This is a genomic window from Kitasatospora sp. NPDC096140, from assembly GCF_040303045.1.
Taxonomy (GTDB): Bacteria; Actinomycetota; Actinomycetes; order Streptomycetales; family Streptomycetaceae; genus Kitasatospora.
In genome coordinates this window covers 1-57,156 of sequence record NZ_JBEOUW010000033.1, presented here as the reverse complement: position 1 = coordinate 57,156, position 57,156 = coordinate 1, and the positions used below count along the sequence as shown (strand labels likewise).

Annotated in this window: 46 protein-coding genes and 1 pseudogene (1 of these 47 only partly in view); 26 read left to right on the top strand and 21 right to left on the bottom strand. The window is 72.3% G+C overall.

What is annotated here, in order from left to right; genetic code table 11:
- Positions 1-916, bottom strand: the 5' portion of a protein-coding gene (locus ABT048_RS29075) for an oxygenase MpaB family protein (RefSeq protein ID WP_350524506.1). The gene continues 38 nt to the left of window position 1, outside the view; the window shows 916 of its 954 coding nt (coding positions 1-916); the start codon lies at positions 914-916; its stop codon lies beyond the left edge, outside the window.
- A 290-nt stretch (positions 917-1,206) separates the two neighbouring features.
- On the opposite strand from ABT048_RS29075, the gene ABT048_RS29070 reads away from it, so the two are divergent.
- A complete protein-coding gene (locus tag ABT048_RS29070) occupies positions 1,207-2,295 on the top strand; it encodes a HEAT repeat domain-containing protein (RefSeq protein WP_350524505.1) in 1,089 nt (362 codons plus the stop codon).
- Positions 2,296-2,462: 167 nt separating this feature from the next.
- Entirely contained in the window at positions 2,463-3,194 is a 732-nt protein-coding gene (locus tag ABT048_RS29065) for a hypothetical protein (RefSeq protein ID WP_350524504.1), read from the top strand.
- Between the two features lie 175 nt (positions 3,195-3,369).
- Here ABT048_RS29065 and ABT048_RS29060 read toward each other — a convergent pair whose 3' ends face one another.
- A complete protein-coding gene (locus ABT048_RS29060) occupies positions 3,370-3,978 on the bottom strand; it encodes a hypothetical protein (protein WP_350524503.1) in 609 nt (202 codons plus the stop codon).
- Positions 3,979-4,310: 332 nt separating this feature from the next.
- Positions 4,311-4,481 carry a hydrophobic protein gene (locus ABT048_RS29055; RefSeq protein WP_350524502.1) on the bottom strand — a complete coding sequence of 57 codons (171 nt, stop codon included), beginning with the start codon at positions 4,479-4,481 and terminating at the stop codon, positions 4,311-4,313.
- Between the two features lie 318 nt (positions 4,482-4,799).
- Here ABT048_RS29055 and ABT048_RS29050 point away from each other — a divergent pair, with 318 nt between their 5' ends.
- Both ABT048_RS29050 and ABT048_RS29045 read left to right on the top strand, forming a co-directional pair.
- Positions 4,800-5,570 carry a type IV toxin-antitoxin system AbiEi family antitoxin domain-containing protein gene (locus tag ABT048_RS29050; protein ID WP_350524501.1) on the top strand — a complete coding sequence of 257 codons (771 nt, stop codon included), beginning with the start codon at positions 4,800-4,802 and terminating at the stop codon, positions 5,568-5,570.
- Between the two features lie 229 nt (positions 5,571-5,799).
- Positions 5,800-6,405, top strand: coding sequence for a DUF1326 domain-containing protein (locus ABT048_RS29045; RefSeq protein ID WP_350524500.1), 606 nt, complete (start codon positions 5,800-5,802; stop codon positions 6,403-6,405).
- Between the two features lie 143 nt (positions 6,406-6,548).
- Here the strand turns inward: ABT048_RS29045 and ABT048_RS29040 are convergent, their stop codons facing one another.
- Entirely contained in the window at positions 6,549-7,529 is a 981-nt protein-coding gene (locus tag ABT048_RS29040; RefSeq protein WP_350524499.1) for a GlxA family transcriptional regulator, read from the bottom strand.
- A gap of 71 nt (positions 7,530-7,600) precedes the next feature.
- Here ABT048_RS29040 and ABT048_RS29035 point away from each other — a divergent pair, with 71 nt between their 5' ends.
- Positions 7,601-8,275, top strand: a complete 675-nt coding sequence (locus ABT048_RS29035; protein WP_350524498.1) for an HD domain-containing protein — start codon at positions 7,601-7,603, stop codon at positions 8,273-8,275.
- Positions 8,276-8,330: 55 nt separating this feature from the next.
- The gene (locus ABT048_RS29030) at positions 8,331-8,753 is read left to right on the top strand and encodes a RidA family protein (RefSeq protein WP_350524497.1); all 423 of its coding nucleotides are present in this window, start codon (positions 8,331-8,333) and stop codon (positions 8,751-8,753) included.
- A gap of 101 nt (positions 8,754-8,854) precedes the next feature.
- Here the strand turns inward: ABT048_RS29030 and ABT048_RS29025 are convergent, their stop codons facing one another.
- Positions 8,855-10,042 (bottom strand): cytochrome P450 family protein, encoded by a 1,188-nt coding sequence (locus ABT048_RS29025; protein ID WP_350524496.1) that lies wholly within the window; start codon positions 10,040-10,042, stop codon positions 8,855-8,857.
- Between the two features lie 402 nt (positions 10,043-10,444).
- Here ABT048_RS29025 and ABT048_RS29020 point away from each other — a divergent pair, with 402 nt between their 5' ends.
- The 3 genes from ABT048_RS29020 (at position 10,445) to ABT048_RS29010 (ending at position 14,660) form a co-directional block, all read left to right on the top strand.
- Entirely contained in the window at positions 10,445-11,818 is a 1,374-nt protein-coding gene (locus ABT048_RS29020) for a cytochrome P450 (protein WP_350524495.1), read from the top strand.
- Positions 11,815-12,804, top strand: a complete 990-nt coding sequence (locus ABT048_RS29015; RefSeq protein ID WP_350524494.1) for a terpene synthase family protein — start codon at positions 11,815-11,817, stop codon at positions 12,802-12,804. The genes ABT048_RS29020 and ABT048_RS29015 overlap by 4 nt, the downstream gene beginning before the upstream one ends.
- Before the next feature lie 233 nt (positions 12,805-13,037).
- Positions 13,038-14,660, top strand: coding sequence for a hypothetical protein (locus ABT048_RS29010; protein WP_350524493.1), 1,623 nt, complete (start codon positions 13,038-13,040; stop codon positions 14,658-14,660).
- A gap of 61 nt (positions 14,661-14,721) precedes the next feature.
- Here the strand turns inward: ABT048_RS29010 and ABT048_RS29005 are convergent, their stop codons facing one another.
- The 5 genes from ABT048_RS29005 to ABT048_RS28985 form a co-directional block, all read right to left on the bottom strand.
- Positions 14,722-15,504: a hypothetical protein gene (locus ABT048_RS29005; protein ID WP_350524492.1), complete on the bottom strand. Its 783-nt coding sequence runs from the start codon at positions 15,502-15,504 to the stop codon at positions 14,722-14,724.
- Between the two features lie 25 nt (positions 15,505-15,529).
- Positions 15,530-17,656, bottom strand: coding sequence for a serine/threonine-protein kinase (locus ABT048_RS29000; RefSeq protein WP_350524491.1), 2,127 nt, complete (start codon positions 17,654-17,656; stop codon positions 15,530-15,532).
- Complete coding sequence (locus tag ABT048_RS28995; RefSeq protein ID WP_350524490.1) at positions 17,653-19,827, bottom strand: protein kinase domain-containing protein; 2,175 nt, start codon at positions 19,825-19,827, stop codon at positions 17,653-17,655. The genes ABT048_RS29000 and ABT048_RS28995 overlap by 4 nt, the downstream gene beginning before the upstream one ends.
- Positions 19,828-20,156: 329 nt before the next feature.
- Positions 20,157-20,978, bottom strand: a complete 822-nt coding sequence (locus ABT048_RS28990; RefSeq protein ID WP_350524489.1) for a hypothetical protein — start codon at positions 20,976-20,978, stop codon at positions 20,157-20,159.
- A 32-nt stretch (positions 20,979-21,010) separates the two neighbouring features.
- Positions 21,011-22,852 carry a protein kinase domain-containing protein gene (locus ABT048_RS28985; RefSeq protein ID WP_350524488.1) on the bottom strand — a complete coding sequence of 614 codons (1,842 nt, stop codon included), beginning with the start codon at positions 22,850-22,852 and terminating at the stop codon, positions 21,011-21,013.
- A 775-nt stretch (positions 22,853-23,627) separates the two neighbouring features.
- Here ABT048_RS28985 and ABT048_RS28980 point away from each other — a divergent pair.
- A complete protein-coding gene (locus ABT048_RS28980) occupies positions 23,628-24,902 on the top strand; it encodes a hypothetical protein (protein ID WP_350524487.1) in 1,275 nt (424 codons plus the stop codon).
- A 403-nt stretch (positions 24,903-25,305) separates the two neighbouring features.
- On the opposite strand, the gene ABT048_RS28975 is transcribed toward ABT048_RS28980, so the two are convergent.
- From ABT048_RS28975 to ABT048_RS28965, 3 genes are all read right to left on the bottom strand, one after another.
- Entirely contained in the window at positions 25,306-26,226 is a 921-nt protein-coding gene (locus ABT048_RS28975; RefSeq protein ID WP_350524486.1) for a hypothetical protein, read from the bottom strand.
- A 766-nt stretch (positions 26,227-26,992) separates the two neighbouring features.
- Positions 26,993-27,526: a hypothetical protein gene (locus ABT048_RS28970; protein ID WP_350524485.1), complete on the bottom strand. Its 534-nt coding sequence runs from the start codon at positions 27,524-27,526 to the stop codon at positions 26,993-26,995.
- Positions 27,527-27,905: 379 nt separating this feature from the next.
- Positions 27,906-28,460: a PadR family transcriptional regulator gene (locus ABT048_RS28965; RefSeq protein WP_350524484.1), complete on the bottom strand. Its 555-nt coding sequence runs from the start codon at positions 28,458-28,460 to the stop codon at positions 27,906-27,908.
- A gap of 103 nt (positions 28,461-28,563) precedes the next feature.
- On the opposite strand from ABT048_RS28965, the gene ABT048_RS28960 reads away from it, so the two are divergent.
- Both ABT048_RS28960 and ABT048_RS28955 read left to right on the top strand, forming a co-directional pair.
- Positions 28,564-29,481, top strand: a complete 918-nt coding sequence (locus ABT048_RS28960) for an alpha/beta hydrolase (protein WP_350524483.1) — start codon at positions 28,564-28,566, stop codon at positions 29,479-29,481.
- A gap of 347 nt (positions 29,482-29,828) precedes the next feature.
- Positions 29,829-34,124 (top strand): bifunctional nitrate reductase/sulfite reductase flavoprotein subunit alpha, encoded by a 4,296-nt coding sequence (locus ABT048_RS28955; RefSeq protein WP_350524482.1) that lies wholly within the window; start codon positions 29,829-29,831, stop codon positions 34,122-34,124.
- Positions 34,125-34,320: 196 nt separating this feature from the next.
- Here the strand turns inward: ABT048_RS28955 and ABT048_RS28950 are convergent, their stop codons facing one another.
- Both ABT048_RS28950 and ABT048_RS28945 read right to left on the bottom strand, forming a co-directional pair.
- Entirely contained in the window at positions 34,321-34,896 is a 576-nt protein-coding gene (locus ABT048_RS28950; protein ID WP_350524481.1) for a maleylpyruvate isomerase N-terminal domain-containing protein, read from the bottom strand.
- Between the two features lie 240 nt (positions 34,897-35,136).
- Positions 35,137-36,138 (bottom strand): AraC family transcriptional regulator, encoded by a 1,002-nt coding sequence (locus ABT048_RS28945; RefSeq protein ID WP_350524480.1) that lies wholly within the window; start codon positions 36,136-36,138, stop codon positions 35,137-35,139.
- Positions 36,139-37,203: 1,065 nt separating this feature from the next.
- On the opposite strand from ABT048_RS28945, the gene ABT048_RS28940 reads away from it, so the two are divergent.
- From ABT048_RS28940 to ABT048_RS28920, 5 genes are all read left to right on the top strand, one after another.
- Positions 37,204-37,503 (top strand): hypothetical protein, encoded by a 300-nt coding sequence (locus tag ABT048_RS28940; RefSeq protein ID WP_350524479.1) that lies wholly within the window; start codon positions 37,204-37,206, stop codon positions 37,501-37,503.
- 212 nt (positions 37,504-37,715) lie between these two features.
- Entirely contained in the window at positions 37,716-39,488 is a 1,773-nt protein-coding gene (locus tag ABT048_RS28935) for a hypothetical protein (protein ID WP_350524478.1), read from the top strand.
- A 253-nt stretch (positions 39,489-39,741) separates the two neighbouring features.
- A complete protein-coding gene (locus ABT048_RS28930) occupies positions 39,742-40,275 on the top strand; it encodes a SigE family RNA polymerase sigma factor (protein WP_350524553.1) in 534 nt (177 codons plus the stop codon).
- An 82-nt stretch (positions 40,276-40,357) separates the two neighbouring features.
- Positions 40,358-41,506 (top strand): LCP family protein, encoded by a 1,149-nt coding sequence (locus ABT048_RS28925; RefSeq protein ID WP_350524477.1) that lies wholly within the window; start codon positions 40,358-40,360, stop codon positions 41,504-41,506.
- 85 nt (positions 41,507-41,591) lie between these two features.
- Complete coding sequence (locus ABT048_RS28920) at positions 41,592-43,127, top strand: phosphatidylinositol-specific phospholipase C domain-containing protein (protein WP_350524476.1); 1,536 nt, start codon at positions 41,592-41,594, stop codon at positions 43,125-43,127.
- Between the two features lie 237 nt (positions 43,128-43,364).
- Here ABT048_RS28920 and ABT048_RS28915 read toward each other — a convergent pair whose 3' ends face one another.
- Positions 43,365-44,249, bottom strand: coding sequence for an NAD(P)H-binding protein (locus ABT048_RS28915; RefSeq protein ID WP_350524475.1), 885 nt, complete (start codon positions 44,247-44,249; stop codon positions 43,365-43,367).
- 83 nt (positions 44,250-44,332) lie between these two features.
- On the opposite strand from ABT048_RS28915, the gene ABT048_RS28910 reads away from it, so the two are divergent.
- Both ABT048_RS28910 and ABT048_RS28905 read left to right on the top strand, forming a co-directional pair.
- Positions 44,333-44,896 (top strand): TetR/AcrR family transcriptional regulator, encoded by a 564-nt coding sequence (locus tag ABT048_RS28910; RefSeq protein WP_350524474.1) that lies wholly within the window; start codon positions 44,333-44,335, stop codon positions 44,894-44,896.
- A gap of 53 nt (positions 44,897-44,949) precedes the next feature.
- Positions 44,950-45,474, top strand: a complete 525-nt coding sequence (locus ABT048_RS28905; protein ID WP_350524473.1) for a MepB family protein — start codon at positions 44,950-44,952, stop codon at positions 45,472-45,474.
- Between the two features lie 174 nt (positions 45,475-45,648).
- Here ABT048_RS28905 and ABT048_RS28900 read toward each other — a convergent pair whose 3' ends face one another.
- A complete protein-coding gene (locus ABT048_RS28900; protein WP_350524472.1) occupies positions 45,649-46,593 on the bottom strand; it encodes a LysR family transcriptional regulator in 945 nt (314 codons plus the stop codon).
- Positions 46,594-46,708: 115 nt separating this feature from the next.
- Here ABT048_RS28900 and ABT048_RS28895 point away from each other — a divergent pair, with 115 nt between their 5' ends.
- Positions 46,709-47,521, top strand: coding sequence for an inositol monophosphatase family protein (locus tag ABT048_RS28895; RefSeq protein ID WP_350524471.1), 813 nt, complete (start codon positions 46,709-46,711; stop codon positions 47,519-47,521).
- A 78-nt stretch (positions 47,522-47,599) separates the two neighbouring features.
- Positions 47,600-48,244, top strand: coding sequence for an NADPH-dependent F420 reductase (locus ABT048_RS28890; protein WP_350524470.1), 645 nt, complete (start codon positions 47,600-47,602; stop codon positions 48,242-48,244).
- A gap of 201 nt (positions 48,245-48,445) precedes the next feature.
- On the opposite strand, the gene ABT048_RS28885 is transcribed toward ABT048_RS28890, so the two are convergent.
- Together ABT048_RS28885 and ABT048_RS28880 are read right to left on the bottom strand one after the other, a co-directional pair.
- A complete protein-coding gene (locus ABT048_RS28885; RefSeq protein ID WP_350524469.1) occupies positions 48,446-49,135 on the bottom strand; it encodes a LuxR C-terminal-related transcriptional regulator in 690 nt (229 codons plus the stop codon).
- On the bottom strand, positions 49,123-50,358 hold the full coding sequence (locus ABT048_RS28880) for a sensor histidine kinase (protein WP_350524468.1): 1,236 nt from the start codon (positions 50,356-50,358) through the stop codon (positions 49,123-49,125). Before ABT048_RS28880 ends, ABT048_RS28885 begins: the two co-directional genes overlap by 13 nt.
- Positions 50,359-50,538: 180 nt before the next feature.
- On the opposite strand from ABT048_RS28880, the gene ABT048_RS28875 reads away from it, so the two are divergent.
- Positions 50,539-51,468: a CPBP family intramembrane glutamic endopeptidase gene (locus ABT048_RS28875; RefSeq protein ID WP_350524467.1), complete on the top strand. Its 930-nt coding sequence runs from the start codon at positions 50,539-50,541 to the stop codon at positions 51,466-51,468.
- Between the two features lie 199 nt (positions 51,469-51,667).
- On the opposite strand, the gene ABT048_RS28870 is transcribed toward ABT048_RS28875, so the two are convergent.
- Entirely contained in the window at positions 51,668-52,903 is a 1,236-nt protein-coding gene (locus tag ABT048_RS28870; RefSeq protein WP_350524466.1) for a PP2C family protein-serine/threonine phosphatase, read from the bottom strand.
- 249 nt (positions 52,904-53,152) lie between these two features.
- On the opposite strand from ABT048_RS28870, the gene ABT048_RS28865 reads away from it, so the two are divergent.
- From ABT048_RS28865 to ABT048_RS28850, 4 genes and pseudogenes are all read left to right on the top strand, one after another.
- The gene (locus ABT048_RS28865) at positions 53,153-53,584 is read left to right on the top strand and encodes an ester cyclase (protein ID WP_350524465.1); all 432 of its coding nucleotides are present in this window, start codon (positions 53,153-53,155) and stop codon (positions 53,582-53,584) included.
- Between the two features lie 10 nt (positions 53,585-53,594).
- On the top strand, positions 53,595-54,665 hold the full coding sequence (locus tag ABT048_RS28860) for a LuxR C-terminal-related transcriptional regulator (RefSeq protein ID WP_350524464.1): 1,071 nt from the start codon (positions 53,595-53,597) through the stop codon (positions 54,663-54,665).
- Between the two features lie 194 nt (positions 54,666-54,859).
- A pseudogene (locus ABT048_RS41725) lies at positions 54,860-55,003 on the top strand (hypothetical protein); the annotation flags it as partial.
- 156 nt (positions 55,004-55,159) lie between these two features.
- Positions 55,160-56,476 (top strand): hydroxysqualene dehydroxylase, encoded by a 1,317-nt coding sequence (locus tag ABT048_RS28850; protein ID WP_350524552.1) that lies wholly within the window; start codon positions 55,160-55,162, stop codon positions 56,474-56,476.
- 30 nt (positions 56,477-56,506) lie between these two features.
- Here ABT048_RS28850 and ABT048_RS28845 read toward each other — a convergent pair.
- The coding region (locus tag ABT048_RS28845; RefSeq protein WP_350524463.1) for a polyprenyl synthetase family protein at positions 56,507-57,156 on the bottom strand (650 nt) is incomplete at its 5' end.

Sequence of the window (57,156 nt, the reverse complement as noted above, 5' to 3'; positions counted from 1 at the left end):
GGGCCTTGGACGTTCGGGTCTTGGACGTTCTCACGGGTCCTGGGACGTTCTCACCGGGGGGCGTCCACAGGTCCGGGTCGTGCCGCCGCCGGGCCGCGGCCAGGTGCGGGCCCTCCCGCCAGGACCGGGGCAGGCGCAGGGCAGCCTGTCGGAGCAGCCTGGCCTGCGCCGTCACCAGGGGCTCCGTGGCCGGGCAGACGGGCAGGCCGTACATGCGGCGCGCCCACGGCGGCAGCAGGCCCACCGCGCAGCCGACCAGCGCCGCCCAGGCCGGACGAAGCGGGCCGGCGAGACGGGCCCAACCGTGCAGGGGCGGCAGCACGGCGAACCGCATCGCCTCCCGAGCGGCCGGCGTCACCCGCAGCAGCGGGCGCACCGCCACCATGTAGGCGTCCAGCTCCCTCACGCCGGTCGGAACCGGGAAGTCCTGTGGAACGCCGACGAGGTGAGCCACCCGCGCCTGCTCGGCGAGATAGCGGTCCGCTTCGGCCTCGCCGAGGGCCAGCCCGCTGCGCCGCGCCACGGTCAGGAACGAGCCGACCTCCGCGCAGTGGACCCAGGTCAGCAGCTCCGGGTCGTCGGCCCGGTAGGACCGGCCGGTTTCCGGATCGGTCCCGCGCACGTGTTCGTGGATCAGCCGAACCCGCTGGACGGCTTCGCGGACTTCCCCGCCGTTGCCGTAGGTCACCGCGCCGACGAAGTGCGCCGTCCGGTAGAGCCGGCCCCACGGGTCCTCGCGGAACGCCGAGTGCTGCGCCACCGCGGCCATGGCGAGGGGGTGCAGTGCCTGCAGGAGCAGGGCCCGTAGGCCGCCCAGGATCATGGACGGGTCGGCGTGCACGGTCCAGGACACCGAGTCGGGTGTGAACAGTCCCGCTTCGGGGACCACCGTCGGGCCGGACGGCTTGCCGTTCATCGCGGGCCCCGCGGTGCCGTGCGCGTCCCGGACCCTTGCCGCGGACCGGACACGGGGTGACGGAAGAGGACGTGGCGCCAGTACCGGGACAGCAGCGGAATGCCGACCGGCCGGGCCGGGTCCACCGTCACCGGTTCGATGATCATCGGCATCCCTCCTTCCGGCGTCGCCGCATCCGATCATGCGCTCCTGCCGCCGGGCCGGGAACTCGCAGCGTTGCTGCACCGAGACCGGTGGAACCGCCCCGGCCCGGCTCCCCGCCCGTCCGGCGAGCTGCCTAGGCTGGCCCGATGAGCGACGGGGTGTGGGAGATGTTCCTGGCGGGGGCGGAGCCGGGGGCCGAGTTGCGCAGGCGGTGGCGGTCCGGGCTCGGGGGCCGGCCGGACGCGCCGGCAGAGGTGCTTCTCGCCCTGCTGGAGGGCGACGAGCTGCACTTCCTGTACCGGAGCGGGCTGCCCGCGCCGGTGCTGGACGCGGCGGTCGTGCACCCGTCCAAGAAGGTGTGGGGGCGGGTGGCCGAGTCCGGGGCTCTGTCACCCGGGCAGTGGGAGCGGCTGCTGGACGCGCTCGCCGGGCGCGGGGCGAGCGGAGCGCTGGTCGCGCTCGTGCGCGAGCTGCGGGACGACTTCGTTGCGCGCGGAGAGCGCACCGGGGTCGGGGTGGAGCGTCCGCCCGGTCCGGACGCGGTGCCGCCCCGAACGCCCGCGGAGATCGCCGTGCTGGCCGACGCCGTCCCCGAGATCCCCGCCGAGGACCGGACGTACGCGCTCTGGTGGGTCGGCGCGCTGTTCCACGACCCGTACGCGATGCGGCAGTTGGCCGCCCACCCGAACCGGTGGGTCCGCCGCAGCGTGGCCCGCGCGCCCCGGCTGCCCGCCGAGGTCGCCGCCCGGCTCGGGCAGGACGAGGACCGGGTGGTGCGACTGTTCCTCACCGAGTCCTGCGCGGACGCCCCCGCCGAGACCCTGCTGGACGTGTGGAGCTGGTGGTCCGGAAGCTTCACCTTCCCCGGCCGGCCCCGCAACCACCCCAACTTCCCGCGCGAGGGCCTGCGCCGCCACGCGGACGATCCCCGCCCCCGGGTGCGGCTGCTCGCCTTGGACGACCCGGCCGCGCCGCCCGCGCTGGCCGTCCGCCTCGCCGCCGACCCCGACCGGGAGGTCCGCACCCGCGCCGCCGAGGACCTGCGCCTGCCGTCGGCCTCGGCCCTCGCCCTGCTCGACGACCCAGACCCGACGGTCCGTCGGGTCGCCGCCCGCCACCCGGCGCTGCCCGCTGCGACCCTGGCCGCCCTGCTCCGTGACCCCGCCACGGCCGAGGACGCCGCCCGCAACCCCGCCGTCCCGATGCCGGTGGCCCTGTGGATGGCCGCCTGCTGAGGGGCCGGCCACCCCGGCGCCACGATCCGTCGCGCCGGCCACCCCGGCGCCACGATCCGTCGCGAGACCGGGACGTGTACCGACCGCCGGGTGAAGCCCGCGTGGCGGCGGTGATCGCCTTCCCGGGCGGGGGCGTTGACAGGGTGTGGGCTTAGCCTGGCGCTGTGATGAGTCGAAATAGAACCTCCCGTACCGGCGCAGCCGTCCTCGTGGCCGCCGGTCTCGTGTTCCTCACCGGCTGCGGTGGCGGCGGCGGTGGTGGCGGCGGTGCCAGTGCCAGTAGCAGTAGCAGTAGTGACAGCAAGGCGAGGCAAGTCGGCTGGTACCGCACGGTCGGCGACCTCTGCGCGGTGATGGGCGATCCGGGCCTCCCGGGACAGCTGAGGCGCTCCATACCGGTGACGAGCGAGGGGATCGAGAGCGACCCGTCCACGACGCTCAGCTGCAGCTACGACGCCGGTCCGGCAACGGAGGACTGGCGGGTGACCGTCGATGCGGTGGTCTTCGAGGCGGCCCACGCCTGCCACTGGCTGGAGGTCGATGCGGACATCGCCAAGTCCCCGCTCGACGGCCCCAAACCGACCGAGACGCGGAAGTTCGAGATGACCGACGGCGGTGGGCTCGGCCAGGAGGGCTACCAGTCGGCGGTCCGGCACCCGCTCACCGACACCATCCCCGGGCCGGTCGACCAACTGACCTTCAAGTCGGCCTTCTGCGACGGCAATCTGAGCCTGACGGTCGACATCGACTACGGCGCGGGCTCGGGGATGTCCGCGGACTACCCGGGCGCGCTCGACAAGGCGGAGGCGGCGTCGCGGAAGAAGGCCGCCGAACTCCTCAAGGGGGCGCGGGAGAAGCTGTACGAGCGTGCGATGAGCCCACAGCCGACGGCTTCGTGACAGGCGGGCGCCCCGGCCCGGAGCGCCACCACGCGGGAGCGGGCGGCGCTCGGCCAGGACGTCACCGCCCAGGGTGTGACCCGGGGCGCTCGGGTCGTTCGGCACCGTCACCGGCCGGTGGTGCGACCGTGCGGCGCCGTCGCGGTCGCGGGTTCTCGCGTCGCCGGGCCGTGGTTCAGCCCAGCGTGCAGGCGAGCTGTGCCTTGACCGCGTTCCGGAGGTCCTCCTGGGCGCGGCAATGGCCGCTGTAGACGTCCTGCCACTGGGGGCTGATGAGGTGGACGTTCACGATCTCGGTCACGATGTTGACGTTCCCCTGGGCCACGATGGTGTTGTGCGCCACCGCCACCTGTCCCGTCGGGGCCGTCTGGGCGCCGATGACGCCGCCCTCACCGTAGACCAAGTTGGTGATCTTGGTGTAGACGGTCACCTCCTTGCCCTGGATGGTGTTGCCGACGATGGCAACCGGCCAGTCCTTGTAGTTGCGCTGCCAGTTGTTGTGGGTCTTCTGGTTCAGGGCGGTCACGGCGCCGTACCCCAGCTTGACGATCCAGCGGTGCGGGAGCACCGGGCGCCCGGCCGGGTGGTCGCGGGGCTGGGCGGGGTCGCCCAGCTCCACCTCGCTGTACAGGGCCTGGGTTCCGAGGTCCAGGCGCTCCGCAGCCGGGCCCGCCTGGGGCGCCGCGTCGGCCGGCGCGGCGACGCCGCCGGTGACGGCAAGGGCCGCGACCCCGGCGACCACGGCTGCCTTCCAGGTCCCGCCGGGCCGATGACTGATTGCCATTCCGCTACTCCTACGTTCTCATCGCTCAACGGATGCGCGGCACGCCGGACGCATCCGCCGCCGGGCACCGCCCGGCGCACACCACGGTCGCCGACTCCCTCCCCGCACCGCATCAGTCATTTGACTGCCGGTCACACTGGGGCCCCCGGACAGGCGCATCGTGGCCGGGGAGTCAGCCACCGCAGCGTGCTGTGGTCGCCGGCGGAGGCGGGGTGCGGGCGGGGGCAGGCGGGGACGGCGCGCGCCGTTCCGGGCGGACGGTCGGCACGGTACGGCACCGGGAGTTCCTCCTCGACGGCGGTGCCGAGGTCACCGCCGTGCAAACGCGGTTGTCACCACCGGTACCAGCGGCGTCGGCCACCGGCATCGTCGACGGTGCGGACCACGAAGCCGAGGAGCCACACCGCCAGGACGAACAGAGCCACCCACCACAACACCTTCAGCGCGAACCCCAGGCCGAAGAGCACGACGGCGAGCAGCAGTACGAGCAGAAGAGCACCCATGGATCGGTCATCTCCTTCGTCTGTTGTCCGTTGAGGACGTACATGCTGGTGACCCGATCGGCGGGATGTATGCCTCCGAAGCGGCCTGCGAATCCGGACAAGGGCCGGAACCCGCCCACCCATCGGCTGCTCCGGGGCGAGGATCCGGCGCCCGAAGGGCCACCCGCTTCGCCCTGGAGGACGCCGGGAGTACCGGTCGAGGGGGGAGTGTCGGTGCAGGCCGCGACTCGGTGCGATTTCTTGTTGGCGGACGCGGCGGCGGGGTAAAGATCCCCCAGGCCCTGTGACAGATCGCGTGGGCTGAGGAGCGGAGGAACCGTGGCAGACAGCCGTTTCAGTGAGACCATCGCCCAGCTGGAGGCGGAGCTTCCCGGCATCGAGGCCCGGCGGCGGCGCCTGGAGGACGAGCTGACCGCCGCTGTGGCGCGCGAGAACGCCGTACGCGGTGCCATCCAGAGCTTGCAGGCCCTGGCGGGACTGTCGGCCTCGCAGGACATCACGCCGGTGGGCAGTATTCGGGCGGAGACGGACGCCATCGCCGGGGAGCAGCCGCAGCAGATGGCGGCTGAAGCCGGGGCGGCGTCGGACCGGGCCCGGGAGCAGGCCGAGAAGACCGCCACGGGCACGGACAACACGGTCACGAAGACGGCGAGGAAGGCCACCGCGAAGAAGGCGGCGCCCGCGAAGAAGGCCACCGCGAAGAAGGCGGCGCCCGCGAAGAAGGCCAGCGCGAAGAAAGCCGCGGCGAAGAAGACCACCGGCGGCGCGCGACAGCGCACCACGGCGAAGAAGACGGCCGCGCCCCGGAGCACCAAGCCGGTGCGGACCGGCTCGGAGCCGGCCCCCGAGATGAGCGAAACGGCTGCTTCCGTGCCGGGCCGGCGAACGACCGGTGCCACGTCCGAGACCGTGTTGGCCGTGCTGGCCGACGCCCAGGGGCCGCTGCGCGCCCGGGAGGTGACCGCCCGGCTGGGAATCGAGGAGTCGGCGGACAACGTGAAGGCGGTGCGCACCATGCTGGAGCGCCTGGCCAAGGCCGGCCGGGCGCAGCGCCCGGGCCGTGGCCTGTACGCGCAACTGGAGGGCTGACCCGCGGGCCCAGTCCTGCCGACGGTCGGTTCGCGAGTCTGAGATGCCGGGAGCCGTCTGTGAGCGGGCCGGTGTGGCAGACCGCGACGAGGTACGGCGGGCAGTCGTACGGATGGACGAGTCCGATGCTGTGGCGGACACCGGGGGCCCAGCCGTTCCCCAGCGTTGCCGGGTGATCGTGGGGAGCGGAAAATGGGCATGGGAAGTGTGCCTCGGGAAGGATCTTCCGATGACTTGGCGAATCGAGGGGACGTATTTCGAGAACTGCAATTGCAACATGGTGTGCCCTTGCTCCACCTCCGGATTGACGGCTCCGGCGGACTACGACCGTTGCCATGTGCTCCTGGCCTTCCATATCGGTTCCGGTCAGGTCGATGACGTCGACGTGAGCGGCCTGACGGTCGCCGTAGTGGCCGACACCCCGCAGCTCATGAGCGAGGGCAACTGGCGCATGGGCATGTTCATGGACGAGACGGCCTCGCCGGAGCAGGCCGAGGCGCTCGGGGCGGTCTTCTCCGGTCAGCGGGGTGGCCCGATGGAGGGGCTCAGCCCGCTGGTCGGCGAGATGCTCGGGATGGAGGTCGTCCGGATCGACTACGTCGATGACGGCCGGCGTCACCGGGTGAGGATCGGCGACGCGGTCGACATGGAAGTCGAGGACTTCGTCTCACCTCTGGACGCGACCGGCAAGGGCATCAGGGTCAGCGGGGTGGGCTTCCCGGCGGACACCCTCGCGGCCGGGGTCGCTACCAGGTCGCGGGTGAACGCCTTCGGTCTCGTGTTCGAAAACGAAGGGAAGAACGCCTTCTCGGCGCCGTTCTCCTGGGCGGCCTGAACGTCGCCACCGCTTGCTCGACGGGCCCTCGCCCCGGCGAGTCGGCCTGGATGGCCGCTCTGGCCGGCACCGTGTTCCTGGAGAAGACCCGGCGCCATGGCAAGGCGCTCATGGGGCAACCAGCAGCCCTGGCCAGGCCGTTCTCAGTCCGAGTTCGGGACTGCCGGTGAACAGGCCGGACTGCGTGACGTCGAGTGCGCGAAGGTGCGACGGTAGGCGGTGGGGGTGGTGTCCAGTGTGCGCCGGAAGTGCAGCCGCAGGTTGGCTGCCGTGCCCAGTCCGCAGTCCCGCGCCACCTGCTCCACCGAGCGGTCCGTGGTTTCCAGCAGTTCCCGCGCCCTGCCGAGCCGGGCGTTGAGCATCCACTGCAAAGGGGTCGTGCCCGTCTCGTCGGTGAAGCGGCGCATGAAGGTGCGCTGCGAGAGGCCCGCGTGCCGGGCGAGCACGCGCAGCGTGAGCGGCTCGCCGAGCCGCTGCAGGGCCCATCCGCGGGTACCGGACAGCGATGCCTCACCGGCCACCGCGACGGGAGCCGGCACGTACTGGGCCTGCCCGCCGTCCCGGTGTGGGGCGGCGACCAGACCGCGGGCGATCTGGTTGGCCACCTCCGCACCCAGGTCGCGGCGCACGATGTGCAGGCACAGGTCGATGCCGCAGCACACCCCGGCGGAGGTGAGCACGTCGCCCTCGTCGACGTAGAGCACGTCGCGGTCGACCGTGACGGCCGGGAAGCTCTGTTCGAACTCGTCGATGTGCTTCCAGTGGGTCGTGGCGTGCAGTCCGTCCAGGACGCCCGCCGCGGCCAGCGCGAAGGCGCCCGTGCAGATCGACACCACACGCTTGCCCCGCTCGCGGGCTCCGGACAGTGCGTCGAGCACGGCGTCCGGCAACGGGAGGACCGGGTCGAATCCCGGCACGATCACGGTGTCGGCGGCGCGCACCTGCTCCAGCCCCCCGTCGGCGACCAGGGCGAAACCCGCGCTGGTGACCACCTTCGCCTCCAGCGCGCACAGGTCCATCACGTAGGCGGTTTCCGGCCGGGTGGTGAAGATCTGCGCCGGGATCGCCAGGTCGAGTGGGGTGACCCCGTCCAGCGCCAGGACCGCGACTCGATGCACTGTCATGGCAAGATCCTAGCGAAGATGGGAAATTTTGCCTCTCACCAGGTCAGGGCGGTCGCGGCCAAGCTGAAGACATGACCGCACCTACCCACGAGGCGACCGACGACCTGATCACGCTGCCCGGCACACCGCTTGCCGACGCCGTCATGAACCTCATCCGACCGGTGGAAACGCCGTCCGTCTTCAACCACAGCATCCGCAGCTACCTGTTCGCCCGGCTGGTCGCCGGCCGCCTCGGTCTGGCCGTCGGCCACGACTACCAGGACGACCTGTTGTTCGCCGCGTGCGCGATGCACGACCTCGGCGTGGCGTCGGACGGCCCGCACAGCCAGCGGTTCGAGGTGGAAGGCGCCGACCGGGCCGCCGCGTTCCTCGTCGACCGCGGCGTACCCGCGACCGATGCCGACCAGGTCTGGCAGGCCATCGCCCTCCACACCTCCCCGGGTATCGCGGAACGCCGCGGCACTCTGTGCGTGCTCGTCCGCGAAGGCGTCGCACTCGACTTCGGCGGCCCGCTGGGCGCCGACCACGTCGACGCCGTCACCGACGAGCAGGCCGACGCCGTGCACGCCGCCTATCCACGGCTGGACATGATCCGCTCGCTCACCGACGCGATCGTCGCGCAGGCCGCGAAGAACCCGAAGAACGCACCCCGGTACACCAGCCCCGGCGAATTCCTCCGGGAACGCGAGACCTTCGGCCGGACCCGGCTGGAGCACGCCTGCCGTTCGTCCCGCTGGGGCAACTGATCCCAGGACTCCACGACCCACGACCCCGTCAACCACGAGCAAGGAAGCAGTGCACATGACCGTCCACACCGTCGCGGTTCCCGAGGGCAACCCGGTCTTCGGGCAAACCACCAGCGCCTTCGCGAGCTTCGGCTATTCCGCCGCGGTCCGCGCGCACGGCCTGCTGTTCATCGCCGGAACGATCGGTCGCCGAGTCGACGGAACCATCCCGGACACCATCGAAGAGCAGACCGAGATCGCCGTCCGGAAGATCGAGGAGATCCTTCGACTGGAGAACCTCGACACGTCCGCCCTCGTCGACGTCACCAGCTACCACGTCGACATCCGCCGGCACCTGCCCGGCTTCGTCGAGGCCAAACAGCGCCTCGTCAAGGCGCCCTACCCGACCTGGACGATCATCGGGGTCAGCGGCCTCGCCAGCCCGGGGCTCCTCGTCGAGATCCGCGCGACCGCCGCGTATCCCGACGCGTCCCGGTAGACCGCCGCTCCTGGGCCCGCCTCCGGGCCCCGGAGCCCGTCACGACAGAGGTTTCCCCTCGATCCGGCGGCACACGGCTGCTGTCGGCCGGATCTGCGCGCTCAGCCGCGGAGCCGCACCGGCAGGCGCGTCAGCCCCCGCAGCATGGTGCTCGGCCGCCACAGGAGGTCGGCCGGGTCGGCGTCGAGGGCGAGACCGGGGTGTCGCTCGATCAGGGTGCGGAGCGCGATGGCGGCTTCGACGCGGGCGAGCGGGGCGCCGAGGCAGTGGTGGATCCCGTGGCCGAACGCGAGGTGCCCGGCGGTTTTGCGGTGGAGGTCGAACCGGTCCGGGTCGGGGAAGTGGCGCGGGTCGCGCGAGGCCGCCGCCAGGGAGACCAGGACGCTGTCGCCTGCCGGGACGGTGGTGTCGCCGATCCGCACCGGTTCGGTGGCGAAGCGGAACGCGGTGGACTCCACCGGGCCGTCGTGGCGGAGCGTCTCCTCGATGGCGGCGTCGACGAGGCCGGGATCGGCGCGTACGGCGGCGAACTGCTCGGGGTGGGCGAGCAGGGCGAGGGCCGTGCCCGAGATGAGGTTCACGGTGGTCTCGTGGCCTGCGACGAGGAGGAGGAACGCCATCCCGATAAGTTCCTCGGCGGACAGTCCGTCGGCCGGCGCGGAGACGAGCGCACTGAGCAGGTCCCGGTGCGGGTCGCTCCGGCGTTCCTCGATGAGCGCGGTGAGGCGGTCGGTCATGGCTCCGACCGCGGTGCCGGCGGCCTCGGCGGAGGTGGGCGCGACCAGCTCGGTCGACCAGGCGTGGAAGCCGTCGCGGTCTGTCTCCGGTACGCCGAGCAGTTCGCAGATGACGGTCATCGGCAGCGGCAGTGCGTAGGAGGCGACGAGGTCGAGGGAGCCCGCGGCGGCGGGCAGCGCCCCGAGCAGCGTGTCGGCGATCTCCCGGATGCGCGGGCGCAGTGCCCGGATCCGGCCGGCCGTGAACTCCCGGGCGACCAGCCCGCGCAGTCGGGTGTGCCGGGGCGCGTCGCTCTGGAGCATGTTGACGCCGATGGCGTGGCCGCCGTCGTCGGCCCACGAGGAGGAGTGCCGGATGTCGTTGCTGAGCCGGGGATCGGTCAGCGCGGCCCGGGCCTCGTCACGGGCGACGACCAGCCACGCCTCGCCGGACGCCGGGACGAGTACCCGGTGCACCGGCCCCTTCGCGCGGAGCGCCGCGTAGACGGGGTACGGGTCGGTGGTGACGTCGAGGCCCGCGGGGGCCAGGTCCTGGAGCGTCGGAGCAGGCATGTGTGTGCGTCCCCTCTGGAAACGGGGAGGGATCCCCGGATGTGGGTCGACCCTATCAAAACGGGGATCCCTCCCCACTTCTGACGGTGGCCGGATCACCGCCCGTCGCCGGCCCGTCGCCGCGATGATCGACGGGGCCTCCCGGGATGACGGAAGTCGGGGACGGACCCGACAGCAGTCACATGACTGATTCCGTGCGCATGCCGGTCCGTCAGATTTGGAGCCGCGGCCGAACCGGCCGACGGTGCCCGCAGCGCCGCTCGTACTCCGGTGGTGCGCTGTCGGTCGGGCCCTCGGATCTCCGGCAACCCGCCGCCGGTGGTCACCGGGCGTCGCGGACGAGTGAACCTTCCGACTCACACCACAAGGAGGAGCAGGGCTGTGCGTTCCATCACCGGTCCAGTGACGGCACCCATTGCGTCCGGGCGCTTTCCCCTGCTCGGCCACCTGCCGCAACTGGCCGTCAAGCGGGTGGAGTTCCTGCAATCGGTCAGGTCGCAGGGCGACATCGTCAGGATCTTCCTCGGAACTCGACCGGTCTTCGTCCTGAACGCACCGGAGGCCGTCCACGACGTCCTCCTGACCCAGAGCAGGAAGTTCGCCAAAGGCCTGCTGTTCGACGTCGCGCGGCCCTTCATCGGCAACGGCATCATCACGTCCGAGCGGGACTTCCACCGTCGCCAACGGCGCGCGCTCCAACCGGCCTTCCACCGGGACAGCATCGCCGCGTTCGTCGGCACGATGACCGACATCGCCGAGGAGCAGGTGGCTGCCTGGCGCCCGGGCGAGGTGATCGCCATGGATCTGGTGATGCGCCGGATGATGACGGTCATGCTCGTGGCGACCCTGTTCAGCACCGAACGCCCGGACGGTGCCGCGGCCGTCGCCGAACTGGGGGAACAGGTCGCCGAGCATCTGACGACGGTGATGCGCGGGGTCTTCGTGGGCACGGTGCTGCCCGCGCCGATCGCCTCCTCACCGGCGTTGGGGCACCGCAAGTACCTGGCCGCGGCGGCGGCGCTGGGCGAGCTCGCGGACACCGCCGTCCGGCAGGCCCGCCTGGACCCCACCGACCGCGGAGACCTGCTGTCGATCATGTTCGCGGGCACGCCGGGGAATCCGCAGGGGATGACCGACGCGGAGGCCCGCGACGAGCTGCTGTCCCTGCTCATGGCCGGTGCCGAGACCACGTCGACCACCCTGTCCTGGGCGCTCCACGAACTCGGCCGGCGACCGGAGCTCACCCGGCGGATCAGGGCCGAGTGCGACGCGCTGCCCGAGGGCGCCCTGCCCGGCGCCGCGACGCTCCCCTTCACCGACCGGTTCCTGCGGGAGGTGCTCCGGCTGCACCAGCCCAACTGGCTGCTCATGCGGCGCGCTCTGGAGCCGGTGCGGGTCTGCGGAGTCGAGCTCCCACAGGGGGCCGAGCTGGTCTACAGCGCCGTGACGATGCACCGGGACCCGGCGTACTACCCGGACCCGCTGCGGTTCGACCCGGACCGGTGGCTCGGCCGTACCGAGAAGGACCTTCCGCCGGGAGCGTACGTCCCGTTCGCCCTGGGCAACCGGAAGTGCATCGGCGACCACTTCGCGATGACGGAGATGCTGGTCGTCCTCCGCTCGATCGTCTCGCGGTGGCAGCCCCGCCCGGTCGAGGGGCACCGGGTCCGGCCGGTGGTCCAAGCGCTGATCCGGCCCGATGCGCTGCCCATGCGAGTCTCACCCTGGCCGGCCGACCGCACCGGCCCCGTTTCCCCGGAGTGCACCACGCCATGACCTCGACGCCAGAGCCCTCGTCCGTGGATCCGGGGCCACCGGCCCCGGCACCGGCGCCGGATCCCCTCCCCTTCCCGCACCGGATCAGCTCGGACTTCCGGGCGGCCCACGACCGTCACCTCGTCTGGCCGAAGTCCTTCGGCCTCCTGACCTCGGCGGCGGCGGAGGCCCACCACCTCAAGGGCCAGTTCCCGCTGATCGCGGCCATGTTCTATCCGAACGCGACCGGAAGCGAACTGGACATCGGAGTCGACCAGCAGAGCTGGTACTTCCTCTTCGACGACGCACTCGACGAACAGTGGGGCCGGTCGCCCGATCGGGTCCGCCACCTCGTCGGACTCGTCAAGGAGGGCACCACCGGCGAGGTGGCGCCGCTGCCCCTGGCCGGTGCCTTCGCCGACATGCGGCGACGCAGCTGCCGGGACATGCCCGAGGACTGGATCCGGCGATCGGCGGCCCACTGGGCCTCCTACCTCGACCACCACGTCCACGAGGCGCGCAGCCGGCAGACCGGCACGCCCATGTCGCTGAGTGCGTACCTGCGCATCCGGCGGCACACCATCGGCGTGGCACCGGTCATCGACCTCGCCGAGCGCCTGTCCTCGTGCGTCCTGCCGGACCACCTGTACGCGCTGCCGCACCTGTCGGTCATGCGCGAGATGACGAAGACCTTCATCATCTGCGACAACGACATCGTCTCCCTCGGCAAAGACGCGGCACTGGGTGAGCAGAACAACCTGGTGCTCTGCCTGGAACGGGACCACGGGCTCTCCCGGCCGCAAGCGATCGACCAGGCGCTCCGTCACCAGACCGACGCCCTGGAACTGTTCACCGGTGCCCACCGGGCCCTGCTCGGCGACACGGCGACGGGCCACCTCGACCCGGCCGAACGCGACCTGCTCCGGCGCTACTGCACGGATGCACTGCAGACCACCATCCGCGGCGCCCACGACTGGCACCACGCCTCCACCCGGTACCGCGGGTAGCGGGCGGCGCTTCCCGTCTGCCCGGCCCCAGGAGGCCGCCCCCAGTCGACGACGCCTTGCAGTCATTCGGGGCCGGGGTGGACGATGAGACAGTAGAAGTGGACGTGGCCATGACGACGGATTCCCACTCCTTCCAGAGTCCCGACTGCCGAAGCCTGTTTCGCCTCGGCAGACAGGTGTGACGGGGCCGGCGCCGGGTTCGGGCGGCCGCAGCCGGTCCATAGGGAGGCATCATGGCGGTGAGACATCGGCCGACGGATATCGCTGAAGACCCGGGGCGGCTGGACCGGCAGGGCGGACGCAATGTTCTCACCTCGTTCGACCCGAGATCATTCGTCGAGCATGCGGCTTGGCGGCGTCTGTCGGATGTTCTGGAGCGTGGTGGCGGGGGGAACTACGCCATTGCTGGGCCTCGCGGCACGGGAAAGACCTGGATGATGTTCAGGGCGTCGGCATGGGCGAACGACAAGGGCGGCTTGGGGGTCACGTTCCAAGGGCAGGGCGATCATCCCCCCATGGACTTCGTGGCGTCTCTCACGGAGACCCTCGCGACCGCCTTCGAGGAGTGGTACGACGCTCGCTCCGGACGGCCGGTTCGTCTCGTACGTCGGAGGATCGCCATCCTGACAGCATCCGGGTTGCTGCTTCTCTACCTGGCGCTCGTTGCGCTCAACGTAAACGGCTCGTTCTTTTCCGGGATCACATGGCTGGACATAGGATACGACGGAATAGCTCTCGCGCTCTTTCCGGCGGGAACTGCCGCATGGCTCTTGATTATTGCCTTCCGTTATCGAAGAGAGTTCCGGGACGGTGCGGGCCGCGTCCGGTGCCGGGCCGTGGAGATGCGGCGCCAGATGAGATATGTCACCAGTCTCCGGGAGACTTCTGAAATCGGTGCGGAAGCGGGCCGTGCAGGCCTGATCGCCAGATTCAGGCACGCTTCTGAGATGGATCTAGTCGAGCGGCCGTCGACACTGAGCGGACTCGTCCAAAACTTTCGCGGATTTGCCTCGGAAGTCAGTGGCGTCGTCGGAGAACTGGTCATCTGTATCGACGAACTCGACAAAATGAGAAACCCTACAGATGTCGCCGATCTGCTCCGCCATGTCGAAGGGGTTCTGGAGATCCCGCGGGTCTTCGTCATCGTGGCGCTATCGGAGGGCGCCGTATACTCCGGTGCCTACGGCTCCGCCGTACCGTCGGACGGATTCGACAGCGACAACTGCTTTGATCAGGTGTTCTGCCTGGACGTCTTCGTACCGAGTCTGGCGGTCGAGGTGATCCGGGCGAGAGGAGGCCTGAGCAGCCCTGAAGCCGTGCGCACCGCGTGCGTGCTGGCGGGAGGAGCTCCACGGGAATTCGTCCGCAAGGTCGAGGAAATCGATTCCTGTGGCGCCACCACGGTCGCTGAAGTGGCGACCGCGGTCGCCCGGGCGGAGATCGACACCTTCAAGCGGGCACTCTTCGGCACGCACGACGACGGGACGTCGTCACCCCGCCTGGACCAGGACAAGCTCACCGTCCACCTACTCCTTTCCGACTGGGACGGCGCCAGGTCCTCCGGGGCCGGTGCTCTGGCGTGGACCCCGACGTCGGCTCTCCGCTATTGGACGATCGACGGCACGTCACGGCAATGGCGGGAACAGTTCGAAGAACGGTGGCAGGGTCTTCTGGTGAGACTCGCGGTGGCAGGCGTCCTCATGCGCGACACCGAGGGCGCCCTGGTCAAGCGCGACCTGGACTCGCTCCAGTCGATCGTCTGCACCTCCTTCCAGTCGGCCCTGGTCGCCCGTGCGCTGTTCCTGGAGGACTTCCGCGAACGCAACCGCAGAGAATCGGCGGGTAGCGCAGCGTAGCGAGCCCCACATGCCGCGGGGTGAGCGGCGGTCGCACCGCGGTGTCGGTGGCGTCGCGGTTTCACGAGGTGGTGAGCGTGGCCAGGGCGTCCTGGGCGCAGGCGGTGGCGGCGGCTTCGGCGTCGGTGGGCGGGATGTCCTTCAGGGTGAACCCGGAGAGGGTGTGTGCTTCGTAGCGGATGGTGATGAGCGCGTTGCGCTGGAGCACCACGAGGTCGACGTGGCCGAAGCCGCTGATGGTGGTGTAGAGGAGGGTTGCCTTCTCCCCCAGGCCGGGAACGGCGTGGTCGTCGGTGATCTTCATGCCGGCGGTGGCCGCCAAGGTCCGGTCGCTGGACAGTGTTTGCTGGTAGACGCGGTCGGCGAGCGGGGACAGTGTGACCCAGACCTGCACTGTGGTCAGGCCGGAGGTCCTGCTGTCCCAGCCCCCGGTCGCGGACGTCGCGCCCCCGACGGGCTTCTGCTCGGTGCAGGCGGCTCCCTTCGCGTAGCGGTCGACCGTCTCGGGCCGCAGGAGCGCGCAGCCCGCGACGACGGCGGTGTAGGGCGCCGTGCTCGGGGTCGCCGGGCCGGAGGACGCGGGTGTGGCCGTGGCGGTCGGCGTGGTCGCGGCGGTCGTCGTCGGGGTGACGAGGTTGGCCACCAGGCCCAGGACGAGCGCTGCGGTGCCCGCGCCGGCCGTGATGCCGCCGAGCAGCCAGGTCCACCGACGGTTGGGTCCGGCCGGGCGCAGGTCCGCCGGGTCGGGGAGGGTGGCGGGAGTGGCCTGTGCCGGCAGGGGGCGTGTGCTCGGGAGGGTCGGCAGCGGCTGCGTGGCGGGTGGGGTGTCCTCGATCTCGGCCATCTCGTGATGAACCTTTCGGGGCCTGTCAGCTGGCTGACAGGTGATAGGCGGTCAGGGTGGGCCCGTAGCCGAGCAGGAGGAGCGAGTCCTGGGTGAGGGTTTGTGGGGCCCCCGGCTGCCGGGCGAAGGTCTGGTGCCACTGCGGGGTGCCGGCGGCGCTGGTGAGGGACTGCAGGGTGATTCCGCCGGCGGCGGTGGGCGCGGTGACGAGGACCGAACCTCCGGTAGCGCCCCGTACGGTGGCGGCGCCCTGCGCTGACGGCCAGGTCCAGGTGGTGTTCCCGGTGTGCAGGTCGACGCCGGACGCACCCTGCGGGCCGCCGGTCACGACGACGGCGCCGTCGTCCGCGCACCCGGTGACGGCGCCGGTGTGCGAGCCGATCCAGAGGCGGGCGCCCGCGGTGTCGAAGGCCGCGGTCACGGTCCGGCCGTCGGTGGCCGTCGCCGCGGCCACGGGCAGACAGGTCACCACGCCCTGGCGGAGCGAGAGCGAACCCAGGTACGCACCGGTGAACATGGTCGCGGAGGCCGGTGGAAGACCGCTGGGCACGCTCCAGTTGCTGGTTCCGTTCTGGCCGTCCACGGCGGCGAGGGCGAGATCGGCGGCCAGGGCGTAGAGCCGGCTCCCGCTCGGCGGCGCGTACAGGTCTTGGGCGTCGAGCGACCAGCGTGGGCGTCCGGTCGCGCTGTCGAGTGCCACGAAGCGGAAGGCACCGCCGACGGCCCGGTCCAGGTCTCCGAGGAGCGTGACGATCAGCAACCCCGCCGAGGGCATGCCCTGGATGCGGTAGGAGGTGCCCAGCGCCGTACCGCTCCACAGCCGGCGCCCTCCGGCGGCGTCGTAGCCGTGCAGTGCTCCGTCGGGTCCGGTGACCAGCAGCAGGCCCGGCAGCGGCAGGGCGACGGACTGCGCACCGGGAACCGTGTCGGACGATCGCCAGAGCGTGGCACCTGTGTGGGCGTCGTGTGCCTGCACCACGCCGCCCGGGTCCACGGACCACACCCGGCCGCCGTCGCCGACCGGGAGCGTCCCGGCCTCCGTGGTGCTGTTCCACAGCACCCGTCCGTCGGAGCGGTCGTAGCCGACGGTCCCGGTGCGGTCCGCGCACACCACCGACGCCGGGCCGCAGCCGACCGGCGCCATGCCGGCCCGGGGGAGCGCCACCGACCAAGCCGTCGGGGGCGCCCCCGACGTGCCCGGCCACAGCACGCGGGTGACACCGCCCGCGGCGGCGGTGGCGAGCAGTGCTCCGCCGAGGACGAGCAGCCGGCGCCGGGTGCCGTTCGGATCGTTCAGTACCCGGGCCAGTTCGCGCTCACGTCGGCGTACGGTCCGCTCGGCCTCTCCCAGCCAGTCGGTGCCGACCGCCGGGCCGTACCGGAAGGCCTCGGTGAGCTCGGCCGGTGCGGGCCGCCGGGCCGGATCGCGGTCCAGACAGCGCACCAGCAGTCCCGTCAGCTCCGGTGGAACCCCGTCCAGGTCCGGAGGCTCCTCGGAGGCCCGGTAGATCAACACCGCGGGCGGTCCCTCGCCGAAGGGCGCGCGGCCGGTCGCGGCGAAGGCCAGCACGGCGCCGAGTGAGAACAGGTCGCTGGCGGGGGTGAGGTTCAGCCCTGCCGCGTGTTCGGGAGACATGAACCCGGGGGTGCCGATGATCCGGCTGTTCGCGGTGGGCAGCGCGTCGGCCGTCGGCTTGCTGATGCCGAAGTCGATGACCCGCGGTCCGTCCCGGGCGACCAGGATGTTCGAGGGCTTCAGGTCCCGGTGGATGATCCGGGCGCGGTGGATCGCGGCGAGCGCCTCGACCAGTCCCGCTCCCAGGGTCTGCAGCGCGGGCCCGGCGAGCGCGCCGTGCCGCGCCACGGCCTGGTGCAGCGACGGCCCGGCGACGAACTCGGTGGCCAGCCAGGGCACTTCCGCCTCGGTGTCGGCGTCCACCACGGCCACGGTGTAGGCCCCGTTGACCGACCTGGCCGCCGCCACCTCCTGGGCGAACCTGCGCCGGAACTCGACGTCGGTCGCGTACTGCTGCTGCACGGTCTTCACCGCGACGGGGCGTCCGCTGCCGGTGGCGGCCAGGTAGACGGCGCCCATGCCCCCCGCGCCGAGGTTGCGCAGGATGCGGTACGGGCCGACGCTCTGCGTGCTCATGCGCCACCGACCCGAAAGGCGCGCAGGGTGGTGGCGGAAGCGCAGTAGAGCGTCGTGCCGTCGGTCGCGGTGGTCCACCGGCCCTCGTCGGAGGCCGCCCGCACCGTCCAGCGGACCGCGCCACTGGCGGCGTCGAGGACGGCCGCTCCGAACGGCCCCTTGGACAGGGGGACACCGAAGAAACCGTCACCTGCGGACGGCGTCCGGAAGTCACCGTCCCCGCCCGGATCGGTCACCGCCGCGACGGTGGAGTGCCACAACCCCTTGCCGGTCGTGACGTCCAGGCAGTAGGCCGTGCCCAGGGCCCCGGACAGCAGCAGCCTGCCGGTGCCGAGTGCACAGCCGAAGACCGCCTGCGGAACCGGGGGAGCCGTCCAGCGCTGCCGCCCGGTGGCCGGTTCCAGGGCCACGACCGACTGGCCGTCGACCACCACCAGCAGGTCGCCGGCACGCATCAGCCGTGAGGGCACCGAGGCGCTCCCGGCCGTGAGGCCGGCGGCCTGCCACTGGGAGGCGCCGGTTCGCAGGTCCAGCGCATGCAGGACGTCCCCGTCCAGGTAGTAGCACCTGCCGTCGGCGACCAGGCCCATCGAGCTGCCGGAACCGCCGAGCAGGGACTCCATGTGGCGGGCCGTGCCCACCGCCATGTTCTGGGCGACCTCGTGTTGCCACAACACCTCCCCGCTGCCCAGGTCGGCCCCGACGACGACTCCGCCGCCGGTGTCGGACGTCTGCCGGGCCGTCACCACGGTCCGGCCGTCCGCGCCGAAGACCCGCAGGCTCATCGCGGCGTACATGTGCTGCTCGGGCGGCACGGCGAGCGGGATCCGGTGGTCCTCGGCCGCAGCGTTCAGCCACACCAGGCTCGTGAAGTCCGTGGACGTCCCGTAGAGCAGTCCGTTCTGCGCCTGGAACATCTGGACGTCCTGCCGGGACCACGCCGGACGCCCCGTAGAGCCGTCGAGGCCGGTCGCGCCCAGCCCCTCGCTCCACCACACCGGCGTTGACCCGAGGACGGACAGCTGATGGTCGACCGTCACACCGCTGAACGGCCGGCTCCACAGCGGGGCCGGAGCTTCGGGCGAGGGGCTCGCGCCACCGGTGTCGGCTCCCCACGCGTCCACGGGCTTGCCGACCGTCGCCGTCCCGGCGGCCACCCGTGCCCGACGGGTGAGCAGCAGCGGCACACCGACGGCGGCGGCCGCACCCGCGCCGAGCCCGGCACCGAGGCCGAACAGACCGCGACGGCTGAGCGACTGCCAGGTCCGCACCGGCAGCGCGGGCGGGTCGGCGGGCGGCGCGGCCAGGTCGATCCCGGCCTGCCGCTCCCGGGCCTCAAGGTCGGCCAGCAGTCCCGGACTCAGCAGGGCCGCCGGATCGGCGGGAGCCAGTGCGGCCAGCACGGCCGCCGCGACGGGCCGCCGGGCCGGGTCCTTGTCCAGGCACGCGGCCACCAGGGGGCCCAGCGCGGCGGGCACTCCGGAGAGGTCGGGCCACTCGTACACCACTCGCCGGTTGATCTGCGCGGGCTCACCGGTGCCGAACGGGGTACGGCCGGTGAGCGCGTACACCAGCAGGCAGCCGAGCGAGAACACGTCCGACGCGGCGTGGGTGACGGACGCGGAGACGATGCGCTCGGGCGCGATGTATCCGGGCGTGCCGCACACCATGCCCGTCCGGGTCAGGTGAACGGCGTCGAACGCACGGCTGATCCCGAAGTCGATGACGCGCGGGCCGTCCCGCGCGATCAGCACATTGCCCGGCTTGAGGTCACGGTGCACCACTCCCACCGCGTGGATCGCGGCCAGCGCCTCCGCCAGGGCGGCCCCCAACGCCCGTGCACCCGCCTCACCGAGCGGTCCGAACCGCATGACCACCTCGCCGAGCGACGGCGCAGGCAGGTACGCCGTGGCCATCCAGGGCCGGGAGCCGCGCGGCTGCGCATCCACCACGGGCGGCGTGTGGAACCCCGTCACCCGCCTGGCGGCCTCCACCTCCTGCCGGAACCGGTCCCGGAACTGCGGGTCCTCGGCGTACTCGGGCCGGATGACCTTCACCGCGAGCAGCCTCAGCCCGGGCGAGCGGGCGAGGTACACCATCCCCATACCGCCCTCGCCCAATGGCCGCAGTAGCTGATGGGGGCCCACGAACACGGCCGGCTGCGCCTTCATGCCTTTGGTGCCACCTTTGGCAGCCACCACGCCTCCCCCAGTGCGTCACCGCCGTCGCGGACGGACCGACAGACAGCGTGACATGGACGACGCACCCGGCGAATCCCTTCCCCACTATTGGGGACGCCCGTCCGCCGACCGGGCAGACCGGAGACGCCCGACTCGCCGCTCGACAAGCCGGGATGAGAGCCACGCGCTCCGGAGGACCACGGACGGCGAACCGGCGAACCGGCGAACCGTTTCAGCGGGACTCGCCACGACAGGACACCGACGGCGACAGCTCCGGACGGCGACCGCCCCCGCCGGCGACAGCCCCCGACGGCGACCGCTCAGCCGGCGCAGCTGTAGCCGAAGGTGGTCGACCCGCTGAGTCGCTGGGGGGCCAGCACCTCGACGGTGGCGGTCGCGCGCAGGGTGCCCGGGCCGTCGAAGGTCCAGCGCAGCACCAGGTCCACCCGGCGCTCGCCGGACTGCACCGGCTGCACGAGTTCGCCGGAGGACGTCCCGTCGCTGCGCAGCCAGCGGTAGCGGACGGTGCCGGGGTTGCCGTTCGTGGTGACCGACGCGGTGAGGACGGCCGTCCCACCGCAGGTCGGTCCGGCCGCCGGGGCGGCGGTGACGGAGACACCGGTGAGGTCGAGCGGCGGATCGGCATGGCAGCGGGTGAGCAGCACGGCCAGCAGGACGAGCAGGACGGCGGCCCAGACCAGCCAGCCGAAGGCCCGGCGTCGACGGGCCGGCGGTACCGGCCCGCCGGTCGACGCCGGGCCGCGCCACACCGCGGCGGCCTGCGGCGGCACGCCGGGGCCGATGCGGCGTAGCTCCGGCGCGGGCGTGGGAGGTGCGGCAGGTGTGGGAGGTGGAGGGGCGGAAGGTACGGGGGCCGGCGGGGCGGGGGCGGGGGCGGAGTCCCAGACGGTGGGGTCCAGGAAGGTGGCGCTCTCGTGGTCGTCGTCTGCGAGTGCGGGGGGCGGCTGCACGGGGGCGGGCCGGGCGGGGGTGGTGCCCCAGACGGTGGGGTCGAGGAACGTGGCGCTCTCGTGGTCGTCCGGGGCGGGTCCGCCTCGGCCGAACGGTGCGGTGTGGCCGGGCGCGCCCGGGGAGAGGCGCTCGGTCGGGTCCTGGTCGGGTGCGGATCCGGACGGTGGCACGGGGAGACCTCCTGGGGGCGGTGGCGTGCGGATCAGCCGGGCTCGTGGCAGGACGGGGAGTACAGCTCCCGGTAGGCCGTCGGGGTGCTCCCGGCCGCCGGTGTGGTGGACACCCGGACGCCCCACTGGAGACGGCCGTCGCCGGTGCCGAACTGGTGGCGGACGGTCAGTGTGGCGCGACCGGTGCCGAGTTTCACGATGTCGGTGGCGACGGTCTCGCTCGGGAACGTGGGGGCCGAGTTGTGCATCCAGCTGAGGACGAGCGTGGCGCCCGGCGGGCCGGAGGTGACCACGGTGACGGTGGCCTGGATGCCGTAGCCGCCGTCGCAGGCGATCGAGTCGACGTTCACCGACGCCACCCGGACCGGCGGCGGGGTGGTGGTGGGCGGAGTGCCGGCCGGGGGCGTGGTGGGCGGGGTGGAGCGGCTCGGAGGGGGGCTCGTCGGGGCGGTCCGGGGTGGTGGCGGCGGTGGCGGCGGGGGCGCGGCGGTCGTGGGACCGGTGGGCGCACGTGACGGCGTGGGGGCGGGCCGCCCGCTGGGGCCGGGACCGGGGCCGGGGCCCGTCGTGGGGGTGGGGCCCGGCGCCGGGTCGGTAGTGGGCGGGCCGGAGGGGGAGGACGTGGGGGAGAGGGTCGGCGAGGGCGAGGGCGACGACGAGCGCGAGGGCGAGGGCCGCCCGGTGGGGGAGGGTGTCGGGCCGGGCGGCGGGGCGCTCGACCGGGTCGGGTCCAGGGAGGTGGTGATCCAGGGCATCGGACTGCCCGTCAGCGTCCGCGCGCCCCGGTCGGTGACGCCGGCCAGCGCGACCCCGCCGATGACGGCCAGCGCCAGGCCGCCGGCTACCGCGCCCACCGTCAGCCGGGCCCGTCTTCGCAGGAGCGGTCGCCGTACGCCGGTGGGAGCGGTGGGAGCCGCGGGGCCGGCGGGCGCGACGACGGCTCCGACGAGCCGGGTGTGCGCGAGCGCCGTCGTCCCGGCGGGCGCGGGGCCGCCGGGGCCCCGGGGCAGCAGCAGGGCCAGCAGGGCGACCAGCGCGGCGAGGTCCTCGTGGCCGCGCTCCTCCCACCGCCCGCCGTAACCGGCCGTCGCGGCCCGGTCGAGCAGCCGGACGAACTCGGCCGCGCCGGCCGGCCGGTCCTGCGGCCGTTTGGCGAGCCCGGCCAGGACCAGCGGGCGGACGTGGTCGGGCACCAGCTCGTCGGGGATCCGGGACTCCTGGTGCTGCACGGCGAGCGCGCCGATCGTCCGCCCGGTGAAGGGCCGCTCGCCGGTCAGGCACTCGAAGAAGGTGACGGTGGCCGCGTAGACGTCGGCGGCGGGCGAGGCCGGGGCGCCGGCCCACTGCTCGGGCGCCAGGTAGGCGGGGGTGCCGGAGACGTCGCGGTCGGATCCGCGGGGGACGGCGATGCCGAAGTCGACCAGCTTGGAGGTGCCGTCGGTGGCGACCAGGACGTTGGCGGGCTTGTAGTCCCGGTGCACCAGCCCGGCCGCGTGGGCGGCTGCCAGCCCCAGGAGGGAGCCCTTGAGGACGACCAGCGCCGCCTCGGGCGTGGTCGCCCCCTCCTCCTTGAGCAGCGTGCGCAGGGAGACGCCGTCGACCAGCTCCATCACCAGGGCCGCGTGCGGCCCGCCCTCGACGTACTCGTAGAGCCGGGTGACGTACGGGGAGTCGAGCCGGGCCAGCGTCTGTGCCTCGGTGCGCAGGGCGGGGCCGGCGGCCGCGTCGTGCAGGTACTTGATGGCGACGGGTGTGCCGGTGAGGTCGTGGTGGGCGAGCACCACGCGACCGGCGGCTCCCGCGCCGAGCTCCCGCAGGTGGGTGTAGTCCGGCAGCTGCCAGTCGCCGGGTTCCCGCACCGCCTCGTCGTCCATCGCCGACCCCCACGCCTCGTCCCGTCCGGTGGCCGCCGACCGGACCGCGGCCGCTGCGACCGACGCGGCCGCGCAGGCCCGGGGTTCCCCCGTGCGGCGCCGTCCGAACCGCCGGTGCGGCGGGGCGGGCACGGGCGGGGACGTTCCCGCAGGCAGACCGCCCTACCCGATCGGCCGACGATCGGAAACACACGGGCGCACGGGGGAGTTGTGCGCCGCCGTGGCCCGCGCCGGGGGCGGCGCCGCACCCCGGGCCTGGTGACCGGCCGCACCCCGGGCCGGTCGCCCGGGCGGGAGCGTGCCACGCGCAGGTGCGGGCGTGCGGCGGAGCCGCTTTCCTTCCCGTGGAGCACCGCCTGCCGTGTTGTCAGGCGCCCGTAATCGGCCGCGGACGGGTGTGCTGTCGCCCGGCCGGCCGGGGTGGACCACCCGTAGTGCCGACTCCCGGTGGTGCGCGTGCCGGACCCCGCTTCTCCTGGAAGGGCATTCGGCAGCCGACGGCCGGCCGCCCACCCGAGGAGGAGCGATGGCGGCGACCCCACCCGACCCCGGCGCAGGCGAGCCCGGCCCGGGCGAATCCGGCCCGGGCGAATCCGCCGGCGGCGAGGAGCACGCGGGTCCGCCTGAGCTGTCCCCGACAGCGCCTCCTGCCCCCGACCGTCCCGCGCCACCGCCTGAACCCGGACGGCCCGCGGCACCGCCTGAACCCGGACGGCCCACGGCCTCGGCGGCCGGGGATGCGGACGAGCTCGCCCGGCTGCACGAGCGGATTGCCGTGCTGGAGGCCGCCCCGAAGAAGCGGGAGCACCACCGCTGGCGGACCTCCGGTGCGGTGGTGCTGATCGTGATCGCCTCCCTGCTGTCCCTGCTGTCCGTGCTGGCGGTCTGGACGTCCGACTTCGTCGGCAACACCGACCGCTACGTCCAGACCATGGCACCGCTGGCCACCGATCCCGACATCCAGCAGGCCGTCACCAACCGCGTCACCACCGTCGTGCTCGACCAGATCGACGTCAACGCCCTGGTCAAGCAGCTCTCCGACGCCGCCGCCGAACAGGGCGTGCCGCAGAACGCCGCCAATCTGATCAACAACCTGAGCGGGCCGATCAAGAGCGGCCTCACCCAGCTGGTGAGCACCGTCGTCAACAAGGTCGTCACCAGCGACCAGTTCGCCACCCTGTGGGTCGACGCCAACCGGCTCATCCACACCGCCCTCGACAAGGCACTGACCGGCAAGGGCGGCGGCGCAGTCGTCCTGGAGAACAACCAGGTCTCCATCGACATCGCACCGATCGTCGCCAAGGCGAAGGACGAGCTCGTCAACGCCGGCTTCGCCCCGGCCGCCAAGATCCCCGACGTCCACACCAACTTCGTGGTGTTCCAGTCCAAGGACATCGGCAAGGTCAGGACGTACTTCCGGCTGCTGGAGATCATGGGGGCCTGGCTGCCGGTCGTCACCGTGCTGATCGCGGCGGGCGGCGTGTTCCTGGCCGTCAACCGGCGCCGCGCGCTGATCGGCGCCGCCGTCGGGGTGGCGCTGGCGATGCTGCTGCTCGGCCTCGTGCTGACGGTCTTCCGCTCGTTCTACCTCGACCATCTGCCACCGGGCGCCAACCAGGCGGCCGCGGGCACGTTCTACGACACCCTGATCCGTTTCATGCGGGCCGGCATCCGGGCGGTCGGCGCGGTCGCCGTGGTCACCGCCGTCGGCGCCTTCCTGATCGGCCCGTCCCGGCCCGCCGTCGCCGTCCGTACGGCCTGCCGGCGCATCCTCGGCTCGCTGCGCGAGGCGCTGTACTCGCTCGGCATGAAGCTCGGCCCGGTCGGGCCCTTCGTGCACCGCTTCAAGCGTTGGATCGGCGCGGCGATCCTGCTGATCGCCGCCGTGGTCCTGGCCACCTGGTCCTACCCGACCTGGGCCGTGGTGCTGTGGATCACCTTCTTCGTGGCCCTCGGCTTCGCCATCCGGGAAGTCCTCGACACCGGCCCCGGCGGCGACCGCCCACCACGCCCGGCAGCCCCCGGCGCACCACCGCCTGCCCACGCGTGACCACCCGCCCCACCGGGCCCGGGCCCGCCGGCCACTCCCCGACCACGGCGGCCGGCGTCGGCTTCGGTGAGGCCGGAACCTCCCACTCGCCCCGCAGGTGGTTCAGCGGGCCTTCCGGCCACACGGCGTCACTCCTGCCCCGTTCGGCCCCGCGGGGGCCTGCTCGGTGTCGCCGCCTCGCCGCCCGTCCTGGCCTCTGTCCGATGCCCGTTCCCGCTCCGCGGCAGTTTTACGGCCGTAAAACTGCCGCCCCGGTCCGGCGCCGTCCTGGGCGCCGCCCGCCGCCGTCCGCGTGGCGCCGACGGAGTACCGGTGCCGGTTGCGGACCGTCCGGGGGTGAACGGACGACGGACGCCCGCGGTCCGGGGACCGCGGGCGTCCTGGGTACCTCAGCGGTGCCGCGTCAGCGGCGGGCGCCCCGACGGCGGGCGATCACCAGCGCGCCCCCGCCGACGGCGAGCAGCGCGGCCCCGCCGGCGCCGTAGACGATCATCTGGCTGCTGTTGCCACCCGTGCTGGCCAGGGTGCTGGCCGGCGTGGTCGAGACCGGATTGGCGGTCGGCTTGCCGACCGGGCCGGTCGTGTCCGTCGGGGCGGACGGCGCCGGCACGGCCGGGGCGGTCGACGGCGTCCCGGTGGTGGACGGCGCCGACGGCTTGGCGGTGGTGGAGGGCGAGGCGGTGGCCGTCGCGGTGGCCGTGGCCGAAGGCGTCGTCGTGGCGGTGGGCGTCCCGGTCGGGTGCGGGGTCGCGGTGGCCGTGGGCGACGCCGAGGAGGTCGGCACCGGGACGGTCGGCGTGCCGGTCGGGGTCGGCGCGCAGGCCTTGCCGCCGTTCCAGGCCGAGATCAGGTTGTCCGGGAAGACGCCGTCCGGGTACCTCGGCGCGGGGTTGGCGACGCCGTCGAACTTCTTGTCGCCGTTGTACAGGTCGATCTGGCCGTAGCACTTCGGCAGGTGGGCGGAGACGTCCAGGGTCGCCTGGCGGTTCCCGCTGCGCAGCGTCGTGGTCGCCCAGCCGAGGAAGGTCTGCTTGCCCGAGGTGGCCCAGGTCGGCCCCTGGGTCTCGTAGGAGGCCAGCGAGACCCGGTAGTCGCAGCCGTCCGCGACGTCGCCGGCCAGGCGGACCTGGATGACGCCGTGCGGCTGGGACATCCGGCCGTCGGAGATCCAGCCCTTGCCGCCGTCGACGGAGAACTCGACGCCGACGGCGCCGCACCCGTGCTCGGAGTGGGCCTGGGCGGTGCCGGCGGTGAGCAGCGGAGCGCCGACGGCTATGCCGAGGGCGGCGAGGGCCGGAAGGCTCCGGCGCAGGAGTTGGTGCACGAGGAAGCTCCCTAGGAGTTGTACACGGTTCGGGTGGGACTCACCGCTCCCCGGTGGCGATCCGGACGGAACGTCACCGGAACTGAGCGGACGTGAAACCGTGACCGTACCCGATGGCTCCGCAGTCCCGGCCCCGCCCCCATGCCGAACAGGCCTTCGCCGTCCTGCAGGAGGCAATCCAGGCCCGCCCGGCCCGCTCAGGCCCCATCTCCACCAGGCGTGACGAAGCACGCCTCCACCCTCGCCGCGGGTGCGGGTGCGGGTGCGGGTGCGGGCGTCGGTGACGAAGGCGGCGTGGATCCGGCTGGTGTCGAGCAGGCGCTCGCGTCCGCGCCACATCGCGGGCTTCTCCGCGCCGGGCACCGGGGCGGTCGGGCGGAGGGCTTCGGGGAAGGTGGAAGTGGCGGGGCCGGCTTGCGGTGAGGTGTCGGGCCTTCGCCCGGCGGGCCTGCGGCAGGGTCACGAGCTCTGCCAGGCCCTCGGCCTGGAGCCGGGTCAGCCACTACCGGGCCTGCTTGCTCGATTCCGGCGGAGCCGCCGTGGAACGGGGGAGGAAACGCGTCGATGGCCGCGCGTTCCGCTGCGGTTGGCGGGGCTGGAGCGAGCGGGACCGTGCCGCCAGGAGATCCGGGCCCGCCTGGTGCTTGCCCGTCCCGGCTACGCGCGAGCACGTCTGCGCCCCGGATGATCCGTGGTCGGGTGCTGCGCGCGACGTATTACGCGGTGAACGGTCGGCGCGTGTGGCCTGAACGGGCAGGGCCTCCTGCTACCGGGTCGGGGCTCCGGACGCGACGCCGGTGGCATTCGACCTGCGGACCTTGACCTTGGCCTTGGTCAACCGCGTGAGCGCGGCCGTGACCTCGGCGGCCTGAGCGTCGGTGAAGGCGGTCTTGAGGACGGTCGCGGAAACGGGTGCTCCGCCCGGTCTCTTCACCAGGATCGACCAGGCCAGGGGGGTGTCCGTGGCGCGGGTGACCGCCGTCCACGGGAACCTCAACTCCCCGGACACCGTACGGATGACAGCCTCCTGGTCGGTCATCGCGACCGATGTGGGACCCGCCTGGCGCTGGGCGGCACGGGCGGCGAGCTTCTTGGCGACCACCGTGATGTTCTGGACCTGGATCAGGCAGGCGATGACCGCGGCGATCGCGAAGAGGACGCCCCCCGCAGCGAGGCAGAGCAGTCCGAGCAGCAACCACACACCGGCGACGGCCCAGCGAATCGCGGGTGCGGGGAAGTTGGCTCTCACCGCAGTGGCGAGCTCCTCGGGTGCTGCCTCGTACTCCACCTGGACGTTCATGTTCGTTCCTTTGTTCGAGAGGGAGGGCACATCATGGCCGGGGTACAGCTCCCGGCACAAACGCGATGCGGCAGCCCCGCAACCCCTCGCCCACGACGAGCGGCAGAAGGCCCGGGAGGAGGAGGCCAAAATTTTCTGCTCTCCCGCCAGGCCCGCCAGGCCACTGCGTGCGACGCGGTGGGTCACCCGATGGTGGGAGGGCCCGGCGAGGACGGCCCCCCGCCCTCCTCGGCGCCAGGGCGCTCCCCGCTCCCCGGGCGTCGACCGGCAGGAATGCAGAGGCGCGGCTGGAGCACCAGGGCCTGAGCCGCTGCTGACCGATGACCAAACAGCCTGATCGGACCGGCCGACAAGCTGGGAAGGTCGGCCGGCCGACTGGCTAGGAGGGCGGTGTGCCGGTCCCGTCCGGATCGGCCGCCAGCGTTTCCCAGAACGTGACGTAGCTCTGCTCGTGAGCGATTCCGAGCGTGATCAGCCGGGTGCGGGCCGGGGTGTCCGGGGCGTCGGGATCGAGGCGGTCGCGAAGCTCTTGGTAGGTGTCCCGCGATCGCCGGTGCTGCGCGGCCTGGGCCGCTGCGAGCTCCGCGACCTGGCCCGGCGCGCCCAGGTCGGCGAAGGTCAGCTTGAGCAGGGCGGGATTCCGGGTCTCCGGCTCGGGCGTCGCGGGGTCGGCGAGCCAGTCCCGGAGGGCACGCCGGCCGGCGTCGGTGAGGTGGAACACCCGGCGCCGGCGGCCGTGGTCCTCCGCTGCCTCGCGCAGCAGCCCCAGCTCGGCCAGGCGGGGCGGGTCGCGGTAGAGCTGGGCGTGCGGGATGGGCCAGTAGTGGCCGACGGACCCCTCGACCTTGGCCTTCAGGTCGTACGGCGTCATCGGCCCGTTCCGGGCGATCAGCCCGAGCACGACGAGCTGCGACGGCGTCAGGTCCTTCGCCATGGCACTTCCCCTCTCATTTTACCAATTGACACCATATCACTGAGACCATTACCGTCATCGCGCTGCAACCATCTCAATGAGACTATGGAGTCGTGGAGCCGTGATGCGCCTGCACCCCGAGATAGCCCACGTCCTGGACGGTGTCCCGCCCTTCGACCCCCTGGCCGACCCGGCGGCCACCCGGGCCTACCTGCGGTCACTGCTCGCCGCGAAGCCCCCGGCGAACGACCCACGCATCACCGTGCGCCACACCGTGATCCCGGGCCCGGCCGGCGACCTCACCGTCCGCATCTACCAGCCGACCGAGGCGCCGGGCGCGCGCCCCGGCATCCTCTACTTCCACGGCGGCGCCTTCATCTCCGGCGACCTCGACACCGGCGACGGCAACTGCCGCGACCTCTGCCTGGCCGCGGGCGCGGTGGTCGTCTCCGTCGACTACCGCCTGGCCCCCGAACACCCCTACCCCGCCGCCTTCGACGACTGCTACGCGGCCCTGTGCTGGACCGCCGCCAACGCCGCCCACCTGGGCGTGGATCTCACCCGCCTCGCCGTCGCCGGCCGCTCCGCCGGCGGCGCACTCGCGGCGGCCGTCACCCTCGCCGCCCGCGACCGACGCGGCCCCGCCCTCGCGTACCAACTCCTGCTCGTCCCGGCCCTCGACGACCGCTGCGCCCACCCCTCCGTCGACGAGTGCATCGACAACCGGATCGTCGACGGCCGCGTCGTGCGCAACATGTGGAAGCCCTACCTGGCCTCCACCGAAGCCGACCCCTACGCCGCCCCCGCCCGCGCCGAGGACCTCAGCGCCCTCCCGCCCGCCTACCTGGAGATCTGCCAGGCCGACGCCCTCCGCGACGAGGCCCTCGTCTACGCGAACCGCCTGATCGCGGCCGGCATCCACACCGAACTCCACGTAGTCCCCGGCGCCTTCCACCTCTTCGAGGGCTACGCCCCGACCAGCCGTCTGGCCCGCCGTGCCACAGCCACGTGGACGTCCGCGGTAGCGGCAGCGCTGACCTGAACCATCGACTCGGCGTGGATGCCTGATGCTGTCGGAGCCGCGGTGAGCGCGCGGCCGGCGATCTCGTCGGGTGTGCCGACCGCGTCGACCGTGACGACGAGCCCTTGCCTTGCCTAGTGCTGGGAGTAGCGCAGGTCGGCAGGCGCGCCGCCGCTCACACGGGGGCGGCCGCACCGCTCACACCGGGGCGGAGCGAGTCGTGCGGCTGCCTTAACGCCCCGGTCCCACGGCCCGTGACGTCGGGGAAACCTGGGCTTCCTACGGTGAGGCCCGTGGGGAGAGCCCACCGCCCGCCGCACCACACCGGTACGGCACGCGGCGAGGACAAGATCCGGGGAGGACCCACCATGGCGGCGCCAGGAGCGGGGGCGGACACCGCGCGGACGGTCTGCTCGTACTGCGGGGTCGGCTGCGGTGTGGTCCTGGACCTGAAGCGCGGCCCCGACGGCCGCCGGAGCGTGGCGAAGGTCTCCGGGGACAAGGCCCACCCCGCGAACGGCGGACGGCTGTGCACCAAGGGCGCGACCCACGCCGACATGCTTGCGGCCCCCGGCCGGCTGGAGACCGCCCTCGTGCGCACCGCGCGCGGCGAACCCGCGGCCCCCACCGACGTCGACGCGGCGGTGGCGTCCGTCGCCGCCCGGCTGCGCGCCCTGCTGGACGAGCACGGCCCCGACGCCCTGTCCTTCTACGTCTCGGGCCAGATGTCGATCGAGGCGCAGTACCTGGCCAACAAGCTCGCCAAGGGCTTCGTGCGGACCAACCAGATCGAGTCCAACTCCCGGCTGTGCATGGCCTCCGCGGGCTCCGGCTACAAGCTCTCGCTGGGCGCGGACGGGCCTCCCGGCAGCTACGAGGACTTCGAGCGGGCCGACGCGTTCTTCGTCATCGGCGCGAACATGGCCGACTGCCACCCGATCCTCTTCCTGCGGATGATGGACCGGATCAAGTCCGCCGGGGCGAAGCTGATCGTCGTCGATCCCCGCCGCAACTCCACCGCTGACAAGGCCGACCTGTTCCTGCAGATCAAACCCGGCACCGACCTGGCTCTGCTCAACGGTCTGCTGCACCTTCTTGTGGCGAACGGCCACACAGACGAGGCGTTCATCGCCGAGTTCACCGAGGGCTGGGAGGAGACGGTCGGCTTCCTGGCCGACTACCCGCCGGCGAAGGTCGCCGAGACCACCGGCCTGGCGGAGGCCGACATCCGCCTGGCCGCGCAGTGGATCGGCGAGGCCGGGGAGTGGATGAGCTGCTGGACGATGGGCCTCAACCAGTCCACCCACGGCACGTGGAACACCAACGCCCTGGTCAACCTGCACCTGGCCACCGGAGCGATCTGCCGCCCGGGCTCCGGGCCGCTCTCCCTCACCGGCCAGCCCAACGCCATGGGCGGACGCGAGATGGGCTACATGGGCCCCGGCCTGCCCGGACAGCGCTCGGTCCTCGTCGACGCCGACCGCGCCTTCGTCGAGGAGCTGTGGGGGATCGAGCAGGGCGCGCTGCGCACCGACGTCGGCCGCGGCACCATCGAGATGTTCCAGCAGATGGCCGCAGGCGACATCAAGGCTTGCTGGATCATCTGCACCAACCCGGTCGCCTCCGTGGCCAACCGCAAGACCGTCATCCAGGCCCTGGAAGCCGCTGAACTCGTCATCACCCAGGACGTCTTCGCGGCGACCGAGACCAACGCCTACGCGGACGTGGTCCTGCCCGGCACCCTGTGGGCGGAGTCCGACGGCGTCATGATCAACTCGGAGCGCAACCTCACGCTGGTCCCCGGCGTGATCACCCCGCCCGGCCAGGCCACCCCCGACTGGCAGCTGATCGCCCGCGTCGCCTGCGCGATGGGCTACGCCGAAGCCTTCACCTACACCTGCGCCGAGGAGGTCTTCGACGAACTGCGCCGGGCCTGGAACCCCAAGACCGGATGGGACCTGCGCGGCGCCGGCTACGAGCAGCTGCGCGAAGGCCCGGTGCAGTGGCCGGCCGCCCCCGGCGCGGGCACCCGCAACCCGATCCGCTACCTCAACGACGGCAGGAGCCAGACCCTCGTCGAGCACGAGGACGGCACCCGGCCCCGGCTGGTCTTCCCCACCCTCAACGGACGCGCCCGGTTTTTCGCCCGCCCGCACCTGCCGGCCGCTGAACTCCCCGACGACGACTACCCGTTCGTCCTGAACACCGGCCGTCTCCAGCACCAGTGGCACACCCTCACCAAGACCGGCAAGGTCGCCAAGCTCAACAAGCTCAACCCCGGCCCGTTCGTCGAGGTCCACCCGCAGGACGCCGCTGCGATGAGCGCCACCGACGGCGACCACGTCGAGGTCGCCTCCCGTCGCGGCCGCGCCGTCCTGCCCGTGGTCGTCACCGACCGCGTCCGCCCCGGCGACTGCTTCGCCCCCTTCCACTGGAACGACCTCTTCGGCGAGTACCTGTCCGTCAACGCCGTCACCAACGACGCCATCGACCCCATCTCCTACCAGCCCGAGTTCAAGGTCTGCGCCGTCGCGCTGCGCGTGGTGCCCGCCCCGGCCTCGAAGGAGGACACCACCGTGCCGACCGACGCCCACCCCGCCACTCCCGGACACCCGCAGGCCCTGCCCGTCCCGCACCAGGCCGCCCTTCCCGCCGCCCCCGGCGCCGTACCCGCCCTCGCCGCCCTGTTCGGCATCCCCGACCTCACCCCGCCCGCCCTCGCCGACACCGAGCGCCGGTACCTCGCCGGATACCTCTCCGGCGTGGCCGCTGCCCCGGCGGGCGGCGTCCCATTGCTGCCCGCCGGCTCCCCCCTCACCCCGGCCACCTCCCTGTGGGTCGACGGCGTCCTGGCCGGAGCGTTCTCCCGCACCGCCACCGCCACCGCCGAGCCGCCGATCCGGCTGCCGCTCACGGACCCGCCCGCCGCACCCACCGGCGGCCCCGCGGCCGAGCCCGCCCGGCAGCTGCTCGTCCTGTGGGCCTCCCAGACCGGCAACGCCGAGGACTACGCCGCCACGGCCGCAGCCCGCCTCACCGCGACCGGCCGCACCACCGCCCTGCTCTCCATGGCCGACACCGCCCCGGGACAGCTCACCGCCGACACCGACCTGCTCGTCCTCACAAGCACCTTCGGTGGCGGCGAAGCACCCGACAACGGCACCGACTTCTGGCAGGCGCTGACCGCCGACACCGCGCCCAGGCTGGACGGCGTGCGGTACTCGGTGCTGGCGTTCGGCGACTCCACCTACGACGACTTCTGCGGCCACGGACGCCGTCTCGACGAACGCCTCGCCGAACTCGGCGCCACCCGCCTGCACCCGCGCACCGACTGCGAACCCGACTACGACGACACCGCGGCCCACTGGCTCGACCAGGTCACTGCGGCCCTCACCGCCCCCGCCCCGGCCTCGCCCGCCGAGCACCGGACCGCCCCCGTCCCTGTCCCGGCCCCCGCGCCGCAGCCCGCTCCCGCGAACCCCGCCGCCCTTCCCGACACGACCGACCCCACCGCCACGGCCCTCCGGCCCGCCATGGCTGCGGGCCACTCCAAGGCGTCCCCCTTCACTACGCTCCTGATCGGCAACCGGGTGCTCAGCCTGCCCGGATCGCAGAAGGAGGTACGGCAGTTCGCCTTCGACACCCGCGACGGTGAACTCGCCTACGAAGCCGGCGACGCCCTCGGCGTGTGGCCCGCCAACGGGGCCGAACTCGTTGCCGAATGGCTCGCCCTGACCGGCGCCGACCCCCGCGAGAACGTCACCCTGGCCGGCGACCGGGACCTCCCCTTCGCCGAAGCCCTGCGTACCCGCCTCGACATTGCCCGCATAACCCCCGACCTGCTCAGGTTCGTCGCCGAACGCACCGACGACCGGGACCTGAAGCGACTCCTGCGCCCCGACAACAAAGACGAACTGGCCAAGTGGAGCTGGGGCCGCCAAGCCGCCGACGTGCTCGGCGCCTTCCCCGTCCGCGCCACCGCCACCGAATGGGCTGACGTCCTCAAGCGGCTCCAGCCCCGCCTCTACTCGATCTCCTCCAGCCCCCTCGCCCACCCGAGCGAAGTGCGCCTGACCGTATCCGTCGTCCGCTACACCAACGACCTCGGCCGAGAGCGCAAGGGCGTCTGCTCCACCTACCTCGCGGACTGCGCCGACGACGGCCCGGTCCAGGTCTTCGTCCAGCGCGCACCCCACTTCAAGCCGCCCGCCGACCCCGCCACACCCATGATCATGGTCGGACCCGGCACCGGCGTCGCCCCGTTCGTCGGCTTCCTCGAAGACCGCAAGGCCCGCGGACATACGGGCCCCAACTGGCTGTTCTTCGGCGAGCAATGCGAAGCCACCGACTTCTACCACCGCGAGGAACTGCAGGCCCACCTGGCCTCCGGACACCTCGACCGCCTCGACACCGCCTTCTCCCGCGACCAGCGCAACAAGGTCTACGTCCAGGACCGCATGCGCGAACACGGTCCCCGGCTGTGGCGCTGGCTGCAGGACGGCGCCCACTTCTACGTCTGCGGCGACGCCGGCCGCATGGCCAAGGACGTCGACCGGGCCCTGCGCGAGATCGCCGTCACCCACGGCGGCCTCCACAAGGACGACGCGGCCGCGTACATCCGGCAACTGGCGAGCGACAAGCGCTACGTCCGCGACGTGTACTGACGCAACGGTCCGCTGATCGCTCCGCCCGGGAACACTATCGGGGCGCCGGCTGCTCCGGCGCGCAGAGGGGGAGGCGGCTCGTGCCCGAGCTGCCGCTCCACCTGTTGGGCCCGGTCTCTTGCGGCCGGGCTGGTGGCCCATCCGGGGCGGGTGGCATCCGGGCACCCGCCGCGACGGCTGGAGCCTCCGCTCCTCCTTACGAGACTGCGGCTTTCCAGACCCACGAGGTGACGCGCGGCCGGTCAGCGAGCTCGCCCCGGCCGGTGGACCACAGCAGGACCTGGACAGGGTCACCAGGCGGAGCATCAGGGAACAACCGGCCGAGCACCGCGGCACAGAGATCCTCCGGGGGCCGCCACGGAATCCCCAGCCCCTGGGTGATGTCATGCGTGTGAAGGAGCGTCTCCGCGACCCCCATCGCGGCGAACCCTGCCGGATCGCACGGCCCCCAGTGCCAAGCGCGATCATCGGGCGCGGCTGCGGCGACCGTGGCACTCAGCAGCCTTCCGCAGGCGGTCACCACCCTGAGCACCTCACGCACCGGGGCACCGGCGTCGACGACGAGGTCAAAGGGCAGATAGGCATCCGTCGGACGCGCCGCCAACTGCCCGGCATAGGCCAGCAGGTCGTGCGCGAGGTGCGCGGCGGTCTGCCGGCAACTCCACTCCAGCGACCCCGCGCGGGCCTGCCAGTCCGCGGAATCGTGCGGGCCGAGGACCCGAACCATCTCATTCACAGCCCGGTCGACGTCTCGACTGTCGATGCCATCCATCCCATGATCGTCGCAGCGTTGGCAGCCATCAACAAACGCCATCCGGCGGACAAGGGCGATGTCGACGAGGAGAAGCCCCGGGGCCTGCCCTCAGCCGGCTGCCTCGTCGCCCGGCTGCGTGAGCATCCGCTGCCCGTGCGCTACGGCCCGGTTGGACGGCGGGTGCTGCCGGACCGCCTGCCTCTGCGCCGCTCCGGGTCGCCTCCTGCGCATACGAGTGCCGGATGCCGGAGGTGGCCGTCAGGCGGACTCGTCCCGCCGGGCCGCGCGCCACGCCGTCGCACTCGTGCCGAACTCCTCCCGGAACCAGCGGGAGAAGGCGCTGAGGGCGGAGAAGCCGAGCAGTTCCGCGGTCTGGGTGAGCGGGCGGCTCGGGTTGCCGACGTACTTCTGGGCCAGCTGGACGCGGACGCCGTTGAGCACGGAGGAGAACGTCGCACCGGAGCGCGCGAGTTGGCGGTGTACGGTCTTGCGATCGACTCCGAGGCTGCGGGCGATCCGGTGCAGTGAGCAGCGTCCGGTGGGGAGCAGGGCCTCGATGAGGTCCCGGATGCGGTCGACCTCGCCCCGGGGGCGGGGGACCGCGATCGCTTCGAGGTACTGGCGGGCGTAGGGCCTCAACAGGGGGTCGGACAGCTGGTTGGGGGCGTCGAGGTCGGCTGCGTAGAAGACGATCGCGTTGGATTCCTGCCCGAAGCGGATGGCGGGCCCGAGCACGCGGTGGTGGGTTGCCGTGTCGGCGGGGGCGTCGTGGCCGAGAAGCACGGTGACCGGTCTCCAAGCGCTGCCGATGAGGCTGCACAGGTAACGGTGGGCAGCGCCGACGAGCAGCTCGGCGGCCTGGCGGCCGTGGCTGACATCGAGAGCGAGGTGGAGGGTGGCGAGGCCGTTGGCCTCGGTGATCCTGCTGCGGAGCGCTTCGTTGTGCAGGTGCTGGTAGCGCATGAGCACGTCCAACGCGTGGCGGACGTCGGGCTCCTCGCGGGCGGCCAGGCTGATGGCACCCATGGTGGCCAGACGCCGGCCTTCGGCGAGCCTGAGGCCGAGGTCGTGGCATCCGGTCGCCGACGCCGACCGTTCGAACAGTTCGGCCACCGCTTCCACCGGGACCCAGGCATTGAGGTTCACGAGGTCGGATGCGTCCAGCCCGACCGACGCCAGCAGCGGCAGCGGATCGGCCCCCAGCGAGCGGAGCAGGTCGACGAAGCCGTCCAGCACGGAGCTGCGTATCAGGTACTTCACAGGGCCGAGGCTCGGGCGGCATGCCACATATTGTCAAACGAGGTGCCACGCAGGGGAAAGCGTCCGGCTGCTGCGCCACCTACGCTGCGGACAGCCGCGCCGGAGTGGGTGTTCGACGGGAGATGCACATGCGCAGATCGCCATGGCGACGCAGGTCGCCGTTGGTTCCGACCGCGGTCGGGTCGGCAGCGCATCCGGTCGCCCGACGTTCCGCCGGCTCGTGGCGCCGATGGTGACGGCGCCGGCGGCGAGACCGGCGGTGCGTGTGGCCGTCGGTGGTGTGATGGCCGGGCGGTGGGGCCGGCGGGTCATGCCGGGCGTCTTCGGTGTGCCCGGCCGACGGCCGGCTCTGCTCTTCCTCCAGGTACGCGGCTTACCGCACACCTGCCGCACCGGACCGGGGCGAAGCGGTGTCGGCGGCCTCCTCGGCGCGGGGGCTCTCCGGGCCGCGTGCGACCTCCGGTGAGCTGCCGCGGACCCGCAGCGCCGCCCGGGCGGGGCGCTCGGTCTGATCGCGTTCTCCGCCCGGCCCGCCCGGCACTCCCGATACTCCCGGCACTCCCGGCACTCCCGGCTCCCCGGCCACCCGGGTCGGGCCTACGGCCTGTCCTCGGGGCAGTCCGGGGCGAAGGCCGCGCCGCCGATCCTTGTCGGCGTCGCCGAGGTTGTTGCGCTCGGCAACCTCGCGAACCGGGGCGGGCGGACGCGGGCGCCGTCGGCTGACAGCCGCGTCGACACGACCCCCGCGACGTGGCGGATGCCGGCGCGCCCCACGGATGCGGGCTACCACGAAGGGCCGATTGCGAGGACCGATCCAAGGCGAGTGAATGCACGCCGGATCAAATCTCCGCTGGATCGAGAAATCTCGCGGAGATTGCGCGATATCGGCGACAAAGCCACCGACTGTGGACCTTGTACATCCCTCGGCGCGGGCCCCGCGAAGGACGGGGTGTGAGAACCGATCCACGATGAATGAATCAATGTCGGATTCGATCTCCGCGAGATCCCGCAATCTCGCGGAGATCGGGTAATGACGACGACAAGCCACCGACCACGGAGGGGAACATGGCCAGCAGGCGAGTACTCAAGCTCACGTTCGAATTCCACGTCCCTGAGGGACTGAACGCCAACATCCGCAGCGCCAGGGTCGACAGCGCGACCGACGAGATGATCGGCGCCATCAAGGGCATGACCTCGCAGGTCTTCCCCTGGGCCAAGGACCTCGTCGTCCACCGGGAGTGGGCCTACCGCTGGTTGGAGATGGAGCCGCAGACCCATACCTTCCCCGCGACCGACAAGAACACGGCCCCGTCGGCGGAAGGCGCCGACGAGGCCGGAGGAAAGGAAGGCTCCGGTCGGCGGTAGAAACACCGCAGGTGGGCCACCCGGACATTCGGGTGGCCCACCTGCTTTGCTGTACCGAATGTCAGCAGGAGCGTGCCCTCGGAAGAAATTCTCGCCGAGCGTCGAAGTTTCCGTTATTCCCATCCGCCCCGTCCGCTCTCCCTGGTGTCGGAAGGCCCGCCCGCCTTTCACCACAGGGCTCGGGCCGTCGTACAAGGAAAAGGAAACGCGTGATGGGACACCGGAGAACGGAACTCCGCCGGCGGAAGCAAAGGCGGCTCACCCGCCGGACGACGCTGGTCGCCGTGGCGGTGGCGGCCGGGCTGGTGGCGGGGGCGCTGGGGATCCACTCGGCGCTCGAACCGGCCGCGAGCCGCACCAGCGTCACGGCTACGGCGGGCGCTTCGGCGGACGGCGCGGCCGCAGCCGCCGCCGACGGCAGCTCACCGGGGCAGACCGGGGCCGCCGAAGGCGCCACCAAGGCGCCGGCCACGAAGCATGACCAGAACACCACCCCCCTCAAGGAGATACCCAAGGACCAGCCCGAACGCGGCATGGTCTACACCGGGTTGAACCTGCCCAGCAGTGACGGCTGCGCCGGGTTGCTCCAGGTCGCCGGAAGCTCGCTGTGCAGCCACGGTCCGGACGCGGCGCCGGAGGGCGTCGACATCCACAAGACCGTCCCACCGGTCGCGGATGCCACCGCGTCGGCCCCCGGTCCCGGTGGCGGATCGAGCCAGCCGCCTGCCGCCGATCCATCGCAGGCCATGCCGGTCCCGGACACCGCGACCGCGGCTTCTCCGGGCGCGCCGGTCCCGGACACCGCGTCGGCCGCCTCTTCGGGCGCGCCGCTCCCGGACCCCGGGACCGCCGCCTCTCCGGGGCACGCACGGGTCCCGCGCCCCACGGCCACCGCTTCTCCGAGCGCACCGGTCCCGCACCCCACGACCACCGCTTCTCCGGGCGCCGCCACGCCGAGTCCGTCGAAGGCGCCCGCCGGCACGGAGGTGGTCTGTGACGGCGACGGCACCACCGGCTTCCGGGTGCAGGTGCTCTACGTCCACGGGCCGGACCAGGACCAGTTCGCCGCCTACAAGAACTCGATGAAGAAGTGGGCGGCGGACGTCGACGTCATCTACCGTGCGAGCGCCGAACAGACCGGCGGCAATCGGCACGTCCGGTATGTCACCGACGCGGACTGCACGGCCAGTGTGCTCGACATCGAGGTTCCGGCGGCGGCGCTGGGCAACTTCGGCGCGACCAACGACGCACTGGTGGCCCAGGGGTTCAACCGACGTGACCGCAAGTACATGCTGTTCACCGACGCCCACGTGTACTGCGGCCTCGGCAACTTCGCGGCCGACGACCGGCCCGGCCAGGACAACCCGAGCAACTTCGGCCCCTCCTACGCCCGCGTCGACGCGGGCTGCTGGAGCGCCCACGCCGCGGCGCACGAACTCGGACACAACCTGGGCGCGGTGAACAACAGCGCGCCCGACTCCAGCAAGCACTCCCACTGCGTCAACCAGTGGGACCTGATGTGCTACAAGGACACCTCGGCCACGCAACTGAAGTCGGTCTGCCCGGACTACACGAACTACGACCGGCTCGACTGCACGCACGACAACTACTACAGCACCAACCCCAAGCCGGGCGGCTACCTGTCCTCGCACTGGAACGTGGCGGACAACCAGTTCCTGATCGGGGGCGGCCCGGACCGCAACAACCACACCCCGGTCCTCCCGGAGGTGACGATCACCCAACTCACCGCGACCTCGGTGACGTTCACCTTCCCGCACGTGCCCGGCGCGAGCAAGTTCCGGCTCGTCATCAACGGCCAGGCCGGGTACCCCATCCCGGACAACACGCGTGCGCCCAACAACCTGGTCCCGATGGCAGGCCTCAAGCCGGGGACCGACTACGAGATCGCCATCGAGGTCGTTGACGCCGACGGCAAGAGCTCCGACCCGGGCCGGAAGACCACCTTCCACACCCCTGCCGGCTAAGCCGGACAGCAGGTGGCGCGAGCGGCCGGCCGCACCGGAACCGGTCGCTGCGCAACCGTCATGAGTTCCCGGGGCCCTGGTTGCGGCAGTCGCCGCAACCAGGGCCCCGCCGTCCTTCACGGCCCCGCGTCGACGAGTCTCGACTGCCGGTCGAGAGGCTGTGGGGGCCGTCCGAAAAAATCTTTGAAACATCCTGGTGCCCCTGGGACGTCATAGGGCGGATATCGAGAGGGAACGGGAGAGGGTAGTGGGCATAGCTCGACGCCGGGCGGCTGTGGAGGAGGAGTTCGTCGCGTTCGCGACGGTCCGCTCCGGGCCGCTCTACCGGTCGGCGTACTTCCTGACCGGAGGCGACGCGCACCTGGCCGAGGACCTGGTGCAGGAGACCCTGGGCCAGATGTACGCGCAGTGGCACCGGCTGTACCGGCCGAGTTGGGCCGGGCGGATCGACAATGCGGCAGGGTACGCGCAGACGGTGCTGGTCCGGGCGTTCCTGACGCACCAGCGCAAGCGCAGCAGTTCCGAGCGGCCGAGCCGTGTGCTGCCGGAGGAGTCGGCGCACGAGCGGGACGCGGCGCTGCGGATGGCGCTGGTCGATGCGCTGGCCCAGTTGCCGCCGCGGGACAGGGCGGTGGTGGTGCTCCGGTACTGGGAGGACCGCAGCGTGGAGGAGACCGCGGTGATCGTCAAGGTCAGTTCGTCGGCGGTTCGGACCAGGTGCACTCGGGCGTTGGCCCGGCTGCGGTCCCTGCTGGGCGCGGATCTGGCGGAGTTGGTGGCGCCGTGAGGGTGCGGGGCGAGTCGGTTGTCATGGACGGATCTTCGGCGAGTGGAGTGGTGAAGTGACGGGCGGGGACGAGGAGTTCGAGATGCGGTTGAGCACGGTGTTCGCAGACGCCGGGGTCGGCCTCGGAGCGGACATGGCCGCCCGGCTGGTGGACGGCGGGCTGGAGGCCGGACGGCGGCGCAGGCGGGGGCGGCGGCGTACGGTGCTGCTGGCGGGCGGCCTGACGCTGGCTGTCGCGGTGGGGGCGAGCGCGCTGACCGTCCCGTCCGCGATGCCGGGGCGGACCTCGGGGGCGCTGGCCGTCGCCGCCTCGGCGGGAGCGCCGGCGCCGCTCGACCACGGAGTGACGATTCTCCTGATCGGGTTGCAGTCGACGACCGACGCCCAGGGGCGGCCGGTGCCCGACGACCTGCGCCGCGGGGAGCTCCACGCCGGGGCCGACGACGTGGACGTCGCGGACACCCTGGTCCTGATGCACGTCCCGGCCGGTGGAGGGACCGTGCGTCAGCTGTCGATTCCCCGGGACGTGCTGGTCGACGCGGGCGGCGGCAAGCAGATCAGCATCAACCAGGTCTACACGCAGGCCGAGACCGCGGAACTGGCCCGGCTGACGGGCCGGGGCGTGTCGGGCGCCGACCTTCGCTGGCAGGGACGGGAAGCCGGCCGGGCCGCACTGATCCGGTCGGTGCACCAGCTGACGGGTGTGCCGGTGGACCACTTCGCGGAGGTCTCGATGACCGGCTTCTACCGGGTCGCCCAGGCGGTCGGTGGGGTACCGGTCTGCCTGAACCACGCGGTCGACGACATGTGGAGCGGGGCGAGGCTGCCGGCCGGCCGGTCGGAGCTCGGGCCCGCGCAGGCGCTGGCCTTCGTCCGGCAACGGCACGGGGTGGGCGACGACTCGGACCTGGGACGGACCCGGCGCGCGCAGGCCTTCCTCGGGGGAGTGCTGCAGAAGCTGCGGGACGGCGGGGTGGTGGGGGACGCCGGCAAGCTTGCAGCCCTCTACGACGCGTTGAAGGACGACCTGGTCGTCGACAAGGGGTGGAGCCCGGTGGACTTCGTCCGCCAGGTGCCCGCGTTCGCAGGGGGGCAGGCGTCGGCCTCGACACTGCCGGTGCAGCCGAAGGGGGCGGCGCTGGTGGCGGAACCGGGGAAGGCCAAGGAGATCCTGACCGCACAGGACACCGGAGGGTCCCCGGCCGGGAACGGAGTGACCTGCGTCGACTGAGAAAGGGGGCAGGCCCCGGGGCCAGCACCAGGCATCAGTACCAGGGCCGTACGAGTACGGCCGTTCCCGACCGCGAAAGGTGACCATGCTCAACACCCCCGCCACGCCCGTCCGCCCACCAGGAGCCGCCCTGCAGCGCCTGCGCCGCCTGGCCCGGACCGCGACGGTGACCGCCGTCGCCACCCTCGCCCTGGTCGTGGCCCCGCTGGCCGTACCGCACGCCGCCCTGGCCGCGGGGACGGACAACCGCGACGCCTTCCAGAACCTCGGTTCGGCCACCCAGCAGGACTGGATGGGCAAGGTGGGCGCGACCACGCCCCTGACGGCGATGTCCATACCCGGCACGCACGAGACGCTTGCCCTGCACGGGGGTTCCAGCGCCCAGACCCAGCAGGACTTCGGCGACAGCGCGGCGACCCTGACCGCGCAGTTGGACCGCGGGATCCGCGCGGTCGACATCCGGGTCCGCATCATCAACGACAAGTTCGTGATCCACCACGGCCCCTTCTACCAGAACGCCAACTTCGACGACGTCCTGACCAAGGCGAAGGCCTTCCTCTCGGCCCACCGCGGCGAGACCATCCTGATGCGGCTGCGGGCCGAGTGCGACGGCTCCACCTTCAGCTGCTCGGACGACCACCCAACGGCGAGCCACACGGCCCTGTTCGACGCGTACGCGAAGCAGTACGCGGGACTGTTCTACAACAACGGCAAGCGCAGCGACCCGCCGACGCTGGGCCAGGCCCGCGGCAAGATCGTGCTGTCCGTCTTCAACACCGCCAACGGCGGTTCCTACGGCCTCAACGGCTTCGAGGACCACACCGAGGACACCTGGAACGCCGCCGACGCCCCGGTCAAGTGGGGCCTGGTCAACAAGAACCTCGACGCGGCCGCCTGGGCCCCCGCCAACCAGACCTTCGTGACCTACACCTCCGCCTCCCGGGCACCCTTCGACCACGTCCCCTCCGACTACGCGGGCGGCTACGGCGTCCTGCGCGGAAAGGACCTGGTCTGGGTCGACGGCGTCAACCTGCGGCTGATGAACTACCTCAACAGCGGCGGCGGCAACCGGCTGGGCATCGTCATGATGGACTTCCCCGGCTGGGCGGTGGTGCAGGACATCATCGCCCGCAACAGGTACTACGAGACCAGGAGCGCCAGCCCGGCGATCTGGGTGGTCAAGCCCGACAAGACGTACGTGGACAGCAAGTACGGCCGGTGCATGACCCGCGGGCCGGAGTTCGACAGCTCCGGGCAGGGCGGTGTGGTTCAGCAGCGGGCCTGCCAGAGCAACCCGCCCAGCAGCCACCAGTGGCAGGCCGCCAAACCCTCCACCTTCGACAGCATGGGCTACTTCTGGATCAAGGCCAACAACGGCCAGTGCCTGACCGCCCCCTACAACAACGGGACGCCCCCGCCGGCCGGGACCCAGCTGTTCTGGTGGCCCTGCGAGACCCGCTGGATCTCCGACAACCAGATGTGGAACATCATGCCCACCAATCTCGCCGACCAGTCGGCCTACCGGTTCATCAACCGGTGGACGAACCTGTGCCTGATGGTGGATCCGGCGACCGCCTCGCAGTCGGGCGGCAAGGTCGTCCTGGGCAACTGCCCGGCCTGACCGGACCACCCCGCCGCCCGGCCCGACGCCACACCGCGTCGGGCCGGGCACGGCCGTTCGGGCGGGCAGCGTACCGGGCGTCCAGGAGGGCGGTCTGCTGCCCGGTCGATGGCGCTTGGCTGGTGTCCGACCCGCTGACTAACTGACCCGACCGGCAGCCCGGTGCAGCCCGTCTGAAGCGGTCTGGAACCGCACGACGTCCCCTGGGTCTGCTGGGTCGGCTGAGCCTCGCTCGGGTCAGGATTCCTGGGCGTCTGCGGCGGGCTTGAGGACTTCCCTGCACCAGGTGCGGAAGTCTGTGGGTGTGGGCTCGGCGGTCGCCCAGTCCGTGTCGTAGATGCCGTGGTCCTGTGCGGCGAACGCCTCGGTCATGTCCTTGACTGCCTGGTCGCCGGCGCCTCGGGAGCGCAGCAGCGACGCGAAGTCGTCGATGCTCAGGCGGCGGTAGGTGACCGGACGCCCGAGTTCCTGGCTGATCACTTCGGCCATCCCGTCAGGGGTCAGTCGGTCGGGGCCGAACACGGGGAGGTTCTCCTGTCCGGTCCAGGACAGATCGGTGAGCAGGCCGGCGGCGGCGCCGGCGATGTCCCGCGTCGCGGTCGACGCCAGCGGCAGGTCGCCTGCACAGGTCAGGTGGAACGCGCCTTGCCCGCGGATGGCGTCGAGTTGCCCGAGGAGGTTCTCCATGTAGAAGGGCATGGACAGCGCCCGGTACGCCGCACCGGACGTGCCGAGTTCGGCGTCCATCGCGAAGGCCGCCGACAGGACGCCGGCCGGGGACGGCCAGCCGTGGCCCGCGCTGGACACACCGACGACGTGGCCGACCCCGTGCCGGGCGACGGCAGCGGCGCCCGCCCGGGCGAAACGGAGATAGTGCGCCTCGGCGCTCGGTGCCTGCGGGTTCGGCGGGACGAGCCAGAACAGCGCGTCGGCACCGGGAAGGGCCTTGTCGAGCACGGCCGGATCGCCGTGGGAACCGCTGACGGTCTCGACCCGCTCGCGGACCGAGTCGTCCAGACGCGAGGCGTCACGGACGATGACCCGGACCTCCTTGTTCTGGTCGAGTAACTGACGAATCAGTTGGCTGCCGATCTGTCCTGTCGGCGTGGTGACGACGATCATCACATCTCCTCTAACATGAACCTGAACTCCGGTTCCGAATGTAAGGGCGACTTCCGCGCAACGTCAACTACCCTGGAGCGACCATGACCGCTCCCGAACGCCCGCTGCGCGCCGACGCCCGACGCAACCGCGAAACCGTCCTCGACGCCGCCGGCGCGCTGTTCGCCCAGCGAGGCGACGCCGTGCAGATGGACGAGATCGCCGAGCGTGCCGGCCTGGGCGTCGGCACCCTCTACCGGCACTTCGCCGACAAGCAAGCGCTACTCGCGGCGATCATCGGCCGCCGGTTCGAGGCGATGACCGCCCTCGCCTGCGCCGCCGACGAGACCGAGGACCCTTGGACGGCGTTCGAGACGCTGCTCTACGGTTATCTGGAATCCGTACAGGCCGATGCCGCGTTCCGCTTCGCGCTCCTCGGCCCGGAAGAGCCGAGCTGGAACGACATCGCGGCCGAAAAGGCAGACTTCTCGGCGATCACCGAGAGCATCGTGCAGCGTGCCGTCGACGCCAGCCGCCTCCGTGCCGACTTCGACGCCCATGACTTCGTCCTCATCACCCGTGGCGCCATGGCGAACATGACCGGCGCCGGTGACTGGCGCCGGCACGTCACGCTGTTGCTCGATGGCATCCGCGGCCCCGAACGCTGACCCACTACCGGTCGGGTCGGCCGGGTGCGCGAGCGTGATGGCAGGATGTGGGGATGGCGACGAACGGGCTGTGGGAGGGGATTCACGGTGATCTCCTGGCGGTGAAGGAATCGGTGTACGACCCGAGTGGCTTTGCCTGCTCGCAGCCGGTGCCCGAACCGGAGAGTGCCGAGTACGCGGCTCACGGGTTCACCCTCGACGGGCTCTCGGTCCGGTTCCGCGTGGCGAAGACCACCCCGACGAAGGTCGGCCAGTTCGTCACCGTGTGGCAGCGGTCGGAGGACGGGCCGATCAGGCCCTTCGACGTCGAGGACGGGGTCGACCTCTTCGTTGTCAGCAGCCGAGAGGGCGGCCACTTCGGGCAGTTCGTGTTCCCGCGCGAGGTGCTGTGCGAGCGTGGCGTCGTGTCCCGGGATCACACGGGCGGGAAGCGAGGTTTTCGTGTCTACCCGCCGTGGGTGACCACGACCAACCGTCAGGCACGTGCCACGCAGGTGTGGCAGGTGGACTACTTCCTGCACCTCGGCGAGGACGGGCCTGTCGACAGGGCGCGTGCCCAGGCTCTTTACCACCCGTAGCAGTGCTTCTCCCTCCTCGCTGATCGTCGCCGCGGTCGTGCGACCGCTGGGTGGCTTCGTACCCGGGTTGCGACATCGTTTCGACCCGAGGTCGGGAGTCGTACGCCCGCACGGACAGGTGATGTTCACGAGTGCGGGAGTCTGCTGCCGCAGGCCTTCCGTCCGGCGTACCCGTCACTGCCCGGTCCGGTCGGTGAGGGGTTGTCGGGAGGCGGTCGGTGGTGTGAAGAGTGCCTGGGCGGTTTCGGTGGCCAGGTCCCGTAGCCAGGTGTGGGCGCGGTCGTCGTCGTAGCGCTGGTGCCACAGCAGGTACAGGGGGACCTCGGGCAGTGGCAGTGGCAGCGGCAGTGTGGTCAGGCCGAGTCGGTGCCGGGCCGCGCGGGTGACCGCGTCGGGGAGGGTCACCACCAGGTCGCTGCCGAGGGCGAGTTGCAGTGCGAAGGCGGCGGTGGGCCCGGCGGCGACGACGCGTCGTTCGAGGCCGCGGGTGGTCAGGGCGTCGTCGATCGGGTCGCGCAGGCTTCCGCGTCGCGAAACGGTGAGGTGTTCGGCGGCTGCGTAGCGCTCGATGCTCAGCGGGCCTTCGGTGAGGGGGTGGCCCGGCCGGACGGCGACGACCAGCCGGTCGCTGCCGACGAGGCGGTGGCGGATGTCGGGGAGCGCCGGGGGGCTGGAGCTCGATTCGAGGTCGACCTCACCCCGGCGCAGCTCGGCGTCGTCCGTTCCGGGTTCGGCGGTCAGGCGCAGTCGGACGCCGGGGGCCTGGCGGTGGACGGCGGTGATCAGGGCGGTGCCGCAGGCGGCGGTCAGGGCGTCGTGCCAGCGCAGGGTGAACACCCGGTCCAGTGCTGTCAGGTCGAGTTCCTGCTGCGCGGACAGAAGGTGGTGGGCCTGCTGTACGAGGGCGTGGACCTGGGCGCGCATGGCCAGTGCGCGGGTGGTGGGAACCATGCTGCGGCCGGTGCGGACCAGGATCTGGTCACCGGTGGCCTTGCGGATACGGCCCAGGGAGCGGCTCATCGCCGGTGCGGTGACGTGCAGGCGTGCTGCGGCGCCGGCGACGCTGCCTTCTTCCAGGAGTGCGTCCAGGGCCGTGAGCAGGTTCATATCCAGTTGCATGCCAGTAACTCTACAAGTGCATAGCATGCACTTGTTGTTAATGACGGAGGGGCCTACCTTCGAAGTGCAGGCGCGAGACGAACCGCCCGCACACATCGAACTCAGGGAGCCCCTCATGAGCACAGCCATGCCTTTCGCCGCCGGAACGACGCTCCTGTCCGAGGTGACCGCCGCGGTGAAGACCGCGGGCGTCACGCTGCGCGAGCGCCACACCCCCAACGCCCGGGGCGTGAGCCTGGAGGAGGTCGTCGCCGAGATCCACGCCAACGACGACGCGGTGCTGGACGTGCTGCGCGAGCCGCTGCTGCGGGCCCGGCGCGGATCGCGGTGGGCCGAGGACGAGCTGGCCGGCGGTGCGCTCCCGTCGGGGGAGTGGTGGGTCGTCGACCCCGCCGAGGGCAACATCAACCACGTTCACGGCATGGACGACTGGGCCGTGACCGCCACCCTGGTCCGCGACAACCAGCCGGTGCTCACCGTCGTCCACCTGCCACTGACCGGCGACACCTACACCGCCGTCGCCGGCGGCGGTGCCCGTCTCAACGGCCGGTCCCTGAACGTGTCGGCCAAGACCGATCTGGGCGCCGCACTCGTCGGAACCGGCCAGGCCAGGCCCGGCGAGGACGAGCGCACCTTCCGGCGGATCGGTGACTCGGTCACCGCCATGCTCATCAACGGCCTGGTCGTACGCGTCTCCGTTCCCGCCACGATGCAGCTCATCCACGTCGCGGCCGGACGCACGGACGCCTTCTGGCAGTTCTCCGACGTTCGCTCCGGTCTCGTCGCCGGTGCGCTGCTGGTCTCCGAGGCCGGCGGCACCGTCACCGACCTGGCGGGCGAGCCCTGGAACACGGGCAGCCGCGACTTCCTGGCCGCCGCCCCCGGCATCCACGCCGCCGCCCTCAAGGTCCTGTCGCCGATCGCCTGACCGGACACCCCCGCTCTGCCCCCCTCCGCTCTGCCCACTTCCGCTTTGCCCATCCCGCACCGCAAGGAGCATCACCTCATGACCAGCATCGGCATCCTGGGCGCCGGCCGCGTCGGCGCCAACCTCGCCGGCAAGCTCTCCGCAGCCGGACACCGCGTCACCCTCGGCGTCCGGAACCCGGAAGAGACCGCAGCCCTCGCCGCGGGCATCGCCCCGCAGATCGCCTTCGCCGACCAGCGCACCACCGCCCGCACCGCGGACATCGTGATCAACGCGACACCCGGCGACAGCTCCCTGGACCGCCTGGCCGGCCTGCGCACCGAGCTCTCCGGAAAGCTCCTCGTCGACGTCTCCAACGCCACCCACGACGCCGATGACGGCCTGCCCGGCGACCTGTGCTATCCCGGCAGCAGCCTCGCCGAGCAACTCCAGGCCGCCCTCCCCGACACCCATGTGGTCAAGACCCTCAACACCATGCTGTTCATGGTCATGACCGCCCCCGAAACCCTGGCCACCCCACCGACCGCCTACCTCTCGGGCGACGACCAGAACGCGAAGAAGACCGTCACCGGCCTGCTCGGCGACCTGGGCTGGCAGCCCGCATGGATCGAGGACCTCGGCGGCATCACCACAGCCCGCGCCACCGAGGCCATGATCCTCGTGGTTCCCCACATCCTGCGCCGACACGGCTTCAAGCCCTTCGCCGTCTCCCTCGCCGGCTGACCGTCCAGACCGGGTTCGGACCAAAACCGGTAGCGGGCGAGTACGAGGCCGTTGGTCACTGAAAGCGGGTTGTCCGACGGCGACCAGGCCGTCGAGCAGCCCGACGGCCGGGAAGGGTCATCGTTGGGCCCGCTGGTGCAGCCCGAGCCGACCAAGCGCGAGCAGGTGGCCGATCTGACGACGGATCTCCGGTGCAGGACATCAGCCGGGCGGCGGCGCCAGGCGGCGGGGCTCCGAAGGGCGGGGTCGGCGTTGGGGGACTCCGAGGTGGGTGAGGACCGCGAGGACGCGGCGGTCGCCGCTGTCCTCGGGCGGGAGGTCGAGCTTCATGAAGATGTTCCCGACGTGCTTGTGGACGGCCCGTTCGGTCACCACGAGGCGGTCGGCGATCTCGGAGTTGCCGTACCCCTGCGCCATCAGCGCGAGCACCTCGCGTTCGCGCTCGGTCAGCCGGGACAGCGGGTTGCCGCGGGCCGCGAGCAGCTGGCGGACCACGTCGGGGTCCAGCGCGGTGCCGCCGGCCGCGACGCGGTGGAGCGCGTCGAGGAAGTCGTCGACGCGGGCGACCCGGTCCTTGAGCAGGTACCCGACGCCGGCGCCGTCGTCGAGGAGTTCCCGGGCGTAGGTGTCCTCGACGTACTGGGACAGGACGAGGACCGGCAGGCCGGGCAGACGCTCCCGGGCGCGCAGCGCGGCCCGGATGCCTTCGTCGGTGAAGGACGGCGGGAGACGGACGTCCACGATCGCCACGTCCGGCCGGTGGGTCAGGACAGCCTCGATGAAGGACCCGGCCTCTCCCGTGGTGGCGAGCACCTGGTGCCCGAGAGCCTCCAGCAGCGCGGTGAGTCCCTGGGCGAGCAGCGCGTTGTCCTCGGCGATCACGATCCGCACGGGCACTCCACGGTGATCACGGTGGGACCGCCGGGCGGGCTCTGGACGCGCAGTGTGCCGTCGACCGCCTCGATGCGCTGCCGCATGCCGCGCAGTCCGGTGCCACCGCGCTCGGCCGCGCCGCCGCGGCCGTCGTCGGTGATCTCCGCGCGGAGCGTGCCGCCGGTCCGGGCCAGGGTCACCAGGACCGATCCGGCCCCGGCGTGCTTGGCCGCATTGGTGAGCGCTTCGGTGATTGCGAAGTAGACGGCCACCTCGGTCCGCGCCGGCAGGGCGCCGAGCCCTCCCGGTCCGCCGGGTTCGCCGGGTCTGCCGGGTTCGCCGGGTCTGCCGGGTCCGCCGAGGTTGCCGAGGTCGACGGTGGCGGGCACCGGGCAGCGGGCAACGACCGCGGCGACCGCACCGGCGAGGCCCCGGTCGGCGAGGACCGGTGGGTAGACGGAGCGCAGCACGTCGCGAAGCTCGGCCATCGCCTCCTCGGCGCCCTCCCGGGCCCGGGTCAACAACGGGCCCACCGCTTTGGGATCGGTGCTCAACGTCCTCTCGGCGAGGCCGAGTTGCATGGCCAGCGACACCAGTCGGGCCTGGGTGCCGTCGTGTAGGTCGCGTTCGATGCGGCGCAGTTCGTCGCCGTGCGCGTCGAGTGCCCCGGTGCGGGTCCGGTCCAGCGTCGACACGCGCTCGGCGAGGACCACGGCGGCCGAGGGGGCGAGCAGCCGGCGGCTCACGGACGCCGCCAGCCGGGCGAGCAGCGGCGGGCCGTACAGGGCGAGCAGCACGCTGAGCAGGAGCTGCGGCACTCCGGCGTAGAGCGCGGATCCCCAGCTGTCGATCGGGACGTTCAGGAGCAGCCTGATCGGGTCGTCTGCCGGGAACAGCCACCACAGGCAGCCGAGCACGAGCGCGGCCGCCGGGAACAGGAACAGCGCCGCGCCGAGTAGTCCGAGCGCGGCGTGGACGGGCACAGCGGCGGCCGCCCACCGCAGATCGCGGCCGGTCGCCGGATCCGACAGCACCGCCATCAGGCCACGTCTCGCGTGCGGCTCGGCGGGTGGCGTGGGCGCCGCCCACCGTCCCAGCCGGGCGCGTTCGCCATCGGCCAGCCGGCGCAGTAGCCGCAGCTCGTGCGGCAGGACGAGCAGTCCCGCACCGACCAGGCACAGGACCGCCGAGTAGATCAGGACGGGCACCAGCACGACCAGGGCCACGGCCTGGACGAACACGGTCGCGCAGTACCCGGCGGCCCGAGCGCTACGCGCCGCGCGTGCTCGTGTGGTTGACAAGTCGTTCACACCGACCAGTCTTGCCCCTTCGCGGCCCCGGGCGCAGTGGAGCGTGCTACACCATCGATCGACGAGCCTGCGCGATCGCCCGGGCGGCCCGTGGTTCGTAGCGTCACAGCCATGAAACCGACGAGTGCTTCAGGCCACACAGCCATGAAACCGACGAGTGCTTCAGGCCACTCCCGCTCCGATCTCCCCCTCTTCCTGACGATCAGTTTCGTCGGCGCGTGGCTCGCCATGGTGCCGCTGTGGGCGGAGGGCCTGCGCCGTACCAGCGCCGGGCAGGGCACGCCCCGGCTCGCGGCGCTGTGCATGATCCTGATGATGCTGGTGCCGGCGCTGACCGCGTTCGGCCTCACCATGCGCGGCCTCGGACCGCGCCGGGCCGCGCGGGCCCTCGGGCTCGCCAGGGCCAATCCTTGGCGGCACGAACTGCGGTCCGTCGCAGTCGGGTTGACGATCCCGGTGGCCATCACCGCCGCCGGTCTGGCGCTGGCCACGCTCGCGGGCCGGTATGCCCCCGCGCATCTGCCGGGGCCCGCAACGGTCGTGCCGCTGGTGCTGAGTGCGTTGCTGTCCGTACCGCTGTACTTCGGCGAGGAACTCGGCTGGCAGGGCTACCTGTTGCCGCGGCTGCTCGGCTTGGGCAGGATCCGGGGCCTGCTGCTCGGCGGCGCGATCTGGGGGGCCTGGCACGTGCCGATGACGGCGCTCGGCGGAAGCTACCCCGGCCATTCGATCCTGCTGGGCATACCCGTGGCCGTGGTCACCGCCACGCTGCTCGGAACCGTGATCGCCACGATCCGGCTTTCCACCGGGTCGGTCTGGGCGGCCGTCGCGGCACACCTGTGCCTCAACGAGTTCACGCTGCCCCTCACCCGCGCAGTGTCGGGCGGCCCGGTCGACCCGCTGTTCGCCGGGCCGCTGAGCATCTCGACCTGGCCGGTCACCGCACTCGCGGTACTGGGCGTCTGGCTCGCCGGCCGGCGGTGTGCCAGGCTGCGCGGACGCCTGCCCGCGCCGCAGGAGCAGCCCACCGCGTCCCGGTAGCGCCGGCCACCGATCACCCCCGTGCCGCTCGTCGGGCAGAGCGCGCTTCAGCGCGCAGCGACAACCCGTCGCCGTCGGCGCGCAGCATCAGGAGACAGGTGCGGGGCGCGAGCGCCACACCCTCCGGTGTCGCGTATCGCCCAGGCCGGCCCTCGGTCGCTGTCCGTAGCGGCCGGAGTGCGGGCGCCGAGATCGCGGTTCAGAGGCGCAGGACGACGAGGGCGGTGTCGTCGGTGAGTCCGGCGGGTGGGACGAGGTCGGCCAGGAGGGCGTCGGCGAGGGTTTCGGGGTCGGCGCGGCGGTGGCGGGCGAGGGAGCGGGCGAGCCGGCCCAAGCCGGTGTCGATGTCCTCGCGGCGGCGTTCGATGAGGCCGTCGGTGTACAGGACGAGGACGGAGCCTTCGGTGAAGGCGGTACGGATCTGGGGGCGGGCGACGTGTTCGGGGCGGGCGCCGAGCGGGGGGTCGGTGGCCCGGTCGAGGAAGGTGACGGTGCCGTCGGGCCGGCACAGGGCGGGCGGCGGGTGGCCGGCGCTGCTGTAGGTGAGCGCGTGGTCGGTCCAGTCCACGAAGACCGATGCGGCGGTGGTGTTCTCCGCTCCGTCCACGGAGCGGGCGTACAGGCCGAGGACTTCCAGGGCCTGGGCGGGGCCCGAGGCCACCCGGGAAGCGGCGGACAGGGCGCTGCGCAGCTGTCCCATGACGCCGGCGGCGACGAGGCCGTGGCCGACGACGTCGCCGACCGCGACGGCGACTGCGGTGTGGGCGGTGCCGGGCAGGTCGGCGAGGTCGTACCAGTCGCCGCAGACGTTGAGGGCTCCGGTTGCGGGCCGGTAGCGTACGGCGGCGCGGTGGTGCCCGAGTGGCTGGGGCGCGGGGAGCATGGCCTCCTGCAGGTGGAGGGCGACCTCGCGTTCGCGGGCGTGGGCCTGGCGCAGGCGTTCGTTGACGTCCTGGAGTTCGCGGGCGCGGGTGTAGAGCTCGGCTTCCAGGACCCGAGTGCGGTCGCCGCCGCGGTTGCCGCGGGCCTTGATGAGTTCGGTGACCTCCTCGACGCGGTGCAGCAGCAGCGCCACGGTTCCGTCCGGGGCGAGGACGGGGGTGTTGACCGGGCTCCAGTAGCGTTCCTGCCACACGCCGGGGCGCTCGGCGTCTTCGACGTCGTAGCGCTGCATGGCCATGGTGTCGCGCTCGCCGGTGGCGGCGACGCGCCGGAGCGAGGCGTGCAGGTTGCGTACGCCGGTGGCCGCCGGGTCGTTGGGATTGTCGGGGAAGACGTCGAACAGGTAGCGGCCGACCAGTTGCTCGCGCGTGTGCCCGGACAAGGCCAGATACGCCGCGTTGGCGTCCGCGTAGACCAGGTCGGTGGTCAGCAGGGCGACGGCGCCCGGCAGGGCCTGGAACACGGCCTGGTAGTCGATGACGGGTCCGTCCACACTTCACCTGCCGTCCCTCGCCGCTCTCCGATCAAGGAGTGCTACCAACGATAGGCACGGGCACCCGGGACGGCCTGCTCGTGCCGGCTGGGCCGTTCGGGGGTCGTCCGGGTCCGTTCGGCCTGTTCCAGGGAGGGCCCGGCTCGTCCGCCGAGCCGTGGGGCGGCGGAGCACCGGTTCGGTCCTCGGACGTGCGGACCCCAGAAAAGTGGGGTTCCGATGCCGGGCCCGCAGGCCGACGCTGGCCGTATGAACACCATCGAACAGAACAAGCAGACCGTGACCGCATTCATCGACGCGCTGTTCACCCGGGGCGACCTGTCAGCCGTCGACACCTACCTCACGGAGGACTTCGTCAACCACGACCCGCCCGTCGGCGTCGGCACGGACCGGGAGGGCATGCGCGCCGCAGGGGCGATCTTCCGCCAGGCATGCCCGGACTGGCACTCCGACCTCGGGCGCCTGATCGGCGAGGGCGACGTCGTGGTGGAACTCTTCACCGCCTCCGGCACCCGGCACGGTGAGGTGATGGGCGTCCCCGGTGACGGCCGCACGCTGGTGCTCAAGGGCATCAACGTCTTCCGGCTGCGGGACGGGCGGATCGCCGAACGCTGGGGCCAGCTGGACGAGCTGGGCCTGCTGAGCCAGCTCGGGCTCGTGCCGGACCGGGCGGCGGCGTAGCGTGAGTGCCATGGCCGCCGCCCTGCGGGAGCGACACGTCGAGCGGCTGATCGACAGCTGCTACGCCGACCTCGACAAGCCCGCCCTGACCACCGAGGTGCTGCGCCGCCTACCGGGCATCCTGCCGGTGGAGGCCGCGTTCTTCGCCTCGGTGGACCCGGCGACCCTGCTCTTCACCTCGGCTGTCGCCCAGGATCCGCTGGCCGGTGCCACCCCGCTCTTCCTCGACAACGAGTTCGGCCGCGCGGACGTCAACAAGTTCGCCGCGCTGGCCCGGGGCCCTGAGCCGGTGATGTCGCTGGACCGGGTGACCCGGGGCGAGCGCACCGCAAGCGCCCGCTACCGCGAGATCATGGCCGGCCTGGGGCTCGGCGACGAGCTCCGGGCCGCCCTGGTCGTCGGGCACGAGTGCTGGGGCGTGCTCTGCCTGCACCGGGCGGACGCGGAAGCCGGCTTCTCCGCCGCCGACCTGGACGTCGTGCGCAGGCTCGCCCCGCACCTGGCCGAAGGCCTTCGCCGTGACGTCGTGCACCAGGCGCTGACCGGCGACGGGGCCGCGACTGCGGGCGGCCCCGGCGTGATCGTGCTCGACCAGGGGCTCTCGCTGGTCTCGATCAGCCCGGACGCCGAACAGTGGCTCGCCCGCCTCGAAGGGCCCGAGATCCAGGGCCTGCCGATGCCGATCTACTCGGTGGCCGCCCTACTGGCCCGGGCGCCCGACGCGTCGCCGCAGGCCGCGCATCAGCCCGGCTCGGTCAGGCTGCGCACCGCCGACGGGCAGTGGCTGACCCTGCATGCCACCCGCCTGCGGGGGCGGGCGGGGGAGCAGATCGGGGTGGTGGTCGAGCCGGCGCCCGCCGCCGAACTCGGCTCCCTGCTGCTGGCTGCCCACGGCCTCACCCCGGCCCAGAGCCGGGTCACCGCCCTGGTCCTGCAAGGGTGCTCCACCCGGGAGATCGTGGCCCGGCTGCACGTCTCCGGGTACACCGTGCAGGAACACCTGACGGCGGTGTTCGCCCGGTTCGGCGTGAGCAGCCGCCGGGAACTGATCGCCGCGGTGCTCGCCCCGAAGGGCGGCTGAGTCGACCGGCGGCACCGCGTCCCGCGGCCGGCCAGGCCGCACCAGCAACAGCAGCTGGCAGGCTTGTCGTGCCCGTCTGGGCTGGGTGGGACCGGTGAGCGGTCACGGGGATCGGGGAGGGGTGTGCGGTGGTGGGGCGTTCGGGCCGTGTGGTTGCGGTACTGGGGGGCGGGGTGGCCGGGTTGACGGCGGCGATGGAACTGGCGGAGCGCGGGTTCGAGGTGACCGTGGTGGAACCTGCCGGGTGGGGCGGGAAGGCGCGTAGTGCCTCGGTTCCCGGAACGGGCGCCGGCGGGCGGCTTGATCTGCCCAGCGAGCACGGGTTCCGGTTCTTTCCGGGCTTCTACCGGAGTCTGCCGGACACGATGCGCCGGATTCCCCTTCCGGGTTCCCGGCTGGGTGTGGAGGGCAATCTGCGGGAGGCGCCGCAGATGCTGTCCGCCCGTTCGGGGAGGATCGGGGAGACGGTTGCCGACGTGTCGCTGGATGCCGGTGTGAGGACGCCTTTGCAGATCCTGCGGGCCAGGGGCATGCGGCTGGGCGCCGAGGGCGAACTGAACGAGGAACTGCTGTACTTCGCCAACCGGATGCTGGTCTACATGACGAGCAGCACGGAGCGGCGGCTGGGGCAGTGGGAGCAGACGTCGTGGTGGGATTTCACGGCCGCCGACGGTGCGTCCGAGGAGTACCGGAAGGTGTGTGTCGTCGGGGCGACGCGCACGGTGGTGGCGGCGAGGGCGGAGGTGTGCAGCACGCACACCGTCGGGGGTTTCCTGGAGGCCTTCGGTTACGGCTTCCTCGGCCGGGGCGAGGCCCAGGCCGCCGACCGGGTCCTGAACGCCCCGACCAGTACCGCCTGGATCGACCCCTGGGTGCGGCACCTGGAGACGCTGGGGGTGCGGCTTGAGCTGGGCTGGCGGGTGGAGCGCGTGACGGTGCGGGGCCGCACCGTCACCGGCGCGGTCCTGCGGGGGCCGGGCGGCCGGCAGCGGGAACTGAACGCCGACTGGTACGTGTGCGCGCTCCCGGTCGACCGCATCGGGGCGCTGTTGGAGCACGGTCTGGCCCAGGCGGACCCCGAGTTGAAGAGCACGGCGGGCCTGCGCACGGACTGGATGGTCGGCCTGCAGTTCTACCTCACCGAACCCACCCCCGTCACCCGCGGCCACGTCATCTACCAGGACTCCCCCTGGGCGCTGACCTCCATCAGCCAGGCACAGTTCTGGGACACCGACTTCCGCGCCACCTACGGCGACGGGACGGTGGCCGACTGCCTGTCGGTCGACATCTCCTCCTGGGACACCCCCGGCATCCTCTACGGCAAACCGGCCCGCGACTGCACCCGGGCCGAGGTCGCCGCCGAGGTCTGGGCCCAGCTCGCCGACGCCCTCAACGACGGCCACCGGCAGACCCTCCACGAGGGTCTGCTGCACTCCTGGCATCTGGATCCGGCCGTCAAGAACCTCGACGGCCCCGGGCCCGCCACCAACGACGAAGCCCTGCTGATCAACACCACCGGTTCCTGGGCACTGCGCCCCCGGGCGGAGACGGCGGCCGCGAACCTGTTCATGGCCGGGGACTTCGTGCGCTGCCCGGTGAACCTGGCCACCATGGAGGGTGCGAACCAGAGCGGCCGGGCAGCGGCGAACGCGCTCCTGGAAGCCGCCGGGCATCCGGCCGAGCCCGCCGTCGTGCACGCCCTGTACGAGCCGGAGGAGCTGCGCCGGCTGAAGGAGGTGGACGCCGAGCTCTACCGGATCGGCCGTGCGCACATTCTCGACACCCCACCGCCGTGGGCCGAAGCCCGGTAGCCTCGCCGCCCTCAGGCCGGGACGGCCGGTTCAGTGAGACCGGTCGACGATCAGGCTGCAGAGCGCGTCGAGGTCGGCGACGGCCCGGGGGACGGTGCCGGTGTTGCCGGTGAGGGCCTGCAGGCGGCGCCGGGCGGCGTGAGCGTGCTCGGCGGCGCGGTCTATCACCCAGCGCCGGCCGCCGGCTTCCTCCACCAGGTGGGCCAGCGCCGCCTCTTCGACCGTGTCCGAGGCGGGTGGCAGCGCATAACGGCGGGCTAGTTCGCCGCCTGCGGTGGTGTTCGAGGCCATCGCGGCCACCACAGGCACCGACAGCTTGCGCGCGCGCAGGTCCGCGAAGACCGGCTTGCCCGTGACTGCCGGATCTCCCCAGATCCCGAGCAGGTCGTCCACCAGCTGGAACGCCATGCCCAGGTCGTGCCCGAAGGCGGCCAGGGCATCGACCTGCGCCGGTGTGCCGCCGCCGTAGAGGGCGCCCAACCGGCAGGCGCAGGCGAACAGGGAGGCCGTCTTGCCCGACACCATCTCCAGGCACTCGGCCAGGTCAATGCGCGGCTTGGCTTCGAACAGCACATCCAGGCTCTCAGAAGCGATTCCCAAACCGGGGGACATGGCTGCCGCTCGAACTTCCGTGCGCATCAGGCTCGTTCGGGTGATCAGTCCGCGGCCGGCGCATAGAA

Excerpts from the sequence above, each read along its gene's own strand:
- ABT048_RS29070 (WP_350524505.1), top strand. The coding sequence starts at position 1,207 with ATGAGCGACGGGGTGTGGGAGATGTTCCTGGCGGGGGCGGAGCCGGGG.
- ABT048_RS29065 (WP_350524504.1), top strand. The coding sequence starts at position 2,463 with ATGAGTCGAAATAGAACCTCCCGTACCGGCGCAGCCGTCCTCGTGGCC.
- ABT048_RS29060 (WP_350524503.1), bottom strand. The coding sequence starts at position 3,978 with ATGGCAATCAGTCATCGGCCCGGCGGGACCTGGAAGGCAGCCGTGGTC.
- ABT048_RS29055 (WP_350524502.1), bottom strand. The coding sequence starts at position 4,481 with ATGGGTGCTCTTCTGCTCGTACTGCTGCTCGCCGTCGTGCTCTTCGGC.
- ABT048_RS29045 (WP_350524500.1), top strand. The coding sequence starts at position 5,800 with ATGACTTGGCGAATCGAGGGGACGTATTTCGAGAACTGCAATTGCAAC.
- ABT048_RS29040 (WP_350524499.1), bottom strand. The coding sequence starts at position 7,529 with ATGACAGTGCATCGAGTCGCGGTCCTGGCGCTGGACGGGGTCACCCCA.
- ABT048_RS29035 (WP_350524498.1), top strand. The coding sequence starts at position 7,601 with ATGACCGCACCTACCCACGAGGCGACCGACGACCTGATCACGCTGCCC.
- ABT048_RS29030 (WP_350524497.1), top strand. The coding sequence starts at position 8,331 with ATGACCGTCCACACCGTCGCGGTTCCCGAGGGCAACCCGGTCTTCGGG.
- ABT048_RS29025 (WP_350524496.1), bottom strand. The coding sequence starts at position 10,042 with ATGCCTGCTCCGACGCTCCAGGACCTGGCCCCCGCGGGCCTCGACGTC.
- ABT048_RS29015 (WP_350524494.1), top strand. The coding sequence starts at position 11,815 with ATGACCTCGACGCCAGAGCCCTCGTCCGTGGATCCGGGGCCACCGGCC.
- ABT048_RS29010 (WP_350524493.1), top strand. The coding sequence starts at position 13,038 with ATGGCGGTGAGACATCGGCCGACGGATATCGCTGAAGACCCGGGGCGG.
- ABT048_RS29005 (WP_350524492.1), bottom strand. The coding sequence starts at position 15,504 with ATGGCCGAGATCGAGGACACCCCACCCGCCACGCAGCCGCTGCCGACC.
- ABT048_RS29000 (WP_350524491.1), bottom strand. The coding sequence starts at position 17,656 with ATGAGCACGCAGAGCGTCGGCCCGTACCGCATCCTGCGCAACCTCGGC.
- ABT048_RS28995 (WP_350524490.1), bottom strand. The coding sequence starts at position 19,827 with ATGAAGGCGCAGCCGGCCGTGTTCGTGGGCCCCCATCAGCTACTGCGG.
- ABT048_RS28985 (WP_350524488.1), bottom strand. The coding sequence starts at position 22,852 with ATGGACGACGAGGCGGTGCGGGAACCCGGCGACTGGCAGCTGCCGGAC.
- ABT048_RS28970 (WP_350524485.1), bottom strand. The coding sequence starts at position 27,526 with ATGAACGTCCAGGTGGAGTACGAGGCAGCACCCGAGGAGCTCGCCACT.
- ABT048_RS28965 (WP_350524484.1), bottom strand. The coding sequence starts at position 28,460 with ATGGCGAAGGACCTGACGCCGTCGCAGCTCGTCGTGCTCGGGCTGATC.
- ABT048_RS28960 (WP_350524483.1), top strand. The coding sequence starts at position 28,564 with ATGCGCCTGCACCCCGAGATAGCCCACGTCCTGGACGGTGTCCCGCCC.
- ABT048_RS28955 (WP_350524482.1), top strand. The coding sequence starts at position 29,829 with ATGGCGGCGCCAGGAGCGGGGGCGGACACCGCGCGGACGGTCTGCTCG.
- ABT048_RS28950 (WP_350524481.1), bottom strand. The coding sequence starts at position 34,896 with ATGGATGGCATCGACAGTCGAGACGTCGACCGGGCTGTGAATGAGATG.
- ABT048_RS28940 (WP_350524479.1), top strand. The coding sequence starts at position 37,204 with ATGGCCAGCAGGCGAGTACTCAAGCTCACGTTCGAATTCCACGTCCCT.
- ABT048_RS28935 (WP_350524478.1), top strand. The coding sequence starts at position 37,716 with ATGGGACACCGGAGAACGGAACTCCGCCGGCGGAAGCAAAGGCGGCTC.
- ABT048_RS28925 (WP_350524477.1), top strand. The coding sequence starts at position 40,358 with ATGCGGTTGAGCACGGTGTTCGCAGACGCCGGGGTCGGCCTCGGAGCG.
- ABT048_RS28920 (WP_350524476.1), top strand. The coding sequence starts at position 41,592 with ATGCTCAACACCCCCGCCACGCCCGTCCGCCCACCAGGAGCCGCCCTG.
- ABT048_RS28915 (WP_350524475.1), bottom strand. The coding sequence starts at position 44,249 with ATGATCGTCGTCACCACGCCGACAGGACAGATCGGCAGCCAACTGATT.
- ABT048_RS28910 (WP_350524474.1), top strand. The coding sequence starts at position 44,333 with ATGACCGCTCCCGAACGCCCGCTGCGCGCCGACGCCCGACGCAACCGC.
- ABT048_RS28905 (WP_350524473.1), top strand. The coding sequence starts at position 44,950 with ATGGCGACGAACGGGCTGTGGGAGGGGATTCACGGTGATCTCCTGGCG.
- ABT048_RS28900 (WP_350524472.1), bottom strand. The coding sequence starts at position 46,593 with ATGCAACTGGATATGAACCTGCTCACGGCCCTGGACGCACTCCTGGAA.
- ABT048_RS28895 (WP_350524471.1), top strand. The coding sequence starts at position 46,709 with ATGAGCACAGCCATGCCTTTCGCCGCCGGAACGACGCTCCTGTCCGAG.
- ABT048_RS28890 (WP_350524470.1), top strand. The coding sequence starts at position 47,600 with ATGACCAGCATCGGCATCCTGGGCGCCGGCCGCGTCGGCGCCAACCTC.
- ABT048_RS28875 (WP_350524467.1), top strand. The coding sequence starts at position 50,539 with ATGAAACCGACGAGTGCTTCAGGCCACACAGCCATGAAACCGACGAGT.
- ABT048_RS28865 (WP_350524465.1), top strand. The coding sequence starts at position 53,153 with ATGAACACCATCGAACAGAACAAGCAGACCGTGACCGCATTCATCGAC.
- ABT048_RS28860 (WP_350524464.1), top strand. The coding sequence starts at position 53,595 with ATGGCCGCCGCCCTGCGGGAGCGACACGTCGAGCGGCTGATCGACAGC.